Genomic DNA, 57,671 nt, shown 5'->3' with positions numbered 1-57,671 from the left:
AATCCTCTCCCTATATTTGTAATCATTAAATAATGAATGAACCATGAAAATTTTCCCCGCAACTGCCCTGATTCCGTTCCTGTGGTTGGTGCCGGACACGGAGACACGGTCCTCAGATGACGCCCCGGCGCGTGAAAAGGCGGCATCCCCGGAAAAAGGGGAGGTCGTTCCGTGGCGGCGCTGCACCGTATATGCATCCCCCGGCTCCAGGGTGAAGGAGGAAGCCTCCCTGTTCCGCATCCGGGTACTGCGCTCTCCGGAGGGCACGGCTTGCGTTCTGAATGGGGACCGTCCGTTTGAAGTGTTTCCCAAGGACGGAACGCGTCTGGTATTTGAGGAAATGAAAGAGCTTCCCTTGCTCGGAAACGTCCGTGAAATCCTGGATTTGGAACGCCGTGACGACAGCGGGAACATGATGCGGCCCTTCAGTGAATATAAAAAAACTACCGGGTACTTTGACTACTCCCGCACCGTTCCGCGTGAATATCATACCTTCTTCTTCGGAGACGGGGGAGACGTCTTCCTGCTGGAAAAATCACAGGACGCCAGTGCTCCCTCCCTGAAAATAAATCATCATTTCAGAAAACTGCATATCCGTAAATGCAGTCTGGACGCCCGCAAGGGAAAAATCCCGGTGTTTTACTACCGCGGAATCTCCGGGGAGGACCCCCATTCTGGTCAGCGATTTCCTGGGCCTTGTTTCTCTTGAGGACGGAACGCTCACGGAATTGGGGTCTTATGAAGACATGGGACTCTCAAGCATCAAATGGCTGAATGATCATGAATTGTTTATCTGCATGAAAACGAGGAAATCCTCCACATGGGCCGTCTATGACATTCGGCGGAAACGGGAGGCGGCACGGGGATCCACCGCTCTTGACAGCAGTGACGAGTCGTCCGAACGGTTTCTCGGCGACTACATCTTCAGAAAAGGAGCCGTCTATGGCCTGCAATGGAACGGGCGCGTGAAGCGCCTGTATCCGTCCCCGTAATGTCCGTTGCCTCCGGCGGCACGGTCCCATGAAATGACCGGGAACATTCCTGAAGCGGACTGTCTCCCGTGTGCTTTTTCCGCAGGAACCCGTTTTTCAGCTCAGGGACTGGAGGGCCTCCTTCGTGAACTGGCGGATTTCCTTTTCCCGTGAATGGTGGATTTTCTGCGCCCACTCCGCATCCGCCAGCAGGGCGCGCCCCACGGCGATGAGGTCGAACTCGCCTGCCTGCATCCGTTCCACAAGGGGCTCGATGCTGGCCGTTTCCGCCTCCGGGCCTCCGTCGAAAACATTCGTGAATTCCCGGTTAAGCCCCACGGAGCCGACGGAAATGGCCGGCTTGCCCGTAAGCTTCTTGGTCCAGCCCGCCAGATTCAGGCGGGAGCCTTCGAACTCCGGTTCCCAGAACCGGCGCGTGGAGCAGTCGAAAATATCCACGCCCGCTTCCGTCAGGGGCGTCAGGAAATCTTCCAGTTCCACGGGCGTACGCGCCAGCTTGGCGTCGTAATGCCCGGTTTTCCACTGGGAAAAGCGGAAAATAATGGGGAACTGGCTGCCTACCGCCTTGCGGACGGCATGAATGATGCGGCTGGCAAAGCGGGTGCGCCCCACCAGGTCTCCCCCGTACTCGTCCGTTCTCCTGTTGGTTTCCTTCCAGAAAAACTGGTCGATCAGGTAGCCGTGGGCCCCGTGAATCTCCACCCCGTCGAATCCCAGCCTTTTGGCGTCCGCGGCCGCACGGGCAAACGCGTCGATCACCTCTTCTATCTTGGCGGCGCTCATGGGGTCCGTCGTCTGCCGGAGCGTATTCACGTCAATGCCGGAAGGCCCGATGGGCGGAAGTTCCGGGTTGGGAAGGTTCTCTCCCTTGAACGGCCGCGCCATGCCCACGTGCCAGAGCTGGGGGGCTATCTTGCAATCCGTCGTGTGGACGGCTTCCAGCACTTTTTTCCAGCCCCGGAGCGGCGCGCCGCCGAAAAAATTGGGATAGTTGGAGGAAGGGGAGGCGCTCGGCTCGTCAATAAACGTGCCTTCCGTGATGATGAGGCCCACTTCATGTTTGGCCCGGCGCTGGTAGTAGGCGGCCACCTCGTCCGTGGGCGCGCCGCCGGGGGAAAATCCCCGGGTCATGGCCGGCAGGACGATGCGCGTGGGGGTGTCAAGCTTGCGTGAATGGAAGGGCTGGAACAGGATTTCCATGTCCCTGATCTTGAGTTCATCCTGTGTATTCATGAAATGGAGGCTGTAATGGATGGGCCGGACTGCGGAGTGCGCCGGACATGTACAGGAATGAGACAACTCCCGGCGCGCTCCTGTTCATCCCCGTTCCGGGCATGGGGAAATTCCCGCGTACGCTGCCGCCCCTCCTTTATTCCTGAGAAAGCGCCAGGAAATTGCGCATCATGAGGCTGCCGGACGGAGTCAGGATGGATTCCGGGTGAAACTGGATGCCGTATAGGGGGCGGGTCCGGTGCCGGATGGCCTGGATATGGCCCCGGCCGTCCTCCGCCGTGACAATCAGCTCATCCGGCCAGGATTCCCGTGACAGGCGCCAGGAATGATACAGGCCCGCGGGGAACTCCTCCGGGAGCCCGGCAAAAAGGGGAGACGGGCCGCAGCGGCGTATCTGCGCCCGCGCACCGTGGAGCGGGCTTGGGAGTTGTTCCAGAGCGGCTCCGAAATGGACGCCCAGGATTTGATGCCCCAGGCAGACCCCCAGCACCGGAATATCCGGCGGCAGGCGGCGCAGCAGGCGGAAGGTAGCCCGGTGGCAGGAATCGTGCACCACGCCCGGACCGGGGGAGAGGATGACCTTTTCCCCCTTCCGCACCGCGTGTTCCAGGCCGGGAGAATCATGGGGGACCACGCGCGGAACGGCCATGCCCGTGGCCGCGGCCAGTTCCGCGAGGTTCCAGGTAAAGGAATCCCGGTGATCGATGATCCAGACGTTCGGTTGACTCATGGCGCGCACATGATAAAGTAAATCCCGCCAATGTACACACGGGAAGAAACCATCCGCCGCATGAATGGCCTGGGCCGGGCCGGCGCTCCGTTTTTCTTCGTGATTTCCCATGATTTGGAGCACAACCTGCTCTTTGAAAGGAAAGATGGGGGGCAGGGGCGCTCCGCGGCCTTTTCCCTGCCGCTGGGGGAACGCGGCGGATTGCGGGACTGTCCCCCTCTCCCGGAGCAAATCCGTTTTGATCCTGTTCCCTGTCCCCTGTCCCGGTATGCCGCCGCCTTCTCTTCCGTGCGCGCCCATCTGCTGCGCGGGGATTCTTATCTGCTCAACCTGTGCGTGGCCACTCCGGTAAAGACTAATTTGACGCTTCCCCACCTGTTCCGCTTCGCGCGGGCCCCGTACAGGATGCTGCTGGGACCGGATGCCTCCGTTTCCGGAGTGCATGGCCGCGCCTGCGCCTGCTTTTCCCCGGAACCGTTCGTGAGGGTGCGGGGGCGGGAAATCGCCACGTTTCCCATGAAGGGAACGGCTGATGCCGCCACTCCGGAAGCCCGGCGCTGGCTGGAGGAAGATGAAAAGGAAAACCGGGAATCCGCCACCATTGTGGACTTGATGCGGAACGACCTCTCCATGGTGGCCTCCCGGGTGCGGGTGAAGCGCTACCGCTACATCAGCCCCGTGGAAACGCGCGGAGGGACGATTCTGCAATGCAGCTCCGAGATTTGCGGCGCCTTGCCTGAAAACTGGCCTTCCCGCCTGGGGGAGATCATGATGGCATTGCTCCCCGCCGGAAGCGTGACGGGCGCGCCGAAGGAAGCCACCTGCCGCGCCATTGCGGAGGCGGAAGACATGGAGCGCGGATTTTATACGGGGATATTCGGCTTTTTCAACGGAAGGGACCTGGACTCCGCCGTAGCTATCCGCTTCATGGAGGAGGACGGGGCGAACCTTGTCTATAAAAGCGGAGGGGGAATCACCGTGATGAGTCGGATGGAAGAGGAATACCGGGAAGCAATTGCCAAAGTCTATGTGCCGTTTGATCTTTGAAACCGTGAAGTGGGCGGATGGCGCGCCCCGCCTGCTCCCCTGGCATCAGGAAAGGGTGGGGAAGGCGATGGAGCTGTACGGCGCGGCGGATGCGCCCGTGCCGGATCTGGCGGCCGTGCTGGCTTTCTGTCCGGGCCCCGGCAGCGGCATCTATAAATGCCACATTACCTACGACACGCAGGGACGGGTGAAAGCCCCCGTATTTGCACCCTACCGCCCCCGCAGGGTGAAAAAACTGGTGTGCGTGGAAGTTCCGCACCTGGATTACTCCTGCAAGTGGGAGGACAGGACGGCCCTGGAGGCCGTGGGCGCGGGATTGGGCGGGGATGAGGAAGCCCTCATTCTCCGGAACGGGCTGGTGACGGATACCCGCTACAGCAACGTCGTATTCGGGGACGGCTGCCGCTGGGTGGCTCCGGAGACCTTCCTGCTGCCGGGCACCAAGCGGGCGTTCCTGCTGGAACGGGGAAGGATGGAATGCCGCCCCCTGAAAGCGGAGGACGTGAAAAAGTTCCGCTTCTGTTCCCTGGTCAACGCCATGCTGGACCCCGGCGATGTGGTGGTGCGTACGGAAGACATTCTTCTTCCCTGAGCGATCCTTGTTATTGTGGAAAAGCGCCGTTTCCGGCCGGAAGACGGACGGCGTGGAGCCGTCCCGTGTGAAAGCCATCGTGATGGAAGCCGTGAAGTACTGGGATATGGAGGACCTGACAGGAAAATTTCCGGCGCTTGTCACACGGCTTCCAAGGTTGGGACGCCTATGCCTGTTATGCCATGAAAGGATAGGAAGACGTGCCGGATGAAGAAGACGTCCAGCAGCGTGAAAATTGCGGAAAGACGGCGTTCTCCGGATAAAAAACGGCTGCCCCGGAATAACAGGACAGCCGTTTGAACAGGGATTGCTTTTATTTTGCCGTTAAATGGCGCCGCAGTAATGGGCGCAGCACCACATGGCGCGGGGATGGTGGAAGAAGGACTTCCAGAGACTGCCCTTGAGGGTGTTCGCCCTGGAGCCGTCCTTGTTCAGGTAGCCGAACCAGTCGCCGTGCTGCACGTCCTGGAAATGGGAGAAAGCCCAGTTGTGCACCATGTTGTGCCGGATGGCGTAACGTTCCTCCCCGGTAAGCTTGTAGGCGAGGGTCATGGCGATGAGCGCCTCGTCGTGAGGCCACCAGAACTTCATGTTGTGCCAGTATTCCTGAACGGGCTTGCCGTACACGTCCGTATAGTAGAGCAGGCCGCCGTTTTCCTGGTCCCAGCCGCGTTCGAAGGCCCAGTCGATCATGTCGCAGCCCACCTTGATCAATTCCGGGTCATTGCCGCGGCAGCGGGCTTCCTCCAGAACGAACCAGCCACCCTCGATGGTATGGCCGGGGTTCAATGTGCGTTCGTCGAAGTGGTCAATGATGGAGCCGTCCGTTCCCACCACTTCCATCACGGCCTGGATGTCCGGCTTCATGAACAGGGTGCGCAGGTCGCGGATGCAGCGGTCGATCCACCCGGTGTAGAATCCTTCCTCGTCGCCCAGGTATTTGCGCATTTCCTGGGCGGTGGCCAGCGTAATCATGCGCGTTCCCAGCCCGGTTGTGGGGCGGTTCCCGGTGAACTTGGGCACCATTTTGCCGGGCGTGAAGCACATGTCCGTGAAAATGTCGAACCAGTGGCGGGCCGCTTTGGCGGATTCCTCGCTGTCCACGGCTTTCGCATGGGCCGCAAAGGCGATGGCGGCAAAGGATTCGCTGTACGCATAGCGGCGCTTGCGGATGGGAGTGCCGTCCGCCGCCACATGGAAGTACATGCGGCCGTCGGAAGGGTCCACGCATTTGGCGGTCAGGAAGGTCAGGGCGCTTTCCGCCCACTTGAGCCAGTCCGGATTTTTCTCCACGCTGTTGTACATGGTCAACAGCATCCAGGCCATGCGGCCCTGAGCCCAGACGGACTTGTCCGTGTCTACCAGGGCGCCGTCCGCGTCAAAGCAGTGGTAGAGGCCGCCGTTCTTCTCGTCGCAGGCGCGGGGGAACCAGAAGGGAAGCACGTCTTCCAGAAGCTGGCGGCGGTAGAATGCGCCCAGTACGGGCATGTCAAGCGTTGCAGCCATAGGAAAAGGCGGTTCAGTTCATGGCCCACTGGAAGAAGCCGATGGCTTCCAGCTCGGAGCGGAGTTCCTTGAGCTGGTCCGCGGTCGGGTTGCCCTGCGGCAGCCGCGCCGGGCCCAGGTCCACGCCCAGCCAGCCCATCAGGGCCTTGGCGCATCCCATGTAGCCCTTGGAGGCCAGGATGTTGATCATCTGCACGGACTTCCACTGGCAATCCTTCGCCGTTTCCACGTCTCCCTCTTCAAAGGCCTTGATCAGGCTCTGGTACAGGGCCGGGGCAAAATTGAAGGAACTGCCTACCGCGCCCTTGGCGCCGACGGACAGAGCCCCCGTGAACCATTCGTCCACGCCCCACGGAATATCCACGTTTTTGTCGTAATTCAGGGTGGTCTGGTACAGGGCCAGGTCCGGATTGGTGAATTTGATGCCCGCAAAATTGGGAATCTGCTCCTTGGCCAGCTTGATGAAATCAACCGGATTGAAGCGTACGCCCGTCAGCACGGGAATATCATAGTAGTAATAAGGCAGATCCGGAGCGCCGGAAGCGGCAAAGGCGCAACATTCCACCAGGCGCTGGACCGTGGCGGGCTTGTAATAGGATGGGGCCAGGGAACTGGTGGCTACAAATCCGCATTCCTGGGCGAAAGCGGCCAATTCCCTGGCATCCCAGACGCTGTTGGACCCGGTATGGGCGATCACCTGAACGCCATGCCTGGCGGAGGCTTCCTTCCATGCGGAGTAAATTTCCTTGCGTTCCTCAAGTTGCATGGAGGAAGACTCACCGGTGCTGCCGGTAATGAAAGCGAGCTTGATGCCCTGGGAGGCAAGCAGTTTGGCCTGGGCGTCTACCCTGGAGGCATTCAGAGAACCGTCCGCCTTGAACGGTGTATGTGCGGCGGCTACCAGGCCGTGGAGTTTCAGTGACGTGTTCATTGTAGTATGAAAATGGTTCAGGCGGATGATGCCAGAGCATGTTTATGATGACAATCGCGGAGTTTACAGACCACAAAAAAGACCACATGAAAAAACGGACGTTCCCCGGAAGGAAACGCCCGTTTGAAAAAAACATGCCTTTAACGGTTAGCGGACAGCCTGTTGCTTGATGACGCCGAACATGGCCTTTGCCAGGGATTTGGCGTGCGTCAGCAGCAGATCGCCGTCATAACACCAGATCATCACGCCGCCCAGCTTCTGGGTTTTTACGTACTGGCATTTTTTCTTGATCGTGGTGATGCCGTTGAAGTAGTGTTCCTGGCCGTCAATGGTGCAGGTATCCGTTCCGGGAGCTATGTTGGGATAGAGCTGGATGACGGTGGAATAGCCTTTCTGGGCGTCCCAGTTGCGGTTGGAGCGCGTTTCATTCGTGTAAAACGGCAGCCCCATCACGATTTTGCAGTCCGGCACGTTTTTATTCCGCATGGTGTTCACGTCCGTCACCATATCCGGATAGGTGGAATGCTGGCCGCCACGGTCATAGCTCATGACGTTGACGAAGTCCAGCAGGTCCATCATTTCCGAGGTGGGCGCCAGGTAGTACGGATTGATGGCGGAACTCAGGGACATGCCGTTGGCGCCCATGGCGGAACGGACTTCCCCCAGGAACAGGGAAAAATGATACCATTGGGTGTCGTTGTCGGGGTACTCCCAGTCGATGTCGATGCCGTCGAAACCCTTTTCCTCCGCAAAGGAAACCAGTTGACGGGCGAATTTGACCCGTTTTTCCGGATCGGCCGTGATGGCCGTCATGCCCGCGTCGCAGTGGGCCACGCCCAGAATGATCTTGCTGCCCGCATTGCCGCGCAGGTTCTTGAGCTTGTCCAGTCCGTTCAGGAACTGTTCGTTGTTCTGTCCGGTCAGGTTCCCGTCGGTATCACAGCCCACGTTGAAGTAAATAAGGTCCGTGAAGGATTTGAAATGCTGGGCGTTCAACTGGTCGCGGTTCCACTGCATCAGGTTGGTGTGGCGATAGTAGGGAACCACCCGGAACTGATAGGGGTAAACCTGGGCGCAGCCTTCCGGAGAGGGATTGGAAATGGCGATGTTGGAGTCCTCCAGCAGGGCGATTCCTGTGCAGGCGGCGTCCACCTTGTTCAGGCCGCGCGCCCTGGGGATAAGGTCCACGCACAGCCAGAAATAGTTGTCTCCGGGGGAGAGGGGATAGCCCCCCTCAAACTGGAGGGTTTTCGCGCCCTTGGAAATGGTGTTGAGGATGGGGATGGCGCGGCGGTTGGCCTGGTCCGAATTCGGGGAAAAGTACGGAGTGGCTGCGGACGCGAATATCTGCGCCTTGGCAATGTCGGCAACGGAGGTGGTTCCCGCCATGGAAAAGGTCATGCCTTTCAATATCTGGCTGGTTTCTGGGGCGGTCACTTTGATTTTCATGATGGCCTGGTTGACGCCCCCCGCATACAGGACGGAGTGTGTCTGCTCACAGGAGGCCGTGGCTGACGCCGCACAAAGAGGGGACGCGCCGCAAACGCCCAGGGCCAGGGCGCACAATGTCGGTTTGATGATGCTGTTCATGGTTGAAGGAAGTAAATGTTTTTAATGGAAACGCCTTCTTCTGGCAAGCATGCCGCCGGCCGCCACAAGAAGCAAGACGGAAGTTGAGGGTTCCGGGACGCTGAGCCCGGAGGAAATCCAGTCCAGGTGCAGGGCGTGGTTTTCATCCCAGCGCAGTTCCCAGCGTCCCAGTTCCAGAGAGGGGTCATAGCCTTCCAGCCCCAGGTCGCCTGTCGTGACCGTGGAGGAACTGGAAAGGCCGGAAAGAGCTCCCGAAAATTCACCGTCCGTCCGCGTGACGCCGTCCGCATCCATGACCAGCCAGGACCGGTCGGCCTGCCACGGACTGGAGGTGTAATCCACGGCACTGTCGTCAAGGGCCAGGCTGCCGCCCAGCGTCAGCGTATCCGCATGCAGGACCAGGCCTACCTGGACACCCTGTGAAAGGTCGATCGTGATGCCGCTGGACATGTCAATGGCGGCGGCGGTGATGGAAAAGCTGCCCGTCCCCGTTCCGATGATGGAAACGTCGTTGCCCAGGGTCAGCGTGTCCGCGTTCAGACTGCCGGTTCCCGTGACGGAAAAACGCGTGCCGTCCGCAAAACTCACATCCGCCGCGTTCAAGGCGGATTGTTCGCCTATGTGCAGCGTTCCACCGCTGACCGTGAAGGAAGTGCGCGTATCTTCCGCGCTCCAGTCGGAGGACCGGTAGCCGTAGGAAGCCCCGTTGCTGACGGAAAATGTGCCTCCGTATACCGTGGTATTGGCCTTGATGGCGGACTGGCTCTCCGCTCCGGACATGGAAACATCGCCTTCGGCCCCCGCCTCTTCATTGACGTGGACTTCCACAACGGCATCTTCCAGGGAACTGAGGCCGTCTTCAAAAAGAATCCTGTGCCCGGCCCCGGCGTTGAGGGAGGCCGTAGCTCCGTCATTAAAATGAATGGCGTTGCGCACGCTTCCTCCCTGCGCGGTATTGCCGCGGAAAATAATGTCCGCATGGTCAGCCACCAGGGTGAGGGCGCCGCCGTTTTGCAGGTTGACGGCTCCGCCGTCGCCGTCCGCGCTGTTGTTCTCAAACAGGACCGTATCCGTGTTTCCGGCAATGGTGACGTTGTAGGCATCCAGGGCTCCCCCGTCATAGCCGGCGGTATTGCCGGAAAAGGTGACCTTTCCGGAATCGGAAACGGTGATGTCGTTATAGGCGGAAATGGCCCCTCCGTAAGTGGAGGCATGGTTACCGGAGAAGATAATATTGTCCACGCCGGAGAAGGAAATGCTGCCGGCCGCGTAGATGCCGCCGCCTCCGTCCCCGGCCCGGTTGTCCGTCACGGTGAAGGAGGCGGCCGTGTCCACCGTCATGTCCATGCCGGTCCAGATCGCGCCTCCGGCGCCCGTCTCCGCGTTGTTGGAAGTGAAGGAAACGTTGCCGACGCCGGACCATTCCACGGTCTCAAAATCGTTGTTGATGGCGCCTCCGTTTTCTCCCGCCGTATTGCCGGAGAAGGAAATGTCTTCCGCAATGTTGGAAAATGCCAGGCTGCCCGTGGTGCCTCCCGCATGGATGGCGCCTCCGTGCGCCATGGCGGTATTGCCCGCAAAGCTGATGGCGCCCGTATTGGTGAACAGAGCTCCTCCGGAAGCGTAAATGGCCCCTCCGGATGCGGCGGAATCTCCCCGGACGCTGTTGCCGCTGAACGTGAGGGCTCCCGTACCGCTGAACGTAACCGTGTCATTGGCCGCAATGGCGCCGGCTCCGTAAAGGGCGTCCGTATCGGTCATGTCCGCCGCATTGTTGGAAAAAGTCAGGTCTCCTGTGTCCTGGAAGGTGACGTTTTCCGAAAGGATGACGGCCCATTTGGCTCCGTAGTTGTCAATGTTGATGTCATGGCCTCCCGTGAAGGAAATGCTTTGAAGGGTGTTGTTGTTTCCCCTGCCTCCTATCCAGCAGTTGACGGCGGCTCCCAGTGCGCCCAGATTCTGGTTCGTGGTCAGCGTAAAGACGGTATCCGTGTCCGTGACCACGCTCCCGGCCCAGGACTTGGCTCCCAATTCCAGCTCCGTGCGGGTCATGATGTTGAGCGTGCCCTTGTTGTTCTCCGTATTCAGGAGAATGCCCCCTTCATGCCAGTTGACCAGGCTGGCGTAGGAACTGCCCCCCATGTCCAGCGTGGCTCCGGAAACTACCTCAATGGTATTGTTCAGCGTGTGCCCGTTCATGGAAAGCAGGGCTCCGGAGGCGATGTTCACGCCGCCCAGGCCGGAGCCCGTGCCGAAGGCGTTGTCCACGTCAAGCGTCAGTTTGCCTGCATCCACCCGTACCACGCGGCCGGAGGAAATCGTATTGGCCCGTTTGATAACCAGTTCCCCGCTGCCGGATTTAATCAGGCTCAACCCGGAAAAATTGGAGGTGGTCGGGGCCCCGTATTCGTTGGCCGTGTTCTTGTTGGCGAACTTCTGGTCGAAATTGAACACGGAATTTTCCCCGACGTCCAATTGCAGGGCGCTTCCCGCGCCGGATTCGCAGACGATGGAATCAAAATTCTGCCCGTTGGAGGAACTCCAGGTAAATGTCTGGTTGGCTCCCAGTTCAATTACGGCGGTGGTGCCCCAGCCGGCAATATAAATGCCCCGGCTGCCCGTGCCTCCGGACTCATACCCCTGGGAAATAATGACGCGGCTGGTGGTGCCGGAGGAGAATTTAAGAGCGTAAAAATTATTCTGCAAACATCCCAGTGAAGCGGAATTGTACCCGAACTGGTTCAGTTTGAGCGTGCCGCCGTTCAAGGTAATGGTTGGCTGCTCCCAGTTGGAGGCGTAGTTGGCGGCATGGAACAGGCGTCCTCCGCTGGCATCCAGCACCGCGCCGGAGGCAATGTTGATCTGGCCCCCCCCCGTAATATCCCGTGTACCTGTAAATACAAGGGTTCCTGCATTGATGTTCCAGGTTCCGTTCGCCGTATGCGTTCCGGATAAGGTAACCGTTCCGTTTCCCGTTTTGGTGAGCGTGGAGGAACCGCTCAGGCTGGTATCCCGGACAGTCCACCTGTCTTCCTGATTGGCGGAATTCAGGGTCAGCGCCGTTCCGGAGAGGGTGGCGGAACCTCCGTTGCTGCCGGAAGCGTTTCCAGCCAGAGTCAGGGAACCTCCGTTCAGCGTGACGGCTGCTCCCTCGTAAAGAAGTCCGGCGGCACTGATGCCGCTGCCTACGATAAGTGTGGAGCCGGTCTGGAACAGGGCGGAGCTGCCGTTGATCCAGTCTGCGGAGCTACCGTCCAGTAGCCATGCCCCGGAGTCCGTCCAGGAGGAGTTGCCGCCGTTCCATGTTAAGTCGGCGGCACGGGCAAGGGGAAGCTGAAGGCTGCCGGCAAAGATTCCGACAGAAGTGAGATAAAGAAGGGAGGTAATTTTCATGGAAAATTTGTAATGAGGATATTGTCAGATGAAAAAAGCGGGAAAACAAGGCACGCCTGTTTTCCCGTCAAAAAATAATTGTCATGTGGAGCCGGCTTCAGGCTCTGTGGCGGCGGCAGCTCAGGACAGCCAATCCCAGCATGCCTAAGGCGGCCGTTGCGGGTTCCGGCACGGGGAGGGCCGGATTGGCGGCCAGGGCCGCGATTTCATCGTGGTTCAAGACGCCGGAATACAACTGGAGGTCATCCGTGGTGGTATCGGCCGCGGAAGCCAGTTTCAGCTATTGAACATCCCCCGTGAAATTGACGCCGGAAGCGCTGATTCTACGCTGGCCATCCAGATAAATGTTCAGTTCTCCAGCCTGGAAGGTGATGACGAGATTGGAGAAGGAATCCTTGGAGATGGTGAGGTTTTTCCAGTTGCCCACATTTCCGCCGCAATAGGCGGCCCATTCTCCGGCGCTGGAAGTGTCTCCGGAGTCCTTTTGAAGATACATGGTTTGCCCGCTTCCGGAAGTGAAGGTCAGCAGCCCTTTCCAAAGAGCGGTGGATTGGGACTGGCCGGGAGAGAAATCCTTGACGGCAATGGAAAGGCTGAATCCGTCCTCTGTATTCAGGCCCAGGCCGTTGTCGGCGGATCCCAGCGTGAGCTGGCCGCCGTTCGAGCGGCTGTCGTAGCCTTTTCCTTCATAGCCGTCCGCATAATTGATCCAGCCGCCGCCGCTGAACGCGGCGGTTCCTGCCGTTTCTCCCGCCAGATTATTGTCGTTCAGGGAAGACAGGCTGCCGTTGAGCTTGTTGAAATCGTAATAATATTTAAGAGTGGCGGCCTGTACGCCCAGCCCGGAATAAAGCAGGGCGGCTGCAATAAATAAGGATTTTTTCATTCTTAATTAAGATTGTTAAAATCTGAACAAAAAGATATTCGGATTTATAATCCGTGATAAAACAACGCCGCCATGCAAAGATGCCTTTGGCAGAGAACATAAGGATCATAGGAATGACAGGGGAATTTTGCCGCTCCCTGTTATTCCTGTCATCCTTATAGATATTATTATCCCTAATCAACTTTTCTCCAGATTTTTTCGTTGACTTCCGGATTATAAATCCGGTGCGCTCTGAAAAGGTTTGAAAATAAAAGGACTGTTCCGCATTAATGAGAGCGGAACAGTCCTGAAGGTACGAAAAGGGATATTTTTCCCGGATAGGGTTATTTGACGGCGATTGTCTGCTCGCGGTCGGGGCCCACGCCTACGGTGGTGACGGGGCAGCCGATGAGTTCGCTCATGCGTTTGACGAACTTTTTGGCGTTTTCCGGAATCTCTTCCCAGGAGCGGCAGGAGGAAATGTCCTGAAGCCAGCCCGGCATGGTTTCATAGACGGGCTTGCAGCGTTCCCATTCGTCCACCGTAGCGGGCGGATAGGCCAGGATTTCCCCGTCCAGGTCATAGCCCGTGCAGATTTTGATTTCCGGGCACTTGTCGTAGCCGTCCAGGTTGGTCATGGCCATTTCGTCAAAGCCGTTGAACATGGCGGAGAAGTGGAGCAGAACGCCGTCCGCCCAGCCGCAGCGGCGGGGGCGTCCGGTCGTGGCGCCGAATTCGCGGCCCATGCTGTGCAGGTGGTTGGAGATGTCTTCATCTTCCGTGACGAAGGGGCCGGCTCCCACGCGGGTGGTGTAGGCCTTGCAGACACCGATGATGCGGTCGATCTTGTGGGGGGGGACTCCGGTGCCGGTGCAGGCCCCGGCGGAGGAAGTGTTGGAGGAGGTGACGAACGGATAGGTGCCGAAGTCCACGTCCAGGTAAGCTCCCTGGGCGCCTTCAAAGAGGATGCTCTTTCCGGCGGCGATGGCCTCGTTCATGACCGGGATGGTGTTGGTGATGTGGGGGCGCAGCACGTCCGCGGCGGCGCTGACTTCCTTCACCATTTTTTCCTCGTCCATGGCGGGCAGGCCCATGCGTTCCATTTCCGCGTTCGCCATCCTGATGCGGCGGCGCAATACTTCGTCAAAAATGGTGGGGTCCCGCATGTCCGCCATGCGCACGCCGATGCGGCGGGCCTTGTCCGCGTACGTCGGGCCGATGCCGCGCTTGGTGGTGCCGATAGCTTTCTTGCCGAGAGCGGATTCCTGAGCGGCATCCATTTCCTTGTGGAAGGGGAGGACCACGTGGGCGCGGTCGGAGATGAGAAGATTTTCACTGGTGATGGAAACGCCCTGGCCGCGGAGTTCGTTGATTTCCTCCACCAGGCCGACGGGGTCCAGCACGACGCCATTACCGATGACGCAGAGCTTGCCCGGCCACAGGATGCCGGAGGGGACAAGGTGCAGAATGTACTTCTTCCCGTTGGCGATAACGGTATGGCCGGCGTTGTTGCCGCCCTGGCCGCGGGCTACCACGTCGGCCGATTCCGTTAAGAAATCAATCATTTTGCCTTTGCCTTCGTCGCCCCATTGGGAGCCGATAATAATGGTATTCATGATAAAAATGGAACTCGGAGACCTTAATGATTTTCCTGCCGCATGGCAAGACAATCTTGTTAAGTTTTCCTGATTAAAGGAGTTCAGCCGCGCGGGCGTCAGCGGAAGTGCAGGGCGGAGCGGTGCGCCTCCGCCGGGACCAGGGTTTTCCAGATGTCCTCGTCCGCGGCGATCATGCGCTGGATGTCCCGCGGCGTGTGGCGCAGCAGGTATTCGTTGAAGAAGGGGACGTCCACCACCAGTTCGTTGGCCAGGAAGTGCTGGTAAAGGTGCACGTACTGTTCCGGGGCGCGGAAGGTTCTGGCCGTGACGAATTCCCCTGATTTGCGGTTGAGCCAGGGGGAGACGTACAGGCGCGTCTTGTTCTGGAAGGTGCGGCCGAAGGATTCCAGAATGCCGCCGGGAATGTCTTCCGTCCATTTTTCCTTGAACAGTTCGTTGAGCAGGCCGATGGAAAGGGCGATGGCGATGGGTTCCTTCGTGTAGCGGGCGAGCAGTTCCGAAAGGTTGTCGAAACGCGGCATCTTGGTGATCAGAACGTTTTTGCCCAGCGCCTTCAGGCTGTCCGCGCGGTCCAGGAATTCCAGATGGTCTATGTCTCCGCCGCGCAGCAGGTTGTTCATGGAAATCTCGCATATTTCCATGCACCGGTCCGCCTGCGTTTCATTGATGTGGGTGAGGAAGCATTTTTTCACCTGGGACATGACTTCCAGATGCAGGTTGCAGACGGGGTTGAAACTGCCCCTCATCAGTACGATGGGGCGCTTGTACAGCACGTCCGCCGCCTGAGCCACCTGGCCGCTGGCCAGGAACAGGGTGGCCGGAGTCAGGCCGGATTTCACCAGTTGCAGGGCAAAGAGGCGGTTGTCCACCATGGAGAAGCCGTGGCCTTCAAAGCGGACCACGTCTATTTCCACCAGCCGGGGGTCCAGGTTGTCCACCAGAGCTTCAATGAATTCCTCCAGCCGGTCCCTCTTGAAAAAGACGGCGTGCAGGATGTTGACGCCCAGAATGCCCAGGTCCTTCATCTGGCTGTCGTGGTCCGGATCATTCAGGCGTACGTGGATGATCAGGTCTGAGGGCTCGGCTTCCGGTTTCAGCTGGAAGCGTACGCCTATCCAGCCGTTCCACGGGCCGTTGTCCCGGTAGCCTTTCACCTTTACCGTATTGCAGAAGGCAAAGAAACGGGTGTCCTTCCCGCGCTTGGGACCCAGGCGGTTGATGAGCTGGGAGAATTCATAGTCCAGCATTCCCTTCAGGCGTTCCTCGGAAACGTAGCGCTTGACGGGGCCGTACAGCGTGTCGCTGACGGTCATGTCATAGGCGGAGATGGTTTTTGCCACGGTGCCGGCGGCGCCGGAAGCGCGGAAAAACCAGTTGGCCGTTTCCTGCCCGGCGCCGATTTCCGCAAAGGTCCCGTAAATGGAGGTCGCCAGATTGAGCTGGAGGGCCTTGTCCTGTGTCTGCGCTAATGCCTTGGAACTCATGAAAAACAGGTAATCCGGTTAATATGGTCAGTTGTTTTTGGGAAGAAGCTTCCGGGTGGTCTCGCTCATCCAGCCGGGAAACTCCAGCCTGTCTATGATGACGGATTGGCTGCCGGGGAGGTCTGCCGGATAATGAATGGAGACGCAGGCACGCACGGCGCCGTTGTAAAGCAATTTGGTCAGTTCCAGCGCCAGCGGGGAATATCTGTCCACATAGGCGTTCAGGCGTTCCCCGTTAGGGAATTCCAGTGTAAAGGCAATGTAGGCGGTGTGGCGGTAGCTTTCCGGGGCGGATTCCTCCAGGAACGGAGCCGCATAATGGCTGGACATGCTGATGGTTACCCTCACCGGAACGGGGGAAGAAGGGCGCTTTTTCTTCAATTCGGCCGGAAAAAGGGGGGAATAGCCTTCCCACGCCTCCCAGTCCAGCTGCCATTTTTTGGAGTCGTGGTCATACAGGAATACGGCCGCTCGCATCGTATTGTCGTCCATCAGCACGGGAATCTGGAGCAGGTCGCCGTTCTTGGAGCTCTTTCCCGGTTCATGGGGCAGGTAATCCTTGTAATGGGCGTATTTGGCCCAGTGCGCCATCTTCGGCCGCGTGGCGGCGGGGGAGATGACGTAGTTCAACCGTTCCTCGTCGGACCCAGCCATGCAGTACAGGGCCAGTTCATTCATGGCGGCGGTGATGTGTCTGGCTACGGATTCCGCTTCCCGGTCCTCCTCCCTGCGGTGCAGGAAAGCCGTCTGGTATTGTTCCGCCTTCTCTCTCAGGGCCTGCATCATGGCGTCATCCGCTTCCGTGGAGAAATCGGCCTCGTGATCCACGAATTTTTCCGAGATGTCCAGGATCTTGCCGCCTTCCGCCTCCAGGTCATTGCCGCGGAGGAACATGAATACGCCCAGGACGGCGAGAACCAGCCCGGAGACAAACAGCCACGCAGGCCAGGTGGTTTTGCGTTCCTCCCCGGCAGTTCCGCCGGAAGGGAGATTGTATTCGGGCAATTCTTCCGCCAGGGCGGAGGTTCCCGCCGTGGCGATGGCCGGGGCCTCCTCCTTCCGTTCCCTCCGCTTGCGGATCTTCGTGGTGTTCCGTTCCGGAGCGTGCGGGGTCTCGGCGAACCGGGGAAGGTCCCGTATATCCACCTTCTTTTGAGGTGAAGGAAGATATTCGGAAACCGGGGGACGGCTACGTTTTTCTTCTTCCTTTTCCGGTCCGGATGGCGTTGTCCCTGTCTCTCGCGTTGCTTCTGATACGGTTTCCGGCCGTTTTACGTCCCAGGTGGCTGTAACGATGGAATTGCAGACGGGGCACCTGACCTGGCAACCCAGACAGGAGAGCTTGACGGCGAACGGATTGCTGCATATGTTACAGCGGCAGGGGAGGCATTCTTCTTCTTTGTCCCGTTTCTCATCGTCTTGCGCGGCCGTAACGGGATTGCCGCAAATGGGGCATTTTACCTGTTGGCCCAGGAAGGAAGTCTTGACGGCAAAAAGATTGCCGCATGCCGGGCATGAGCAGGCGACCGTGTCCTCGGGAAGGGATGGCATGGGAAAGGTGCGTGTTACAGGTGGATGAATTCCGGAACCGGAATGGCGATGGGCTTGGGAGCGGGCAGCGTGATGCTCGTGTCCGCGTGGTCCGGGGCGACGGGATCGGAGGAAAGGGCCTGCGCTTCCGGCACGTTTTCATTCGTGCCCAGCAGTTCGAAGTTGCGGTTGGGCGGTCCCTGGTTCAGTTCCGTGTGGTAGGGATCGTCCCCCAGCAGGATGGGCTTGACGGGCAGGATGGGGGGCAGGGGAAGAATGCGGTTCTGCGCCGTGAAGGGGGAGGACGGCGCGGCGGGGTCTTCTCCGTGCAGGTCGCAGAAGGGCAGGCTGGAATCCCCCTTGCGGAGGTATTCGAACATGGTATGGCGGCGGTACTTCTTGTCCACCGGGTCGATGTCGTAGCAGCTGTGGGTGGCCCGCTTTCCGGTCGTCAGGCAGATTTCCACGCGCTCCACGCTGGGCGGGGGCTCCAGTTCTCCGGCGGGGAAGAGGCGTTCGGATTCCTTAAAGGCCGTCCCGAGGATGGAGGCGCAGGTGTCCGAGGAGAAGGCGCCGTTGTAGATGGGCTTTTTCCCTTCCAGGAAGCCGATCCAGATGCCGCAGGTCACCCGGTCGTCATAGCCGAACAGCCAGTTGTCCCCGAAGTCGTACGTGGTGCCGGTCTTGACGCCGCCCTTGAAATTTCCGGGCAGGCTGTCCGCCACCCTCTGGGCGGAACCGTTTTTCAGGGAGGAATGCAGGATGTTGTGAAGCTGGAAGGCCGTGGCCGTGGAGGCGGCCCCTTTCCGGACCTGGGCGTTGTTCCTGGTTTCAATGGCCTGGGTGGACTCCCAGATCAGGCGGCCCTCCTCGTCCTCTATCCTGTCCAGGTAGTAGATATTTTCCGGACGAGAGCCTCCGTTGGGAATGGCGGTGTAGGCCAGCGTCATTTCCGTCAGGGAGGCCGGTTCCGTTCCCACGAAAATCTTGGGGCGGTAAACCGGGTTTACCTCCGTGCTGCCCGCTTCCCGCACCGGTTTGCGGATGCCGAAGTCCGCCAGTTTCTTGATGAAGGGGGCCGTTCCCATGTCCATGCCCATGCGCAGGGAGGCGGCTATCTTGGAGGCGGCCAGGCCGCGGTGGGCGGTGATCATGCCTTCATAGCGGTTCCTGGAGCTTTCCGCCCCCCATTCTCCCAGAATCCCTTCCGAGCCGCCGATGCCGGTCAGGCGGTTGTCGATGGCGTCGTCCAGAATGCGGGTGACGGGGCTTTTGCCCGTGTCGAAGGCGGCGGCGTACAGGAAGGGCAGGATGGCCGTGCCGGTGGGGCGCGCTCCTTCCTTGATGACGTCGTACTGGCGGTTCGTGTGGTTGCGGCCTCCGTGGTAGGCGAGCACGGCGCCGGACTGGTTGTCCACCATCAGCACGGCTCCTTCCAGGTAGCGGGGCTTGCTGCCTGAGAAGCGGTCGTAGTCCGCGGCTTTCTGGTGGCTGTACCCCGGGCGTTTTTCAATGTTTTCCAGCGCCTGGGACAGGGCCTTCCCGGTAGCGTTCTGAAGTTTCTTGTCAATGGTGGTGTAAATCCTCAGGCCCGCGGCGTTGACGCGCTCCTCACCCAGATAGGCGGTGATTTCCGCGTAAATGCGGTCGTAAATGTGGGAGACTCCGCGTTTCAGGGGCTTGGGGTTGAGGCCCAGGTCCATGGAGGAAAGCCGCTGCGCTTCTTCTGGAGTGATGTACTTTTCCCTGGCCATGCGGTTGAGCACGTGGTTGCGCCATTTCAGGTTGCCCTCCTTGTTGTTGAGGGGGGACAGGCCGTTCGGGTTCTTGATCAGGGCGGCGATGGAGGCGGCCTCTCGCGTGGTCAGGTCCGCGGGTTCCTTGCCGAAGTACCCCAGGGAGGCGGACCGGATGCCGTAAAACCCGCTGCCGAAGTACACGCGGTTGATGTAAAACTCCAGCACTTGTTCCTTGCTGTACCGTTCCGTGATGCGCCGCGCCAGGGCTATTTCCACAAACTTGCGGCCAAAGCTTCCTTCGTTCCGCGCCTTGGCCCTGTTTTTCAGGTCGTAGGCGTTTCTGGCAAGCTGCTGGGTGATGGAGGAGGCTCCCTGGTTGGCCTCCCCGCTGTTGCTGGCGTATTCCTTGGCCGCTCTCAGAATCCCCAGGAAATCGTAGCCCGGATGTTCCCAGAAGCGCGAGTCCTCCTGGGCGACCAGGGCGTTGATCATGGCGGGGGAAATTTTATCCAGCGTCACATAACTGCGGTTTTCCACGTAAATGCGGCCTATTTCCTCCCCGTTCCGGTCAAAAATGATGCTCGGCTTCTCCACGTCGTTGATGCGTTCCAGGTCAAACTCCGCGGCCCAGTTGTCGTAGCGCTTCCAGGCGGCCATGAAGCCGAAGTACCCCACGGCGCCGCCGATCAGGGCCAGAACGAGGCACCAGGCGACGAATTTTTTGACAAAACCCCGGAAACGGTTCCGGGGCTTGGCCTTGGGATGCCGCCTTTTGTTTGCCTGGGCGTGTCTGCGCGGAGCCTGTGAATTTAATTCAGCCATGAATACGTAGCAGGGTCTGTCCTGAGGAAAAAACCGTTTAAAAAAGCTTACCGGATTCCGGTTTGTTTAGCAATACCATACACTGTTGGCAGGTGAAAAAGATGCGTGCCCGCGCCATTCTCCCGTCCGCGTCCGGATGGTCGCGGGCCTTTGCCGCGGCGGGACGGTGACAGGACCGCGGACGCACCTCCTTTTTGGGAAAAACTGTTTTCTGCACTTAAAGGAATTTCAACGGACGTACGGACTTGCGGCGTTCGGCCCGGATTGGGACTGAGACTGAGGGGCGGCGGACGATGGAAAGACGCTTCTACGCATCCTGCACGGTATTGAAGATATTGCCCGCCTTGGTCAGCCCGTGCTGCATGGTGTACAGGACGGCGTCCGCGGCTTTTGCCACCATGACGTCCAGAAGCTCCCGCTCCTCCGGGCGGAATTTTCCCAGGACATGCCCCGTCATTTCCCCCTTGCCGCGGGGCAGCCCGATGCCGAAGCGCAGCCGCGGGAATTCCTGCGTGCCCATGTGGGCGATCAGGGACTTGAGGCCGTTGTGGCCTCCCGCGGAGCCCTTCTCCCGGAGCTTGATGACGCCCAGCGGAAAATCCACCTCGTCATGAATGACGAATACGCTGCGCGGGTCCAGCTTGAAGAAGCGCATCATGGGCCCTACGCAAAGGCCGGATTCGTTCATGAACGTGGTCGGCTTCACCAGCAGTACGCCGGGGCCTGCCGCCAGTTCGCACTTGCGCTGTTTGTCCGTCTTGAACACGCATCCCCAGTGGGCCGCCAGGCGGTCCGCCACCATGAATCCGGCGTTGTGCCGGGTATCTTCATAAGTCTTGCCCGGATTGCCCAGGCCCACGATGATTTTGGGAGTAACGTCCACGGTGGGGAAAAACAGGAATGATGAACATGGCGGAACCCGTTCCGGGAACGCGCGCGGGACATCCTGCCCCCCTTGCGTCCGGCAATCAACCGTTCCGTGAGACAGCGCCGCCGCTTCTACCTCCCCGCCTTCTTCTTCTGGCGGCCCATCAGGAACCCCGTCAGCACGGATTCCAGGGAATCCCCGGTGCGGACCAGGCGGTAGTCCGCGTTGATGTCCGTGCAGATGTTTCTCGTCTCTTCCAGATAATTGGAGACGATGGTGCGGTACTCGTCCGCGATGAGGTCCGGTTCCGTAATCAGGGAGCCGCCCCCTTCCATGTCCACGAAGCGGATGGGGCGGTCGAAGTCGAAGTCTATTTCCAGCTGGTCCACCAGGTGGAACACGGCCACGTCGTGCTTGCGGAAGTGGAGGTGCCGCATGGCGTTTTTAAGTTCGGCCGTATCCGTGAACAGGTCTGAGAAAATCAGGATCAGGGCGCGGCGGCTCACGCGCTCCGCCAGTTCGTGCAGCGTCTCCGCCAGGACGGTCTCCCCGCGGGGATAGTGCGTGTCCATCTGGCTGATGAGCACGTTCAGGTGGGCGGGACGGCGGGAGGCGGGAATGTGCAGCGCGGCGCTGTCCTTCCCCTGCTGGGAAAAGCTCAGTCCCACGGCATCCCCCTGCCGGATGCCGATGTAGGCCAGGTTGGCGGCCAGCCTGCATGCGCGCATGTATTTGGACTCCACCTGTTCCGGGTGGTAGTTCATGGAGCCGGAAAGGTCCATGACGATGTAGGCGCGCAGGTTGGTGTCCGCCTCAAACTCCTTGATGTAATACCGGTCCGAGCGGGCGTAGGCCTTCCAGTCCAGGCGCCGGGTGTCGTCGCCCGCCACGTACTTGCGGTATTCCGCAAACTCCACGGAAGAGCCGCGGTTGGCGCTCCTGTGGCGTCCGGACACGTTCCCCGCCATGCTCTGGCGAGCCTCCAGCGGGAGGTTGCCCAGGCGGGAAAGCAGGTCGTGGTTCAGGTACTTCGTGGACATGAACAGTCGGGGAAGGGGGTGAATGCGTTCCGGCGCGTCAGACTTCCGCGGCCAGGCGGGCGACAGCCTTGCGCGGCGTGAGGCCCTGGGATTCCGCGGCGAAGTTCGTGACCACGCGGTGCATCAGCACGGGTTCCACAATGGCGTCGATATCCTCCTTGCGGACGATGTAGCTGCCCTGGAGGGCGGCGCGCGTCTTGGCGCCCAGGATCAGGAACTGCACGGCGCGCGGGCCTGCGCCCCAGGCGACGTACTGCTTCACCCATTCCGGGGAAGTCTCCAGGGAGGGGCGGGTGGAGCGCACCAGCTTCACGGCGTATTCGTAAATATGTTCCGGAACGGGCACGCGCCGCACCAGGTCCTGGTAAAAGATGATTTCATCTCCGGAGAGTATGTGCTTCAGCTCCTCGCTGCGGTTGCCCGTGGTTTCCCGGGCGATGCGCATTTCCTCGTCTTCCGTGGGGTAATCCACTTCAATCAGGAACATGAAGCGGTCGAGCTGGGCTTCCGGCAGGGGGTAGGTGCCTTCCTGCTCAATGGGGTTCTGGGTAGCGAGCACGAAGAAGGGGGGAAGCAGGGTGAAGGTGCGGCCCATCACGGTGACGCGGTACTCCTGCATGGCCTCCAGCAGGGCGGACTGGGTTTTGGCGGGGGCGCGGTTGATTTCGTCCGCCAGCACGATGTTGGCGAAAACGGGACCCTTGATAAACTCGAACTGGCGTTTTCCGCCCGCGGAATCGTCCTGGATGATGTCCGTGCCCGTGATGTCCGCGGGCATCAGGTCCGGGGTGAACTGGATGCGGTTGAAGCTGAGGTCCAGGGTCTTGGCCACGGAGCTGATCAGCAGGGTCTTTGCCAGGCCGGGCACGCCCATCAGGAGCGCGTGGCCCCGGGAAAACAGGGCGATGCTCAAAAGTTCCACGACGCGCTGCTGGCCGATGATGACCTTGCTCAATTCCGCAGAGAGTTCCTTGTAAATGGTGCCGAGACGGTCAATGGCGGCTACGTCGTCGGCGGGCAGGGAGGGGTTGGCTGGTTCCATATTGAGGATTCATAGCATTTTTTAGCGCGTTTTCCATCAAATAATTGCGTCGCGCGCATTTTCCCTGCTTGGAATGCGGGGGCAAACAGGGTAAGGAAGAGGCATGCCGAAAATCGCACTCATTCAACTGTCCGCAGACGCCCGGCCCGCCGTGAACAAGGAAAAAACGGAAGCCGCCATCCGGGAGGCCGCCGCGAACGGGGCGCAGATCATCTGCACCCAGGAACTCTTCACCACGGAATACTTCTGCAGAAGGGAGGAATGCGAATTGTTCGACCTGGCGGAACCGGTTCCCGGGGAACTGACGGCGGCGCATCAGAAGCTGGCGGCGGAACTGGGCGTGGTGATCGTGGCCTCCGGATTTGAAAAGCGCGCCACCGGCCTGTACCACAACACCGCCTGGGTGGTGGACGCGGACGGAACCTTCCTGGGCATCTACCGCAAAATGCACATCCCGCAGGACCCGGGATTCGAGGAAAAATTCTACTTCACGCCCGGAGATCTGGGCTACAAGGCGTTCGACACCAAATTCGGACGCATCGGCGTGCTCATCTGCTGGGACCAGTGGTATCCGGAAGCGGCGCGCCTCACCGCCATGCAGGGGGCGGAAATACTCTTTTACCCCACGGCCATCGGCTGGCTGCCGGAAGAAAAGCCCCTGCTGGGCTCACAGCAGCACTGCGCGTGGGAAACCGTCCAGCGCGGGCATGCCGTGGCGAACGGGTGCTACGTCTGCGCCGTCAACCGCGTGGGCACGGAAGGGGAAAGCGAATTCTGGGGCCAGTCCTTCGTGGCGGACTATTACGGCCGGATCGTCGCCAAGGCTCCCGTCAGTGATGAAACCATCCTGTACGCGGATCTGGACCTGGATGCTCTGGAAGACCACCGCCGCATCTGGCCCTTCTTCCGCGACCGCCGCATCGACTCCTACGGCGGAATCACGGAACGCTGGGGAAAATAGGATATTGAAAGTCCGTACTGAAAGTTTTTACCCTTTGCGGTCCGCTCCCCGCCCGGGCGCTTCCCTGAAGAAACGTTATCGGTTATGAAAAGGTTTCTTCATGTGTGCAAGGCTGTGGTGAACCGGTGCCGTGGAGGGAAATTGTGCCTGTTTCCCTGGGAATCATCAGGGTGTGCTTATTCGGAAACCGGAAACGTTGCGGACGGGAAACGCAGCCGGAATGGGTTCCCGGTTTTCTTTGCCGGATGGAGGAAGATTGCAGGGAAGTAATGGTTGACTGCCTTGCGGAAACGGTGGCTGAACGAGGATGCCGGATTACTGTCCGGGATCGGGGGGCTGTCCTGAACCTGTTCCGCATGCTCAACGAATGGTATGAACAAGGTCTGCCCCGGCGGGAAGATGGCGACGATGAAGAAAATGATCCGTGGGACGATGTGGAACCGGGCGTGTGGTGCTCCGTGGCGACCTGGCTGTATGAATTTGATTTTTACGGAAGGGCGGGGAGCTTGTCCAGTTTGCCGTGGAGGCCCGGCTGAATCCCGATGGTTCCTTCCGGGGAATTTATTCCCTGCGCCGTGACGCCTATGGAAATGAGGCCCGTTATTTTGGGGAAGAAAAAGATGTGGCTGAAAACAAATTGAATACGCTGGTTCCGGAATTGAAAAAGCTGGTGAACGCTCCTCCGAACGAATGCGAGTTCCTGGACTGGAAAGACGCGTTTCCGCAGGATGACGATTAACCTCAAGAAAACCGCTCCGGCACAGGAGAGGACGGTCCCGTTCCAGTGGACAAAAAAGGCTGCCGTACTCTTCAGTACGACAGCCCGGAAGTGGGGGAGAGGTGCAGGGAAAGCTTAGTCGCAAATGACGGCGATCTTGATGCCTTTCATCTGGACGTTGGTTTCCAGGGCCTCCGTGATTTCATCCAGCTTGAAGCGGTGGGAAATCAGCTTGGTCAGCGGCAGGCCGATTCCGTAGGCGCGCTTGAGGAAGTCAAACGTGGTTGGGTAATCCTGCGGGGAATACACCCAGGAGCCTACGGCGGTTACTTCCTTGTTGCAGAGGTCGAAATGATGGTTGATGACGCTTTCCCCGCCGTCCATGAAGAAGCCCACCTCGCACAGGCCGCCGCCGCGCTTCACGAACTTCCAGGCGTTGGCCCCGGCCTTGCCGACGCCCGTGCACTGGAACACGAAATCCGCCAGACGGCCGCCGTTGTCCGCCTTCACGGCGTCCAGCAGGGCGTTCAGGTCGGCGTAATGGGTAAAATTGTAAGTGCGGGAGGCGCCCATCTCCTTGGCCAGTTCCAGGCGGGAATCGTTGCCGTCCACGGCGATGATGGTTTCCATGCCCAGTGTGCGGAGCGTGGCGATCTGGAGCAGGCCGATGGGGCCGCAGCCCTGAACGAGCACCACGGAATTGAACTTGAGCAGCCCCGTGGACTTGGCGCGTTCCAGGGAGTGGACCACGACGGCGGCGGGCTCCACCAGGATGCGCTGGTCCAGGGTCATGTTGGAAACGTTGAAGAACGTGGAACCCTTGCGCACCACCATGTACTCCCCGAAGTAGCCGTTCAGGTGAACGTCGTCGTCAGGCATCAGGCCGTACACGCCCACGTTTTCGCACAGGTTGGTGCGGGCCGGGGTGTTCAGGCAGGCGTCGCAGGTGCCGCAGGGAATGATGCAGGTGACGATCTTGTCCCCCAGTTTCACGGGATTTCCCGCCGTATCCCTGGTGATGTTTTTCCCCATCGCGACGATTTCCCCGGTGCCTTCATGGCCGAGCACCACGGGGCAGAGGCCGAAGGGGTCGCGGTTGTACTCATGGCCGTCCGTACCGCAAACGCCGCAGGCTTCTACCTTGATCAGCATTTCGTCGTCGCCGATGGCGGGAATGGAGTATTCACGGATTTCAAATGTCTTGGGAGCTGTCAGAACAGCTACGCGAGCGGTTGGTTGCATAGTGTTCCTACATTAGCTTTTTGCCTTCGGCCTCTTCAAGTACAAATGAAACCGGGCGTAAATTAGTCTGACGGAATCAGGAGGGAGCGCGTCTTGAAGAGGCCGTTTTTCAGACGGAAACGGAGTAGGAAGCGTCCATAAAATCCCTCCTTCCCGGACGGAACCCGCCGGAATGACGACGGAATCCAAGGTTAAAAGATCAGCTGAAACCTAACTTCTCTGTCAAACCTCCCCGCGGTATTCTGGAGACGCCAGGGGTGAAGCGGGCGGTTTCACTCCACTTATCCGTTTTTCCCTTCTCTCCGGAAGAAGGAAATCTCTTTCCTGTAAATTCCGCCGCCATCGTTGGGGAGAAGGCGGACGGCTTCCGGAGCATCTTCGGAAAATCGCTCTGGAGAAAGAAAATGCCCCGTTTTGCGGGATTGGAGTCTTGGCTGGCATGCCGCCTCCGTATAGGGAAAACAGGGAAAAGGCATGGAAATGGTGGTTGAACAAAAAGCAACGGTCTTTCCGGGGGCGGTCCGTCAAATCCTCCGCGGCCGGGAATCCGGCATATCCCCTTGTCGTGAGTTTTACCGGAAGAGAGCCGGGAGCCGTGCCTAATACTGAATGAGTTTCTTTTTGTGGTATTCCTGCATTGAATCGGTAGCTTCCGCAGGCGCAGTCCAAAGGAGAATGGGGGGATGGTCGCCGTCAAAAAATGTCAGGGCACACGGTCCCATCCCGTCAATGTATTTCATCGGGCCATGGATGGCAAGTTACGGGTTGTAAAGCGTGTGCGTGCGTCTGGGAGACATCTGGAAGCGGATGGCGTTTTTCTGTTGGGGGCCGTTCATTTGGCTTGCCTGACGGAGGGAAGAAGTGCAAGCTGTGCGCGTTATGCTCGATATCCGTGTAATACGAGAAAATCCGGAGGAAGTGAAAGCGCGCCTGAAGCCCCGCAGCGGCGACGCGTGGAAACTTGTCGATGACGTTCTGGCGTGCGACGAAGCTCGCCGCAATGCAGAAACGGAAAAACAGACTTTGCAATCCGAGCGCAATGCCACCTCCAAGCAGATCGGCATGCTCAAAAAGAAGGGGGAGGACACCTCCTCCATGGAAGCGCGCGTGCGCGAAATCGGCGAACGCATCCGGGAACTGGACCTGGCGGCGGAGGAAAGTTCCGCCCAGCTCACCTCCCTGCTGATGAACATTCCCAACCTGCCGCACGCGGAATGCCCCGTGGGGGCGGATGAAACGGCCAATCCGGAAATCAAGGTGTGGGGTGAAAAGCCCGCCATTGACAACCCGAAGGACCATGTGGAACTGGCTGCCGGGCTGGGGATGATCTCTTTTGAGGACGGCACGCGCATTACGGGCTCCGGCTTTGTGGTGTACCGCGGCGCGGGCGCCCGTCTGGAACGCGCCCTGATCAACTTCCTGCTGAACACGCAGACGGTGGAGAACGGTTACCAGGAAGTGGGCGTCCCCTTCATCGTCAAGCGCGAGTGCATGGAAGGCACGGGCCAGCTTCCCAAGTTCGAGGAAGACATGTACGGGACGGAAGACCAGCAGATGTTCCTGATCCCCACGGCGGAAGTCCCCGTGACCAACCTGTACCGGGACACCATTCTCCAGGAGAGCGACCTGCCCGTTAAAATGGCCGCGTACACGCCCTGTTTCCGGCGGGAGGCGGGGAGCGCCGGACGCATCAACCGCGGCATGATCCGCATCCACCAGTTTGACAAGGTGGAGCTGGTGCAGATACTGAAACCGGAAGACTCCTTCCGGGAACTGGAAGTGCTCCGCAGCCACGCGGAATCCATTCTTCAGAAGCTGGGGCTGCACTACAGGGTGATTGAACTCTGCACGGGCGACCTCGGCTTTTCCTCCGCTAAAACGTACGACATTGAAGTATGGGCGCCCGGCCAGGGCCAGTATCTGGAAGTTTCCTCCTGTTCCTGCTTCACGGACTATCAGGCGCGCCGCATGCGCCTGCGCTACAAGGACGCGGACGGCAAAAACCAGTTCTGCCATACGCTGAACGGCTCGGGAACGGCTCTGCCGCGCCTGTATGTGGCCCTGCTGGAAACCTACCAGCAGCCGGACGGTTCCATCCGCATTCCGGAAGCGCTCGTGCCGTACTTCGGCGCGGACTGCATCCGTCCGGAACAACCCTGACGAATTTTCACTTCCACCCCCCTGAATCAAGCCCATGCCTGACGAGGGTCCCCTGGAACACTATCTGGCCGCCTCCCCCGGGCACGAACCGGAAAATCCGGCTCCGGCTGCGGGGCGGAAGCCGGGGCCGTGGAGGGAAAGGGGAATCATGTTGGGCCTGGGCTTCCTGCTGGGCTGCATCGGGGCGTATGCCCTGGTTTATACGGAAATGTCCGGCAGCATGGGGGTGCTGAAAAAATCGTTGTCGGAGGAAAGGGAATCCAATGTAGTCCTGCAGAAGGAACGCGAGCGCCTGCTGGAGTCTCTGGAGCAGGCGCGCATGGACGGCTTGCTGACGGAGCGCGCGCCCCTCTCCATGACGGGCAGCGGAATTCCGGCGCGGCAGCCGCAATCCGTCCCCCAGGCTCCCCCGCTGACGCCGTTGCCTTCCGGAAGCTTTTCGCCGGGAGTTTCACCTCCTCCCGGTTCCGTGGCGTCCCGGCTCGTCAATCCTGGTCCGGAAGACTGGAAGGAACGCTACCAGTATGCCGCCCTGAAATACAACCGCGTGGTGGAGGACTACAACAGGCTGAGAAAACTTTACATGGGTATGGTGGGAAAAAGCGGCGCGGACGGTGTTCTGGTGACCGGAGCCCAGTTTTACAAGGCCCTCCGGAAAAACACACGGGAGGAAATGCGCAAGCTGGACGAACGATACATGAAGGGTGGGCTGCGCGGCAGTGAACTCAGGGAACTGGAAAACAGCCGGGATGAAATGCGCCACCGCGACTGGTGGCTGAAAAAAATGGCACGACAGTTCAGGATTGAGTAGGAAGAAATTTTATCCGCATTCCTTCCTCAAGGCTGGGGAACTGAAGACCATGGTTCCTGAAAGGTTGCTTTCATGGCTTCCTCGGTTTCGCTACGTGATTCAACGAATTGGGAAATAGCTATGGAGCTTGGCGCTGTTAAACCGAGGATGGTTTCAAAAAGCAATTTACTGCCGCAATAGCATGTATTGCTGTGCATTTGTCTTTCTTCTTTCATGGGAGAGAATATCACAAGCAGGCGGCTTTGAAGTTGGAGGATACGTAGAAGGATAAATTTCTGCATTTCAGGAGAGGCGGGAATGGCCAGAACCTGTTTCTTCATATCGGTGGAACGCCCCGTAAGCTTTTTCAAGATGGGGAGGACATCCTTGTTGAAAGAATCCGCCGCGGCATCGGCGGAATCCTTGTCTGTGATGGAATTGTACCAGTCCTGCACCTTGCGAACGGGCGTTTCATAGGTTTTTACAAAGGTTTGCCACGCTTCCCTGTTTTGTTCATTGGAGAGCAAATCCTGGCCAGGCGGATCGTAGGAAAGGTTTTTTAATACTTCAGGATCTGCCTCTAATATTTCCGGTCCTATTCTGTTGATTTTGAAAATATCTCCGTAACATGCAGAGCAATACGTGAACAAGGCGTATATAAGTGCGATGGTTTTTATATTTTTCATATTTTAATTATTGATTGAAATGATTTATAGGAATCAACCGCCGTTCTCCAACATCAATCCCATTTGTATTGGCTGCTTGAATAATTTGTTCCAATGTAGCTCCTGTATAGCGTAAAATGGAGGAAACCAGAGATGCACAATTTGAACCGTAATCCTGCGATGTTGGAGTGATATTAGGATAATTGCAAGGAAGAGTTTTATATCTTTCTTTTTCATCATAAGCTTGAGAAAAATGAAGAACTTTTTGAAAATAGGCGTTATTTTTATTAATCTGAAAATCAGTAAAATTAGTGAAATTTTGCTTATGTTGATTTTTATACCAGTTTTCAACAGCTAATACATCAGCTTGGTCGTTCTTATGGTAAGACATATCAGTTAAACATTCATCATATTTATCAAGAACTCCAGCTTTTTTATATGGTTTAGAAAGCGGTTCAATTATTTTTGTATATACTACGGCTCCAAGAACAAAATTTATTTTAGTTCTTTTCCTATATTTGATTTCGTCTCCTGCATCACCTCCAATAGTAATAATTTTCATTCTTGGAATAGCTGTGCAATTGGCAAGTCCAGGATTTGGCAGATTGAATTTTTCCGGATCGTCGGGGATAAAAAGAAGAAAGTGATGGTTTGCTATGGGCAGACCCTGACAAGGGCGAATAGCCCAGTAAATTTCTCCTAAACGGTTGGGAACGCCTTCGTAATAAAAGATTTTATCACCAATGGTGACACGAATTAGTTCCGCTTCCGTCGGAGTATAGGTGATGCATGGACCTTTGCCGATAGGTTTCCAGGCGCCGTTGTTGGGTTGAAAAGTATGGTTGCGCGCCAGAATGACTCCATTAAATCTTTGCGGACATTTGGAGTAAGTTTGGGCTTCCCATTTGATGGATACGTCTCCGGAATTTTCGGAAGGACCTTTTGCCAGATAGACTTTATTGATGGCAAGCCGGAGTTCTGTTTTTTTCTCCAGGAAGAGGTGGCTTTTACGGTATGGGATAGTTTTTTCTCCAATACAAACGTCCACCACAATGGGGGAGACTACAAGACTGATGCCGTCTAGGTCACTTGTGCCCGGCTTGGGATTGTAATAGGTTTGTGAATATTTGATTTGGAAATTGTAAGAACCCGCTTTTAAGATATGCGGGCAATCCCGGCGCCCTTTGGAAATGTCATGTCCTTTTCCGTGTTCTTTTAACCAGTCTGTTTTTTCTCCGTCCCCTGTGGTATAGGCAATGTCGCACCCGTCGTCGGAAACCAATGAAAGCCAAGCAACAGTAGTAGGTTGGGTAATACGTTCATCCTTAAAATCCTTGAGAGAAATTTTCCCGTTATAAGGAATAGTAAAGGGAGATTTGGGATCAGTGACTTTCGTTGTATTTGGAATTTTCAATTCTCCGGCACAGCATTGTTTTAATTTATCCGCAAGCTGAGAGAGATCGTTAACTACTTCGACAGGGGCTAGAGTCTGTTCCAGCGTCGTTTTTCCTTCATAAACCTGCTGGCCTTTTGCGTGAAATGAGATGAATGCCATGATGCAGGAGAATAAAAGCAAAAGCGGAATTTGAGATAAATGTTGGGAAGTAAGTAGTTGATTCATAGAGGAGTTATATGGGTTTATTGATTTGTTGGTTTATTTTCTACGCTTTTTTTTCTTGGAAGGGGGAGTAGTCCACTTTTGAATTAAAGAACGGGCGTCTTCCATGCCGCGTATAGGCGGTATGAATGACGCCGCCCATTGGGCTTTTTGAGGTTCCTTCAGGCGTATGTAAAGATTGGCAAGGCGGTATCCACAACGAGCCATCAGGTAATGGTCTTCTTTTCCATGCTGAAGAGTTCTTATAAACAACAGTGAAGCCAGTTTTTTTTGCCGGGTGTTCCCTTTTTCCATAGAGATAGCCGCGGTTTCCCAAATTTTTAAAATTCGCGTCCGCAGGCTTGATGGGCAGCCATCTTCCATTTCCAGTTCTATCAGGGCGCAAAGCGATAGAGCTTCCAGATCAATAGGCGCGTAACGGAAAGAATAGGTCCGGAGAAAGGCATTTTCCAGAAATCCCGTAAGACAGGAGCTCCATTGTCGTGATTTCATGTTCCTATGCTGCATCAAAGCTGTCAATTCATGAAGTCTGGCGCACACGTCCCCGGGCGTTTGTCCCAGGGCATTACGCTGGACGAAAAGAGAGACGCCTTCGTCGAAAGTTAGCCCTGGATATTCCCTGACGAAGTGATGTATTCTCGGATTTTTTTCATAAAAAGGAAAGGAAGAGAGTGATCTCCGGAAGACCAGTTTTTTTTCAGACAGAGGTTCGGGTTTCAGATAAAAGGGCAGGATGAGTGTTTGAGTTTTCTGCGCCGATTCCGAGGGGTGAGCTCCTGATGCTTGATTAAAAGGAGCCTGTAACAGGAGAACAAATCCCGTTAAAAAAGTAGCAGAGGGCATATGGAACAGCGAATACATGGACAATCCATCTATTTATGAGTAATAAAAGATATAAATAAATGAAAATGTCACGAAATCAATTTCATTTATTTTTTATTCCTCATTAACTTAAGAATATTAAGCTAATAAAGGAATAGCAATCAGCACAATTCCGCAGCGATGGCGTCCACCAGGAGGCGGCCGCGGCCTTTCAGGATGAGGCATTGTTCCGCGGAGACGTCCGCCAGTTCCAGAGAACGGTAACGTTCCAGCAGGGGCAGGGCTTCCGGCAGGAGGTATTTCAGGGGAAGCCCTTCGTCCGTGCGGAGCATGAGGGCGATGCGCTCCAGGCGGTAGTCTTCCGCAGTGACGGGTTCCCATTCGGATTCCGGCAGGCCGTTTTCCAGCGTGGTGCGGATGTAGGTTTCCGTATTCCGCGTGTTGGAGTAGCGCACGCCGTCGATGGTGCTGACCGCGCCGGGGCCGATGCCTACATAGTCCTCCCCCTTCCAGTAGGCCATGTTGTGCGGAGACCGCGCGCCTTCCCTGGCGTAGTTGGAGGTTTCGTAATGCCGCATTCCCGCGGCTTCCAGAATGTTTTCCGCCAGTTCAAAGTAGGCTGCGTCCTCGTCCGGGTCCTGGATTTTTTCTCCGCGGGACAGGCTGCGGAAGAATTCCGTGTCTTCCTCATAGGTGAGGTTGTAGGCGGAGATGTGGTCCGTTCCGGCGCGGACGGCTTCCCTCAGCGTGTTTTCCCAGACGGAGAGGCTTTGCCCCGGAATGGCGAACATGAGGTCCATGTTGACGTGGGGCATTCCGGCGTTGTGGAGCATCTCCACGGAGCGGAGGGCCTGTTCCGGCGTATGTTCCCGGCCCAGCAGGCGCAGGATGCGGGCGTCCAGGGATTGGACGCCCAGGGAAACGCGGTTCATGCCCAGGCTGCGCCAGAAGCGGACTTTTTTTTCCGTAAAGGTAGCCGGATTGGCTTCAAAGGAGAATTCGTCCAGGCTGTCCACGGGGATCAGCCTGTCCAGGGATTCCATGAGGTTCCCCAGATGCGTGTCCGACAGCATGGAGGGCGTCCCTCCTCCGAAGTAGAGCGTGGAAGTCTCGCCGCCGCGGCTGGCCGACAGAGCCGCGGCGCGGAATTCCGCCTCCCGCGCCAGCGCACGGATGAAGAGCTTCATGTCTGTGGAAGCCGGCGTGTGCTTGAAAAACGCACAGTACGGGCAAATGCGGTGGCAGAAGGGAATGTGGACGTAGAGATGCACGGGGCGGAGAACTCAGCGTCTCCGGCGGCGGCCGGAAGATTCCTTTCCTTCCCCCTTATTGTTGGAGAGGTTCAGGATGTTTTCGGAAGCCTTTTTCATTTCCCCTTTGATGCGGGATTTCTCCGAACCGTCAACCAGGGACATGTAGTTTTTGGTCAGGGCGCTGTAGAAGGGGTGGATTTTCGTTTCCTTCTTGTTCTTGGGCTTGTACTTGAAGCCGTCCGGGCACGTGTCCAGCATTTCCTTCATCCAGGGGATCAGCTCGTCCTTGGGAAGCACCATGCATAGGGCGTCCAGGGAGAAGGACATGTCCTGCTGGTCCACGTCTTTCGGCGCGGCCAGCGCGTTGCTGTCGTCCCGGTAGAAATTGACCGCCTTTTTGAAGCCGCGGTCCACCGTTCTCTTAAGCCGGTCGGTTCCCTGCGCCTTGGCGTAGGCGATCTGGTAGGCAGCCTTCGGTTCCGGATAGGAGTTGTCCTTGGATTCGGATTTGAGCCAGGACATGAGTTCCGCCCACTGGAAGGTCTTGTATTCGTTGTCCTGTTTCAGGGCGTTTTCCAGAATCACGGAGCAGAGCACGTTGACGTATTCCTTGGTGTGATTGGCCAGGATGTCCTTGCCCTTTTTGTCGCCGCGGCCCACGGAGGAAACGTATTTGCGCGTTTTCCAGAGTTTTCTGATCCCCATGCCGTCCGGCAGGGCTTCACGCACTTCCTCCACCATTTTTCTGGCGCCCATGAGGTCCTGCGGCTCCGTCTGGAACAGCGTGTACCAGGCTTCCGTATAGAACGGATTATCCTTGATGATGGTCCTCATGGCTGTCTTGGTAAATTCCTGCGGAAGCGTGTTGGACGCAATCTCTCCGGAAGATTCCGCGGAGGAGTTTCCTCCCGCCAGCTTGTAAACGTTCATGGCGAAGCGGCTGCCGATGAATTTTTCATAGTCGAGGTTCATGGACAGGGCCAGGCCGGACTGGTATTCGGCGTTGCCCGTGCGCGCTGCCTTGGAGTCCCGCAGGTACCAGAAGCCCGTGGTGGCCTTGAGGGTGTCCACGCTCTGGCCTACGCTCAGCCAGCATCCGTTGCCGCCGAAGTTGGTGGTCATCAGGTTGCCGTGGCCCGGCTGGCCCGCCGGAGCGGCAGGGATGCCGCGCGCGATCTGGGAATTGCGGGAAATGAGGGACATCGTGCCGCAAACGCCGCCTTCATGCAGCTTGCGTTCGTTGGATTCACGGGACCATTCGGGGTCCGGGTCAAAGCTGAACAGGATGGGCGGCTCCTTATCGTCGTCCATGCGGTAGGGACCGTACAGCCACAGGCGCGTCGGGCCGCGCTGGCCCATGTAGCGTTCCCATACGCTGTCGCATTCCCGCAGGGGCCGCGTTTCGGAAAGAGCCATCATGGCCGGCCAGGGCGTCCCTTCCAGGGAAACCCCGGTCCATTCCACCCGTTTGCGGTCCACGTCCCGAAGCTTGCTGCAGTTTTCGTACTTGTCCACCAGGTAGGTGAAGAATTCCACGGGGGTGGGGAACGGATCGCGCTTGCGCCTCAGCTGGTTGTGGCGGTACATGTATTCGTGGAGGAATGAGGCGATGTTGCCCTGGGTAATGCCTTCGTCCCCGATTTCCGAGACCGTGTTGTATTTGTTGATCCAGGCCTGCTTGGTCGTTATTTTCTTGTTGTCCAGGTAAGTCTCCACCTTCTTGTAGAGTTCCTCGTCCACCACGCGCGGGGAGGAACCGTACCAGTTGACGGGAGGCTTGCCCGCGCAGTACAGGTCCGCGGGGGAGGTCATGATGCCGGAGTTCTTGAATTCCCTGAGCTTGCCCAGGGCGTCAATATAACGGCCCTGCTGGGTGAGATCGAAGGCGCCCATGCCGAATTCACGGCGTCCCACGGCGAAGGCCAGGACGAGCTGGTTGTACTTTTCCGTCATTTCCAGCCCCAGTTCATCCACCATGATGGCGACGTTCGTAGCGACACTGGGGTCCGGCGGGTAGAACATCGCAAAGACTTCACGGTTGGTCTTCGTGTTCTTCAGCCATTTTTCAAATTCGGGAGAAAAGGAGCCGCCGCGCTTTTTCACGTAATCGCGCACGTAGGCTTCCGCATAGTAGGGATATTTATCCAGAAGCTTTTCCGTGAATTTCCCTTTGGATGCCAGGGCCTCTTCCCGGATTGCCTTTTCCATGGCGATGACTTCCGGGGAGGGGGAGAGGTCCGGGGCCGGCTCTTCAGGTTCCGGCTCCGGTTCCGGCGCCACGACGATGGGCTCGGGTTCCGGCTCTGGCTCCACAATGACCGGTTCCGGCTTGGGAGCCTCGGGCTTGGGTTTGGGCTTGGGCGCCGCCACCACGGGCGTTTCAATCTTCGGGGCGAGGGGCGCCTCCTTGTCCTTGAGAATCTGGTATCCCAGGAATCCAAACAGGGCCAGCATCCCGGTGACGATGACCGTGATGACGGGGAAGCCGCCGGATTTCTTCAATTTGGGCAGCGGGGCCCTGGGAACGGCTGTTCCGGCTATGGGCTTGCGGATTTGCGGCTGCGTTTTTTTGGCCGGGCGCAGGGCCTGGGCGTGTGCAACCGCCGCCACGGGAGGCTGTTCCTGAGCCGGAATCGCCGGATAAACGAAGAAGACGGTGCCGAACCCCCGCAGTTTTCCCTGGGCGTCCACGGAACAGCGGGCTTCAAAGGCTTCCCGCGCCTGGTCGAATTGCGCCTGGTTTTCCGGGGAAACGGTCAGGTTGCCGCTGACCATGTCGCGCGTGGCGAGGCCCTGGGGGCAGAACTCGCGTATCAATACCGTTTGCCCTTCCGGGGACAGAGCCTGGTACACGTAGTAGTCCGGCCCGTTTTCCAGAACGGCCGTAATTTTATAACCGCCTGCGTTGAAATGGGGCGGCAAAGGGGAAATTTGCTGGTTTGTCATGATTAAGGGGTAGAAAAATCAAAGCCTTATATATTAAATAAAGTACACCCCCCGTTTGTCAATGCCGGAATGCGGAAGTTACACTCATCCTGTGTCTTAAAAAACTTCCGGCACCCGGCGGAAAATGAAGAAAGGGAAGGGGGACCCTTCCCGTCATAACTGTACGGGCCCTGCCACTGGTTTGTCTGCCGGAGGGCGGAGCAGGAACGGTCAGCGGATGGTTACCTTGGTGCCGAGAGGCGTGTTTTCAAAGAAGGTCTTGGCCATGTCTGCGGGCAGCCGCACGCACCCGTGGCTGACCGGGTACCCGGTCACGAAGCCCACGTGCATGCCGTACCCTCCCGTGATGCGCATCCAGTAAGGCATGGGCGCCGGGTCAAAGTAGGTGCCCGCGGGCGTGGAGCCGGCTCTGGCATTGTAGTCACTGTTTACGACGGCTCCCGTCGCCCGGCTGCGCAGCACCCCGTAGGTGCCGGATTTGTAGTTGGCGTCCTTCTGGATGATCTTGTAGGTCCCCTTGGGGGTGCCGTACCCTTCCTTGCCGGAGGACATGGGGGAAATGCCTACCAGGGTGGCTCCCACGTAATAGAAGACTTTCTGCTGCTTGAGGTCAATGATGATGTGGGGTTCGCCCTGGATGCCGGCGGGCTTGTCCCAGTAGCCCTGGCCCAGCCGTGCCTCCGGCGGGATTTCCGTATTGACGCCCGCCGTGGAGCCGACGCCTGCCAGATAAGCGTCCTTTTGCCCGTTGCCGCGTACTTTGTCCGCGATTTTATCAAAAAGGGGCGGTCTGTTGTACTGAGTGCAGGAGGCGAGGATGATACCGAAGGATGCTAGTGCCAGTATGCCGGGTTTCATGGGAACAGGAAATTGACAGGCAGGTTATGGGCCCTGTCCGCTCTTTTGTCAAGATTTGCATCCTGTTATCCGTTGCTTATTGCGGGCGGATTTGATATACACGCCCCAATCACTTCACCATACTCCGCCATGAACGAGCCATACGACCTTCTGAAAAGCATCCTTCTTGAAAAATCCGTGCGCACGGGCACCTTCACTCTGGCATCCGGCAAGGTGTCCGACCTGTATGTGGACTGCCGCATGACCGCCCTGGACCCCGTGGGCGCCACGCTGGTGGGTTCCCTGGGCTGGAAGCTTGTCCGGGAGGAGATTCTCCCCCGCTTTCCGGAAATTGCGGCGATCGGCGGCATGACCATGGGGGCGGATCCCATTTCCCTGGCCGTGGGAATGACCAGCGCGCTGGAGGGGGCCGACAAAAAGCTCCAGGTGTTCACCGTGCGCAAGGAACCGAAGGACCACGGACGCGGCCGCCGCATCGAAGGGAATTTCCAGGCGGGAGATACGGTTCTTGTCGTGGACGACGTGATCACCACCGGGGGCTCTACACTGAAGGCCATTGACGCCATTGAGGCGGAAGGCGGCAAAGTGGCTGCCGCGCTGGTGTTGATGGACCGGGAGGAAGGCGGCCGCCAGGCGATCGAAGCGCGCGGCATTCCCGTGTACGCCCTGTTTACCAGATCTTCCCTGCTGGGCAAGTAAGCCTGCGCCTGCCATGCTTCCCGTCCTGATCGGCATCGACGGCCCTGATCTGAACGCGGGTGAAGAAGCGGCCATCCGCCGGTTCCAGCCCGCGGGCTTCGTCCTCTTTTCCCGGAATGTGGAATCCGTGGAGCAGGTCAGGCGCCTGGCGGCAAGGCTGAGGGAATTGAGCGTCCACCATCCCGTCATCGCCGTGGACCAGGAAGGGGGCAGGGTGGTGCGGACGGCCGCTCTCGGTCTGAACCTGCCTTCCCCTTCTTCCCTGGTGCGGAACGGTGATTTTTCCGGCGTGGTGGAGCTGGCTTCCGTGACGGCGCTGGCCCTCCGTTGCCTGGGCGTGAACATGAACTTTGCCCCGGTGCTGGACATCTGCCACGATCCAGGGGCCGCCAACGCCCTCCCCGGACGCTGCTGGGGAAACAATGCCCAGGACGTGATTTCCTACGCCGGGGTGTATTCCTCCAACCTCCGCAGGGGCGGCATCCAAAGCTGCGGGAAGCACTTCCCCGGAATGGGCCGCGCCCAGGCGGACCCCCATTTCAGCCTTCCGGTAGTTGACCTGGATGAACGCGAGCTGTTCGAGACGGACATGCTGCCCTTTCTGTCCCTTTGTCCGGAACTTCCCGGCATCATGTCCGCCCATATCATGCTCCCCCGGATTGACGCGGAGCTTCCCGCCACCCTGTCCCGCCGGGTAATCGGCGGAATGCTCAGGGAGCGCCTCGGCTTTCGGGGGGTGGTGTTTACGGACGACCTGTGCATGGGGGCCATTGCCGGCCAGTATGCCCCGGATGAAGCCGCTTTTTTATCCCTGAAGGCCGGCTGCGACCTGCCCCTGGTCTGCCATGATCCGCTTCCGTGGCTGGAACCCCTGGCTGCGCGCCTGGACAAACTTGATCCTTATGAAAGGGAGGACTCTTTCAAACGCGTGGAGGCATTGAGCGATTCCCTGTGTTTTCCCCTGTCGGAGGCCTCCTTGTGGATCAAGTGCCTGCACCGTGCGGAACGCCTCTGCCTGTCTGCGGGAGAGGGGGGGGAGCAGCCTCTTCCTTCCTCCCCGGTGCAGCAGTATTAGAAAGAACGGCATCCGGAGGCGGCGTCCCGTGTTTTTTCGTTGGCACGATAAAAAGAGGATACCCGCCTGCGGGATGCCTCCCCCGTTTTATGGAAGGGAGCGGATTCCGGACGGGAAAGTTCCCTGAGGAACGTAAGCCCGGAGAGTGGAAGGCGCCCGGTTTGCGCCCTTCCTTTCCTGTGCCGGAAGAGGGGAAAGTGCTTGCTTTTTTCCTGTTCGTCATGATCATGACGGTTCACCATTTTTTTAACCTGCATAATACACATTTGTTGACATGAGCGTGATTCCCAATGTTCTGGCGGAGCGGTACGCCTCCCCGGCGATGAAATCTATCTGGTCCGCCGAAGGGCGCATCGTTCTGGAACGCGAATTCTGGATTGCCGTGATGAAGGCCCAGAAAGACCTTGGGCTGGATATTCCGGACGGCGTGATTGAAGCCTATGAACGGGTGAAGGACCAGGTGAACCTGGCTTCCATCGACGCCCGCGAACGCGTCACCCGCCACGATGTGAAGGCGCGCATCGAGGAATTCTGCGACCTGGCCGGATGCGAGCACATCCACAAGGGAATGACCTCCCGCGACCTGACGGAAAACGTGGAGCAGCTCCAGGTATGGAAGTCCATGCAGATCATCCGTGACAAGGCCGTGGCCGTGCTGAACCGCATGAGCGCGCTTTCCGAACAGTGGAAGCGCGTGACCCTGGCCGGACGCACGCACAACGTGGCCGCGCAGACCACCACCATGGGCAAGCGCGTGGCCATGTTCGGGGAGGATATCGTTCACGGCCTGGGTTCCTGGATTTCCATCATGGACCGCTACAGCGTCCGCGGCCTGAAAGGCGCCGTGGGCACCCAGCTTGACCAGCTCTCCCTTTTCGGGAAGGATGCCTCGCGCGTGCTGGAGCTGGAGGACCGGGTGTGCGCCCATCTGGGCATTCCCGCCAAATGGATGAACGTAGGGCAGGTATATCCCCGCTCCCTTGACTTTTCCGTGGTTTCCGGCCTGGTGGAGCTGACCTCCGGCTGTTCCTCCTTCGCCAAGACCCTACGCCTGATGGCCGGCCATGAACTGGCTACGGAAGGCTTCGCCAAGGGACAGACGGGCTCCAGCGCCATGCCCCACAAGATGAACGCTCGCTCCTGCGAACGCGTCAACGGGTTCCACGTCATCCTGAAGGGCTACCTGATGATGATCTCCGGCCTGGCGGGCGACCAGTGGAACGAAGGGGACGTGTCCTGCTCCGTGGTGCGCCGCGTCGTGATGCCGGACTCCTTCTATGCCGCGGACGGCCTGTTTGAAACCTTCCTGACCGTTCTGAACCAGATGGGCGTCTATGAAGCCGTGGTGGCCGCGGAGCTGCGCCGCTACCTGCCTTTCCTGATGACCACCACCATCCTGATGGAAGCTGTCAAGCGCGGCATCGGCCGCGAGACCGCCCATGAGGTCATCAAGGAACATGCCGTGGCCGTCTCCAACGACCTGCGCGCCGGAAAGATTTCGGAAAACAACCTGCTGGACCGCCTGGCGGAAGACGGCCGCCTGGGCATTGACCGGGCCGCCCTCCAGGAAATCTTTGACGCCAATTCCGCCGCCACCGGTATGGCGGACGCCCAGGTGGAAGCGTTCCAGGGCATGGTGGCGGACCTGGTGGACAGGTTCCCCTCCGGTGCGGGTTACACGCCGGGAGACATTCTTTAAGAGAGAGCCGCCGGCGGTTAACTGTTGACGGAGAGCAGGCTCTCCATGCGGGGCGGGACCGGAAGGCTCCCGCTCCCTTTTTTGCCGGCATGGGCGCGGCATGGCGGATGAGACGGAAATCCGGCACGGCACCCCCTCCGCTTCAGGGTGGGGGTGCCCGGAACGCCCGGCCTCCGATGCCGAATACATACATTGTTTTTCAATATCTTTGCGTCAGGAGAGCTTGACGAATCTGGAGGATGCCAGTAATCTGGAGGCCAGTAAACGGGCGCGCCACTTTTCTCGCGCTTTTGCAAATAAACCCTCCTGTAAACAATTTTCAATATGGAAAACCAGCAGCTCAACCTTTTGGACCGTGTATATACCGTTCTCAGAAAGAGAGGGGAAGAGACGGAATGGATCACCTCCGCGGACAATCATGAAATCAGAACGGGCATCGCGTTCGTTCCCTGTGACACGTTCACGCCCGTGAGCCTTCTGTACACGATGATGGAACACCCGGAAACGCTGGTCATTGACGTTCTCTTCGCCGCCAAGGTTCCCGAAAGCCGCCGGGTGGAAGTCAGCATCATCCTGAGCGAACTGAATGCGGACCAGACCGCCGGCGCCTTCCAGCTGGACCCCAACAGCGGATACGTTTATTACCGCCAGTCCTTTGTGCTGGAGGGAATGGACCTCAGCGAAGCCCAGTTCGCCCAGTTGATGAAGAACATTGAAACCGTGGCTGTGGAAACGGCGGAAGCCTATTCCCACATCATGGAAACGGAATATCCCAAGTAAAGGCGTCGGCTTCCCTCCCGCAGTGCTGTTCATGAGCGAAGCCCCCCAAAAAAAGGGAACATGGTGGTCCATAGGCGTCGGCCTGGGGATCACTGTCCTTTTGATAGGGACGGCCATCGTGACGGAGCCGGAAACTCCGGAATCCGCGGACGGCGGCGGGGAAACGGCGCAGCGCACCCTTCTTCCCCTGCAATTGCAGGACAATTCCTTTGAAATCACGGCGCGCGGCATGGTGCAGGCCGCCCACCTCACAATGCTCTCCCCCGGCGTTTCCGGCAAGGTGGACAAGGTGCATTCCCTGTTCAGTCCCGGAGAAATCATCCTGAAAGGGACTCCCCTGGTGGAGCTGGAAAAATTTGAATACCGCGCCAGGCTGGCCAAGGCGCAGGCGGAACTGGAACAGGCGCGCCTGGACGTGTCCACGGAACAGGCGGAGGCATTGAAAGCCGTCAAAAAAACGTACAGTTCCGTCTCCAAAAGCGGCCGGGACTCCGAGCTGGTCCTCCGCGTGCCGCAGAGGCGCGCCGTGAATGCCCGGCTGAACGCCGCGGAGGCGTATGTGGAGGAATCGGAACAGGCCCTGCGGGATACGGTTCTCCACGCTCCTTATACGTGCCAGGTGGTGGAATGCTCCGTGGGGCTGGGTTCACGCGTGGTGGCCGGCCAGACGGTGGGGAAAATCATCCCGCTTCAGGAGCGGATGATCCGCATTCCCGTGCCTCTGGAAGAATTTTCCGCCCTTCCCAGGGACGAACAGGGCAGGGTGAGGGTGCCCCTGACGGCCTCCTGCACGCTGAAAAACGGGAAGCTTCTGCAATGGCGCGGCCGCGTCACGGCAGTGGATTCCGCCCTGGACCCTGCCGGAAATTCCGCCATCCTGATCGCCGCCCTGGACCCGAATGAATCCCACGTGGCGGAATGGCAGGCCGCCCCTGTCAATATGGCCCTTCAAGTGAACATTAACGTGCAGGTTCCCGCTTCCGCGTGGATTCCTTCCGCTGCCCTCAAGAATGGAAGCTCCATTCAGGTAAGGACCCCGACAGGAATGCAGGAGCGCAAGGTGCAGTTGGTGGTGTTGAAAGACGGCAAAGCCCTAGTGACCGTTCCGGAATTTCAGGACGGAGACGTCCTGCTTCTTTAATTGGAAAACTATATATTCAACTTCGCTATAAAAATCTAAAAACGCTTCGCGTTCAGGGTTCGGCGGCCCATGCGTTAGTCTCTGTCCGTCTTCATGTCGAACACCAGCACTTCAAAGGGCTGAAGCTCCAGAGAAACCGACTTGCCCTGTTCCAGTTTTAGTGTTTTAACGCGCTGGTCCGGATAGGAGGCCTTCATGGAGAAAACGGGGGGCGTTCCCTTCACCGGTTCAAAGACGGTAGCGGCGTCCAGGACGATCGTTCGCGGCTGGTCGTCCGGATTACGGAGGGCCAGCGTACATCCTCGCGGACTCCAGGCCGCATAGCCGTAGGGTTCCAATTGATTCGGATTGCCGCCCACCCAGTGCACATCGGCCAGGATGTCCTGGAAGCGCCGCGCCCAGCGTGCTCCGTCCGCGATGTCGTCCCACGCTTTTTTGTCCATCATGGACGGCGTGAGGTAAAGCTCCTGAAGATTGGCTCCGGAGCCGAAATAAATGCGGGCGTCGTTCTTCAGGTCCCTGTTGTCCTGCTTGCCGTCTTCTCCCTTGCTGACGCGCGCCGCCTGGAACTTAGTACCCAGCACCATGCCGTGGTGCATGATGGAGTTCAGGGGATAAAGGGGACCGGGCTTGACAATGACGTTGTAGCAGGCCCCGTCGCGGAACGTGATCCACTGCTCGCGGTCATTTCCCTTCCCGGTCCAGCCCACATCCGCCGTGCCGTTGCGCCAGGTGGAATCCACATGGTTGAGCCAGAAGGGGGAGGGCCAGGTGCCTACCGTCGTGTTGATGAACAGGCGGGGATTCTCCCGGCGCAGTTCGCTGGCGATGGAAAGAAGGGCCATGAAGTGGGGGCTGATGCCGTCTCCGGCCTTGTCCCATTTGAAGTAGGTCACCTTGTCCTTTTTCATCAGGTCGGAACAGCGTTTTTTGAACCATTCGTAATACTTGGGGCAGGAAAGGTCGAATCCCGCGGCGTCCTCGGGCAGGATGCCCTTGTCCTTGGCGTGCTGCACCCTCTTTTCCGGGCCGAAATACCCTCCCAGCGGAGAAATCCAGATGCCGAAGCTGGAAGGAATCCTGCCCACCGCCTTGACTACGGGGCCGAATCCGTGCGGGAATTTTTTGGTGGATGGCTGCCAGAGGTCTTCGTTGACGTCATCCCACCCGTCATCCAGCACAAAGCCGTCCAGTTTGACATGGCGCGCTCCCAGCTCCTTCCCGTATTCTCCGGCTGTCTTGACCAGCGTTTTCTCCGTGGGGTCCAGGCCGTCGTCATACCAGCCGTTGTAATGCAGGAACTGGTGGTAGGGCGCCGCCCGTTCCCGCTCCAGATAATAAAGGAAGCCGCGGCGCAACTGGTTTTCCGGCCATACGCCCAGCACCGTGGTAAATGTCTGGACGCTTCCGCTGCCCATGGGAAGGTTGCAGTCAAACCCGACGGTCCCCGTTCCTCCTCCGGCCTGAGCCCTGGCTACGGGAAGTTCAATTCCGGCAAACGTGCCTTCCCTCTCGCTGACCAGGGGGCTGCCCGGCACGGAACCTTTCACGGCCAGGGTGGGATCCTTCAAATCAATCAGTTGGATTTTCTTCAAATCCACATCCTTGGACGCTTCAATCCTGTAGGTTTCCTTGACGTAGGAGGAACCCTCCCTCAATTCCGCTTTCCAATGGACCGTCACCCCGCTCTTTTTATCCCTGAAAATGGCGGAAACCACAGCTCCTTCCTGCCGTTCCCCCAGCCGGGGACTGGCGGCGCTCCCTTTCAGGGCGCTTATGGAGGGAGCCCCCTCCATCACAAACCGGGAGGAGGGGAGATTGTAATCTTCCTTCTCCGTGGAAAGACGGAATAACTCCGGAGCCTGTTCTCTGGGGACTGCATTCTCCGCTCCGGAGGGCCGTTCTTTATTTACGATTCCCATAGGAACCAGCCTGTTGCCGGAAACCTTCCATGAAGCGGTCAGGACATTATTGCTCAAGCTGTAGACATCCCCCTCCCGGTGGGCTGCCGCCGCGCCGGGCGCTGTTCCCGGGTACGTTACGGAGGCCGCCGCGGCCTGGAGGCAGATGCAGGAACAGGCAGTCAGGGCAAGCAACGGAAGAGATGATGAATGCATGATTCGGAAGAATCCGCCATGCGGCGGCATCCGTCAATTCAAAAATCCGGTGCGGACCGGGGGCTGCATCGTGCGCCCCGTGTCGTCGGGAAATTCCTAGTGGGCTTCCAGCCAGTTGTCCCCCGTTCTGGCTTCCACCAGGATGGGGACGCCGTTGGGCAGGGGCAGGGCGCCCGTCATGGCCGCCTCAATGCGGGGAATAAGGTCCGTTTCCTCCTTGTGCAGGTCCACCAGCAATTCGTCGTGGATTTGCAGGATGAGGCGCGACCTGGTGCCTTCCAGCAGTTTGCCCACATTGATCATGGCGATCTTGATCATGTCCGCCGCGGTTCCCTGGATGGGGGCGTTGATGGCGGTGCGTTCCGCCGCGGATTTGATGGTCTTGTTGGCGGAATTGATTTCCGGGATAATCCTTCTGCGCCCCAGGAGCGTTTCCGCATATCCCTTCTGTTCCGCCTGGCGCGCCAGGTCTTCCATGAAGGTCTTGACGCCCGGGAACTGGAGGAAGTAATTTTCAATCAGGGTGGCGGCCTCGCTGCGGGGGCAGCCCAGCCGCTGGGAGAGTCCGAAGGCGGAAATGCCGTAGATGATGCCGAAGTTCACCGTCTTGGCCGCGCGCCGCATGACGGCGTCCACCTGGTCGCGGGGAATGCCGTACACGCGGGAGGCCGTTTCCGTGTGGATGTCCCGGCCTTCCTTGAAGGCCTCGCACATGGCGGAATCTCCGGACATGGCGGCCATGATGCGCAGCTCAATCTGGGAATAGTCGGCGGAAAGCATGGTGTACTCCCCGGAGGCGGGGACGAAGGCCGTGCGGATCAGCCGCCCCTGTTCCGTCCGTACCGGAATGTTCTGCAGGTTGGGGTCCTGGGAGGCCAGCCGTCCCGTGGAGGTCAGCATCTGGTGGAACTGGGTGTGGATGCGGCCGTCCTGCGGGCAGATGTACTTGGGCAGGGCGTCCAGGTAGGTGCTCTTCAGCTTCATGTTTTCCCGGTAGGCCAGGATGTCTTCCACCACGGGATGGAGCGGCGCCAGGGCGGAGAGGGTTTCTTCATCCGTGACGAACTGCCCGGTCTTCGTCTTCTTGGGCTTCTTCACCAGTTCCAGTTCCCCGAAGAGGAAGTCGCCGAGCTGCTTGGGAGAATTCAGGTTGAGGGGATGGCCCGCGGCCGACTCGATCTTTGTGCGCAGGTCCTCAATGATGGTTCCCACCTTGATGGAAGCTTTTTCCAGGGACTCCGGAAGAACGCGGATGCCCGTAAATTCCATGTCTGCGAGCACGGGCAGCAGGGGCAGTTCCACCGTGCGGAACAATTCCTGCATGCCGCTCTCCTCCACCTGTTTTTTCAGAATGGCCGACAGCTGGAGGGTAATGTCCGCATCTTCCGCGGAATACCTGCCCATCACTTCCACGGGGATATTCTTCGTGTCCAGTTCCCGTTTTTTGGCTCCCGCCGGGGCAATGTCGCTCAACTTGATGGTGGAATACTGAAGGAGGGATTCCGCCAGAATGTCCATGCCGTGCTTCATGCCGGGCGCGATCAGCGCGTGGGCCAGCATCGTATCGAAAAACGGGCCGGAAACATGGATTCCGTGGGTGCGCATCACCTGGAGGTCGAACTTGAGGTTATGGCCGATTTTTTCCGCGGAGCATTCAAAAAGGGGCCTCACCGCTTCCAGGTCTTCCGCACCGGAGACGGGCAGGTACCAGGCTTTGTGAGGTTCGGCGCAGAAGGAGATGCCCAGCAGGGTGTCCGTTACCGGATTCAGGCCCGTCGTCTCCGTGTCGAAGCACCAGGAATCGTGCCTGTTCAGTTCCGCGATCATGGCGTCGCGGACCTCCTTCGTGTCCGCGATGATGTATTCGTGCCTGATGTCGTCCACGGTTTTCAACTGGCGCTCTTCAAACAATTCCATCTGTCCCGTTCCCGTCTGCTGCGGCCGGGGGGCCGGGGCGGGAGCCTCCTGCGGCTGGGCGGGGGCGAACAAATCGTCTGCGGGAAGGGGAGCGGACGCCCTGGCGGCCGGAACCTTCCTGCCGAACAGCTTGGCCTGCATGGCGCGGAACTCCAGTTCCTGAAGGAGGCTCAGCAATTCGTCCGGCCTGGGCTCCTTCTTGACAAGCTCGTCAAGGGTTACGGTCAGGGGCACGTTCCTGTCAATGGTGGCAAGCTCCTTGGAAAGGGTTGCCAGCGCGGCGTTCTCCTCCACGATCTCCCTGCGCTTTCCTTTCAGTTTGTCCGTGTTTGCCAGCAGGTTTTCCACGGAGCCGAATTCCCCGATCAGCAGCTTGGCCGTTTTCTCCCCCACGCCGGGCAGGCCCGGAATATTGTCGGAGCTGTCGCCCATCAGGGCCAGGATGTCGATCACCTGCTCCGCCCGTTCGATGCCCCAGTGTTCCTTCAATTTTTCCAGGTCGATCACTTCGTGGTCGTTGCCGCGCTTGCCGGGCCGCCACAGGTAGCAGGAGGGGGAAATGAGCTGGCCCAGGTCCTTGTCCTGGGAAACCATGTAGGTGTGGAACTCCTTCGTATCGTCCGCAAGGCGGGAAAGGGTGCCTATCGTATCGTCCGCCTCATACCCCTCATAGCGCAGAATGGGTATGTTCATGGCCTCCAGAAGACTGAAAATGATGGGAATCTGAATGCTTAACTCTTCCGGCATGGACTCCCGGTTGGCCTTGTATTCCGGGTAAAGCTTGTGGCGGGCCGTCGGGGCCGAGGTGTCAAAACAGGCTGCGATGTGGGTGGGGCTCTCCTGTTCCAGAATGGCCAGCAGCGTATTGGCAAAGCCGTAAACGGCCGATGTGTTGACTCCCTTGGAATTGCGGATGGGATTGGAGAAAAAGGCGAAGTGGGCCCTGTATGCCAGAGCCATGCCGTCCAGGATGAAAAGGCGCTTGGGAGTGGATTCAGTCATTTCTGCGCCAATGTACCATTCCGTCCGGAACGTGGCGACAGTTAAATGCGGCTTGTGCCTTCCGGATGGACGGCATTCCGCAAGCCTTATGGCGGCGCAAGGTCCGGCAGGACGAGGATGGAATGCCTTTCCGGGAAGTGTGCCGCGCGGGGGCGCGGTTTTCATCCGGAAGGGCGGTTTTTCCGGCGCGCCGGAAAAATCAGTGCGTGTAATGCCTGGGGACGCGCGGGCCGATGCCCGTGAATATTTCCCAGGAAATCGTGCCCGCTTTTTCCGCCAATTCCGTCACGGGAATATTCGGTCCCATGATTTCCACGGTCATGCCGGGCTCCGGGCTGGGCACCCGGCTGACGTCCACCATGATCTGGTCCATCGTGACGCGGCCCAGCAGGGGGCAGGAAATGCCTTCTACCATGACGCGCGCTCCCTTGTGGGCCAGAGAACGCAAATAGCCGTCCGCGTAGCCGATGCCCACGGTCGCCACCTTTGTGGGATGGTCCGTCACGAAGGTGCCCCCGTAGGAAATGCCATGGCCTGCCGGCAGGGTGCGCGCCACGGTCAGTCGGGAAAAGAGGGACATGGCAGGCTTCAATTGCGCTTCCCACGGGGAGGGAATGGGGGAAAAGCCGTACAGGACCAGGCCGGGGCGGCACAGGTTGTTGGAGGGAATATCGTAATCCAGAGAAGCGGCGCTGTTGGCCAGGTGGCAGAATTTCAGCGGCAGTTTTTCCCGGATGCGCGCGGCCATCCGTTCAAAGCAGGCTATCTGCTCCAGAGTGGTTTCCCGGTCTTCGTCCGCGCAGGGCAGGTGGGCGCCCAGTCCTTCCATGTACAGGCTGTCCAGTTCCCCCAGGCGGGAGAGCAGCTCTTCAAGCTGGTCCGGAAGGAACCCGCCGCGGCCCATGCCCGTGTCCACGGAAATATGGATGGGCAGCGTTTTTCCGTACAGCCGGGCCAGGGAATTGTAATGCACGGCTTCTTCCATGGTGGAGATGAAGGAGCGCCAGCCGTTCAGCACGATTTCCTCCCGCTCTTCCGGAAAGGAGGGCCCCAGGATATACGGCCGCGTGCGGCAGCCTGCCTGGCTGATGCGCCGGGCCTCCCCCACGTTCGCGACGCCGAAGAAGGCGATCCCCTCCGCGTCCAGTGCCCGGCACACCTGTTCCAGGCCGTGGCCGTAGGCGGACGCCTTCACCACGGGCATGTAATATTCCCCCTTGGCCGCCTGCTTGACGACGTTCAAGTTATGGCGGATGGCTCCAAGGTCGATTTCGGCCCAGGCGCGGGGAGGGCTGGTGGCTGGCATGGCGGAGAAAGGCGGCAGGTTGAAATAAGAGAGGGTGCGGGTCACCCTGAATGTGAAAAAACTATCCGCCTTTGCCCGTGTAATGCCAGACGGATTTTTGTCAGTCTTGCAACAGGAGGGAGGGGGGATTGAGTCCGTGTGTCCAGAACATGGCCCCGGTGATGGGGGTGATTCCGTCCATATTCAGATAGCGTGTCAGCAGAAGGGAGGGGGTGGCATGCCCCATCTCCTTCTGAAGAAGGGAACAGTTGCCGAAATGGGCCAGGTGATAGGATGCGTACGTGTGCCTTAGCACGTCCTGTACCCATCCCTTCTTTCTTAAAATACCGGACTGTCGGCGGATATCCCGCCACTTTTTCTCCCAATTGGGAGGACAGACCAGTTTCCCGGAGTTATGCATGGAACCCGCCTGGTTGAGAATGGCGGCCAGTACGGGAAGGATGGAAACATGACGGCTTCCTCCCGTTTTGGTATGGTTGGGAGCCAGTGACACCAACCCGGATTTCAGATTGATTCGATTCCAGGTCAGTCTTCTGACCTCATAAGGGCGTATTCCTGCATACAGCATCAGAGCGCAGGCAGGAAGGCACTCCCCGCTGAACATCCGTTTGGCGGTGTGGAGAAGTTGTTTTGCCTCATACAGGGAAAGAGCCCTGATGCGGGTTTCTTTCAGGGGAGGAGGAGGAACCAGGGAGGCCGCATTTTTGCGGCACCACCCCCGTTTCAAGGAAAAATTCAGGATGCCGCTTAGAATCAGCCGCCCCTTGTACCGCTGACGAACCGTGGAAAAGCTCTGGAGGAGATAATGCTCGCAATCTTCCGGAGTGATGGAGCGGACCTGTTTCCTTGCCAGTTCCGGGCATTTTTTCATCATCCGGGTAGCTATATAGCGGATTTCCTGCAGAGTGCGGGGTCTGCGGTGACTTTTTGCCTCTAGGCTGGCCGCTATTGCATGGGAAAATGGAACGCTTTTTTCCCTGTTGACAAGAGCCTCTTCCCCCAACCGTATGCATTTTCTGGCACGGGCTATTCTGTTTCCTCTTCCCCTGCTGGCATTCAAAAGGTCTTTTAACAGAAGAAAGGCATCCATGGGTGGAATCCCCAGGGAGCAGATGAGATTTACGCCGGCCTGATCTATATCGGACAGGGAAGAGAAAAGAGGAATGTTCATGAAGAATGTTGTAGCAGAGGATTCCTAATCCGTACGCAAGTCTAAAATGGGATGAGAATTGATTTGAAAGTCAAATAAGAACAAAAGGGGCAATGGTGGTGGATAAACAATATTTCATGAAGAATATGTTGGAATTTTCCCTGCATCCTTGAAGATAAGTATGCGGATTAGGAATCCGTTAAGATAAATAAAAAATGAATATTTCCACTTCATTTATATTCCTGATGTTCGGGACAAGCTTCATAGGGGGAGAGCATGTTTTTGCTCGAACCCTGGAAACGGGAAGGGCTGCCGGTTATTACACCCATTCCGGGAAGGGGGAAAAAAGCGCCAAGGCACGGTTTGAACGGTTCAAAACACGGAAAACATCTACAACCGCAACCAGCATAAGGCCCATTTCCATTTCGGACCAGTATGGGAACAGATATAATGGCGATATGATTACCAGTACTTATGATCCTGCGGCTAAAGCCAGGGCGGGAGCTGCTGCCTGGGACAAACGCCAAAGTGCCAAAGCTAGAACAATCATCAACCAGGCGGAACATGAAGCCCAATCAAAAATTATCCGGGAAGCGGAAGCTCAGGCTCTTCGCCAAGCTCTGTTACGTCTTCAAGAAGCCGTAAAACAGGAGAAGGTGGACAAGGTTCTTGCCGTCAAAATAGTAAAAGTTTTATCCATGCGCGTTAAACAGGGAATAATGAATAAAAGGCAGGCTGCTGGGGCTATTGATTATTTGATTATCAATAATAAAGTTAATATTAAATAATAAAAATACAGAATCATAAGAATAAATTACTGAAAATCGGTATGAATAATGATTTTTAATGAGTATGCTTCATGCAATATTGAGTATTTTTGTTGGTGTTCTAGGAGGTTTGAGTGCCAGAGTGATTTATTCTTTTGTGGCTTCCATTGCACTGCTGCCTTTGTCTTTATTATCTTCAAAGAGGAAAGATCAAGTTTCTATCGTACAAGCCGCTTTGGCTCTGTGCTTATTAGTTGCCGCTGTTTCCTTATATGACTTTGGAGTGATAAAAAGCTGGAAAGGAATAGTAGATCATTTGACCTGGGGAGATTATATAGGAATTGTTGTTTTCTGCATATCTTCTGCCTGTATTCCTGACAACCGATCCGCGGACAAGGCTGGTGATTGCGAGTATAACAAAATGATATTGAATGCAGGAGTGTATTTTTCCTTGTTTATTTCTATAGGTTTTTTATTGATGGATTGCTCGAAATTTATATGGAGTTATTTCTTTTTTTTCATAGTTTTTTTGTTGGTTTTATTTTTTCTGATAGATTTTTATTTTTCTAAAAAAAGTGTGAAGAAAATATTTATAGATGAGAATAGTTGTCCGGAAATAGTAATAAAGAAAAAACGGTGGGCAGGAAGAAATTGGTGGATGATTATGCTCATCGCTTCTGTATGTTCCTTAATGGCTTTTGGTATTGTGAAGCTGTTCAATGGAAAAGAATATGCAAATGAGAGTAAGCCAACAGAATTGGATTCATACCGTTTATTTGATTTGGGGGAGCAGTATTTGAATAAAGGTGACGTGGAGAGGGCAGCCTCATGTTTCAGGAAATCAGCGGAGTTAGGAAACGTAGAAGCCCAGAGGAATTTGGGGGATTGTTATTTTTGGGGAGAAGGAATCAAGGAAGACAAGCAGAAGGCGGTGAAGTGGTACCGCCTAGCCGCCGAACAGGGAAATGCGGAAGCTCAGAGGTTGTTGGGAGATTGTTACTATTTTGGAGAAGGAATCATGGAGGACAAGCGGGAGGCGGTGAAGTGGTACCGTCTGGCCGCCGAACAGGGAAACGCGGAAGCTCAGAAAGATCTGGCAGATTGTTATAAGAGTTTGGGATATTGTTACTATTTTGGAGAAGGAATCATGGAGGACAAACGGGAGGCAGTGAAGTGGTACCGCCTGGCCGCCGAACAGGGAGATGCGGAAGCCCAGAGGAATCTGGGGGATTGCTACTATTTTGGAACAGGAATCATGGAGGACAAACGGGAGGCAGTGAAGTGGTACCGCCTGGCCGCCGAACAGGGAGATGCGGAAGCCCAGAGGAATCTGGGGGATTGCTACTATTTTGGAACAGGAATCATGGAGGACAAACGGGAGGCAGTGAAGTGGTACCGCCTGGCCGCCGAACAGGGAGATGCGGAAGCCCAGAGGAATCTGGGGGATTGCTACTATTTTGGAACAGGAATCATGGAGGACAAGCAGAAGGCGGTGAAGTGGTTTCGCCTGGCTGCCGAGCAGGGAAACGCGGAAGCCCGGTGGAAGCTGGGAGCTTGTTACTCTCTTGGAGAAGGAATCATGAAGGACAGGCAGGAAGCGGTGAAGTGGTACCGCCTGGCCGCCGAACAGGGAAACGCGGAAGCTCAGTGGAGGCTGGGAGCCTGTTACTCTTTAGGAACAGGAATCAGGGAGGACAAGCAGGAGGCGGTGAAGTGGTACCGCCTGGCCACCCGGTGGGGAAACGCGGAAGCTCAGTGGAGGCTGGGAGATTGCTACTATTCAGGAACAGGAATCAGGGAGGACAAACAGGAGGCGGTGAAGTGGTACCGCCTGGCCGCCGAACAGGGAAACGCGGAAGCTCAGTGGAGGCTGGGATTTTGTTATTATGTTGGAACAGGAATCAGGGAGGACAAGCAGGAGGCGGTGAAGTGGTACCGCCTGGCCGCCGAACAGGGAAACGCGGAAGCTCAGTGGAGGCTGGGAGATTGCTACTATTCAGGAACAGGAATCAGGGAGGACAAACAGGAGGCGGTGAAGTGGTACCGCCTGGCCGCCGAACAGGGAAACGCGGAAGCTCAGTGGAGGCTGGGATTTTGTTATTATGTTGGAACAGGAATCAGGGAGGACAAACAGGAGGCGGTGAAGTGGTACCGCCTGGCCGCCGAACAGGGAAACGCGGAAGCTCAGTGGAGGCTGGGATTTTGTTATTATGTTGGAACAGGAATCAGGGAGGACAAACAGGAGGCGGTGAAGTGGTACCGCCTGGCCGCCGAACAGGGAAACGCGGAAGCTCAGTGGAGGCTGGGATTTTGTTATTATGTTGGAACAGGAATCAGGGGGGACAAACAGGAGGCGGTGAAGTGGTACCGTCTGTCGGCCCAACAGGGAGATGCAGAAGCCCAGTGGTTTCTAGGAGATTGTTATTTTTTTGGAGACGGTGTTGAGAAGAATAAAAGAGAAGCTGTAAACTGGTATTTTTTATCAGCCGAAAAAGGAAATGCCGAAGCTCAAAGAAGATTGGGGGCATGCTATTATTTTGGGCATGGCATCCCTATAAACAGACAAGAAGCAATACGCTGGTATCGTCTGGCTGCGAAACAAGGAAATACCGTAGCTATCACTATGCTGAAGAAGTTAGGAATATATAAAGGGAAAGAGCCGTAACGGATGGAAACTTTATTTATAAAAATATCATAAATAAGGAAGTATTATGGAACAGGTAGAGGAAAAACTATCGCGTATTGATGCATATAATAAACTTGTGGACGTCGCAATATTGACAAAAACGAGTTCTAAGGTAATTGCAGAAATCATGACCAAGGAGTTAGGGATAGAATGTAATGCCGTTAATGTACAGGATGTTTTGAGATCGTCGGTGTCTGCTTCTGATATGCATAAAATCCGTAGAGAGATAGAGGAAAATATGGCTATAAAGAGAAGGAATATAAATAGAACTACATTTCTGAAAAAATATATTAGTTTTTCTGGCCGTATTTCCAGATCTGAATATTGGATGCTAAAATTGCTTATATTGCCAATGATGGCTATTCTGTTTTTTATTGGTGTTGCCATGGTATCAAGGATAACAGGGGAAGATGTAGGAGTACTGGCGGGGATTATTATCTTTATTTGTTTTGTATATTTCAATATCGTTGCAGATGTTCGCAGGCTTCATGATATAGGAAAGAGTGGATGGTTTTTGCTTTGGGGACTAGTTCCTTTGGTCGGAATCATTATTACAGTGATTCTTTTATGCAGAGATAGCCAGTCAGTTAGTAATCAACATAGAGAATTAAAAGTTTCTCACTGAAAAACGGTTGAGTATTTGGTATTTGCTCTGGTACGGAGAGGACATCTTTTCCGATGTAATACCAAACGGATTCTGTCAGTTTTTGCCGGAATGGATAGCAGGCGTTTCCTCTTTTTCCGCAGGAGGTGCCTGCGGAGCTCCCCTCAGCGTTTTCAGCAGGGCAGCCATGGCGTCGATGTCTTCATCCGTCATGGAAGACAGGCTGTCCAGCTTCTTCTTGATGCCGTCCAGCACTTCTTCCCGGTAGGTCATGGGTTCCCCGTCGTGACCGTGCAGGAAAAAGGAGGTGATCGTGCTGGTGAGCGTCCCCACGAAGCCGATTCCGGTAATCATCAGAAAAACCGCGAGAAACTTGCCCGGCGTGGTGACCGGGTAGGTGTCTCCGTAGCCCACGGTGGTGGCCGTGACGAAGGACCACCAAATGCCGTTGGACAGGCTCATGCCCTCTGCCAGATGGATGCCCACGGCCCCCAGCAGGATAATGGTCAGCGCGGCAATGCAGATGTACTTGAATCCGTTCGTATTGAAAAAACGCCGGATGCGCGCGGAGAACCGCAGGGAGTAGGAAAACAGGTCCAGGTACCTGGCGAGCCGCAGGATCTCTTCCAGCCTGGCGAAGCGGAACAACCGGAAGAGGGAGTCGAACGGGATGATGGCCAGCAGGTCCCAGACGTGGCTTTTCACAAAGAGCCATTTGGAGGGGCTGAGGAAAAAGCGGATGACGTAGTCCAGGACGAATATCCAGTAAATGACCCGGTCCACGGTAACTTCCCATTCCGCGGCCCCGGAGGTCAGGTCGATGGCGGCCAGCGTGACGGCCACCAGGGCCAGCAGGCACATGACCGTTTCATACGCCAGTTTCAGGAACAGGAAGTGCCGGGGTGTTTTTGCGTCTGGAGCCATGGAGGGAAGGGTAGTAAAAAGCCGCTCCCGGATGGCGGGAAGCGGCTTGAAGGGATGAACCTCCGGCTGATTTACTTCAGCAGAAGCTGTTCCATCAGCGTCTGGGAGGACTGGGCGAGCACGGCGGGGTCGTCCAGCATGCCGGCGCGGAGCAGGGCCGTGTTCGCGATCTGGTCCGCGACCATCTGGGCCAGTTCCGGATTCTCCGTCCGCAGGGCGGAAAGCTTCTTGACCAGGGGATTGGAGGGGTTCAATTCAAGCTGGGGATGGTTTTCCGGAACTTCCTGCCCCATGGCCTTCATGTACGCTCTCATTTCCGGCCCCATGTCGTTGCCGCTCTGCAGGGCCACGGCGGGACCGCTGATCAGGCGCTTGCCCAGGGTGACCTTGGAGAACTTGTCCGGGTAAAGTTCTTTCAGCCATTCCTCCAGGGCGGTGGCTTCCTCCTGCGGCAGGGCGTCCTTCTGTTCCGTTTCCAGTTCCGGGAGTTCCACGTCCGCGCGGTCGATCATCGTGACGGGCTTGGCGTCCACGCTGGACAGGGAATCCAGTACGAATTCGTCCCCATGGTCCGTGAAGAAGGCCACTTCATAACCGCGCGCCTTGAAGGCTTCCAGATACGGGCTGTTTTCCAGATGGGCGCGGGAGGGGCCGGTCAGGGCGTAAATGGCCGTCTGGCCTTCCTTCATGCGGGTGATGTATTCCTCGAAGGAGGTCGTTTCCCCCGGATCCGTGGCGGTGGATTCAAACCGGAGCAGCTTGCCCAGGGATTCCTTGTTCGGCCAGGAGGTCACCACACCTTCCTTCAGGTAGCGGGAGAACTGGGCGTAGAATTCCTTGTAGGTTTCCTTCTCGTCCTTGGCGAGCTTATCCAGATGCTTGATGAAGCGCTTGGTGATGATGTCGCTGATCTTGCGCACCAGGGAATTGTCCTGGAGCATTTCGCGGGAGATATTCAGGGGCAGGTCTTCGCTGTCCACCACGCCGTTCAGGAAGCGCAGCCAGTCGGGCAGCAGCCCTTCCGGCTTCGCGTCGATCAGCACGCGCTTGCAGTACAGGGACACGTTGGGGTCCACGCGGCCGAAGCCGAACATTTCCGGATTCCGCCGCGGAATGAAGAGCAGGGAATGGAGCATGATGGGCGCGTCCGCGCTGAAATGCATGTAGGAGAGGGGCTTCTCGTCCGTGTGGGAGATGAACTGGTAAAACTCGTCGTATTCCTCCGGCTTCACGTCGGATTTGGACTTGGACCAGATGGCCTGCACGGTGTTGATGTGTTCCCCGTTGAAGTTGATCGGGAAGGCCACGAAGTTGGAATAACGGCGGAGCAGTTCCTTCACGCGGTAATCCTGGGAGAACTCCGCGTATTCCTCCTTCAGGTGGATGACGATGCGAGTGCCGCGGTCCAGGGGCTCGTCCAGCGTTTCAATGGAATAGCCCTCCCGGCCTTCGGAGACCCAGCGGAGGGAGGCGGCTTCCGGTTCATGGGAATGCGTGAACACTTCCACCTGTTCCGCCACCATGAAGGAGCTGTAGAACCCCACGCCGAACTGGCCGATCAGGTCGGTTCCGCCTTCCTGCTTCTGCTTCAGCGCCTCCAGGAACTTCTTGGTGCCGGAGTGCGCGATGGTGCCGAGGTTCTCCACCAGGTCCGCTTCCGTCATGCCGATGCCGGTGTCCGCGATGGTGATGGTCTTGTTGTCCTTGTCCGTGGTGATGCTGATTTCCAGCGGCTTGTCCGGCTGGTAGATGTTGGAGTCCGTCAACTGTTTCACGCGCAGTTTTTCCAGGGCGTCCGAAGCGTTGGAGACGAGTTCCCTGACGAAAATCTCGCGGTCGCTGTACAGGGCATTGATGACAATGTCCAGCAGCTGCCGGACTTCCGCCTGAAATTGATGTGTTTCTGTATTCATATGGAAAAATGTGTTGCGGGCACCATTATAGAAGAGCCGTCAAGAGGGTGGACACTTTTTAACATTTTGGGCGTCATCCCATGTCACACAATCCGGTTTTTTTCCGGTCCGGCGGTCCGGCGGGGAATTTTCCTTGAAACAATTGCGGAAACTCACCAGTATTACTTTATAATCATGATGCTTTCACAGCTTTTCAAAAAAGGGTGTCTTCTGCTGGCCGTCTGCGGATGGCTGGGGGGCGGCGTGCTCCCGGCCCAGGAGGTTCAGCAACCCCCCATTACGGAAGAAGGTCTGAAGGCGCTGGATTCCAATGTCTTCACGAATGAATTCATGGTGGCGCTGAAGCCCGCCGTGAACCGTGACCGGATTGCGAAAATCCGCGACCCCTTCGTGCGCCGGATCGCCCAGCAGATGGCGGACAAGAAGTACGACAGCAAGTCCCGCACCATGCTGGCGGAACCGTACGAACCGGTGAAGGACCTGGCGGACCGCCTGCGCACCAGCCAGTACAGCAAATTTGAAAACCCCACGGGCATTTTCTTTGAAGAAGGAGAGGACGTGCTGGTCATCATGGGAGACCCCAAGGATGAAAAGCTTTCCCTGGTCATCCAGAACTTCGGGCGCGGCGGAGGCCGCAGTTCCTACCCGCTGAAGGCGGGCGTCAACATTTTTAAAGCCAAGAACAAGGGGCTGGGCTACATCGAATACTTCACGCCCAACTACAAGAAAGCCGGAAAGGTGAAGGTCTCCATTCCCTCCGGCAAGGTGAACGGCGTCTTCGTGGGCGGCGTGCACAAGAACAGCGACTGGAAGAAGATGCTGGAAAACTCCCCGA

The 57,671-nt window shown here is 57.5% G+C and carries 46 protein-coding genes (1 of these 46 only partly in view); 19 read left to right on the top strand and 27 right to left on the bottom strand.

Translation table 11 applies throughout. The features are described 5' to 3' along the window. Positions 1 to 43: 43 nt before the first annotated feature. Both OQH67_RS12545 and OQH67_RS12540 read left to right on the top strand, forming a co-directional pair. Entirely contained in the window at positions 44 to 709 is a 666-nt protein-coding gene (locus OQH67_RS12545; RefSeq protein ID WP_215435107.1) for a hypothetical protein, read from the top strand. 37 nt (positions 710 to 746) lie between these two features. Continuing rightward, the gene (locus OQH67_RS12540) at positions 747 to 992 is read left to right on the top strand and encodes a hypothetical protein (protein WP_215458874.1); all 246 of its coding nucleotides are present in this window, start codon (positions 747 to 749) and stop codon (positions 990 to 992) included. A 96-nt stretch (positions 993 to 1,088) separates the two neighbouring features. Here OQH67_RS12540 and OQH67_RS12535 read toward each other — a convergent pair whose 3' ends face one another. Both OQH67_RS12535 and OQH67_RS12530 read right to left on the bottom strand, forming a co-directional pair. Further along, a complete protein-coding gene (locus tag OQH67_RS12535) occupies positions 1,089 to 2,225 on the bottom strand; it encodes an NADH:flavin oxidoreductase (protein ID WP_251828168.1) in 1,137 nt (378 codons plus the stop codon). 136 nt (positions 2,226 to 2,361) lie between these two features. Beyond that, positions 2,362 to 2,955: an anthranilate synthase component II gene (locus OQH67_RS12530; protein ID WP_215435109.1), complete on the bottom strand. Its 594-nt coding sequence runs from the start codon at positions 2,953 to 2,955 to the stop codon at positions 2,362 to 2,364. A 30-nt stretch (positions 2,956 to 2,985) separates the two neighbouring features. Between OQH67_RS12530 and OQH67_RS12525 the strand changes: the two genes are divergently transcribed. After that, on the top strand, positions 2,986 to 4,002 hold the full coding sequence (locus OQH67_RS12525; RefSeq protein WP_215435110.1) for an aminodeoxychorismate synthase component I: 1,017 nt from the start codon (positions 2,986 to 2,988) through the stop codon (positions 4,000 to 4,002). Further along, positions 3,992 to 4,594, top strand: a complete 603-nt coding sequence (locus OQH67_RS12520; protein ID WP_215435111.1) for an aminotransferase class IV — start codon at positions 3,992 to 3,994, stop codon at positions 4,592 to 4,594. Before OQH67_RS12525 ends, OQH67_RS12520 begins: the two co-directional genes overlap by 11 nt. Positions 4,595 to 4,918: 324 nt before the next feature. On the opposite strand, the gene OQH67_RS12515 is transcribed toward OQH67_RS12520, so the two are convergent. The 4 genes from OQH67_RS12515 to OQH67_RS12500 all read right to left on the bottom strand — a co-directional run bounded on the left by OQH67_RS12515 (position 4,919) and on the right by OQH67_RS12500 (position 12,014). After that, complete coding sequence (locus tag OQH67_RS12515; RefSeq protein WP_215435112.1) at positions 4,919 to 6,100, bottom strand: AGE family epimerase/isomerase; 1,182 nt, start codon at positions 6,098 to 6,100, stop codon at positions 4,919 to 4,921. Positions 6,101 to 6,113: 13 nt separating this feature from the next. Further along, entirely contained in the window at positions 6,114 to 7,031 is a 918-nt protein-coding gene (locus OQH67_RS12510) for a dihydrodipicolinate synthase family protein (RefSeq protein WP_215435113.1), read from the bottom strand. A 147-nt stretch (positions 7,032 to 7,178) separates the two neighbouring features. After that, positions 7,179 to 8,621, bottom strand: a complete 1,443-nt coding sequence (locus OQH67_RS12505) for a glycosyl hydrolase family 18 protein (protein WP_215435114.1) — start codon at positions 8,619 to 8,621, stop codon at positions 7,179 to 7,181. A gap of 21 nt (positions 8,622 to 8,642) precedes the next feature. Beyond that, the gene (locus OQH67_RS12500) at positions 8,643 to 12,014 is read right to left on the bottom strand and encodes a PEP-CTERM sorting domain-containing protein (protein ID WP_215435115.1); all 3,372 of its coding nucleotides are present in this window, start codon (positions 12,012 to 12,014) and stop codon (positions 8,643 to 8,645) included. Between the two features lie 83 nt (positions 12,015 to 12,097). On the opposite strand from OQH67_RS12500, the gene OQH67_RS12495 reads away from it, so the two are divergent. After that, positions 12,098 to 12,301, top strand: a complete 204-nt coding sequence (locus OQH67_RS12495) for a hypothetical protein (protein WP_251828167.1) — start codon at positions 12,098 to 12,100, stop codon at positions 12,299 to 12,301. Here OQH67_RS12495 and OQH67_RS12490 read toward each other — a convergent pair. The 8 genes from OQH67_RS12490 to OQH67_RS12455 form a co-directional block, all read right to left on the bottom strand. Next, positions 12,295 to 12,900 (bottom strand): hypothetical protein, encoded by a 606-nt coding sequence (locus tag OQH67_RS12490; RefSeq protein WP_215435117.1) that lies wholly within the window; start codon positions 12,898 to 12,900, stop codon positions 12,295 to 12,297. The genes OQH67_RS12495 and OQH67_RS12490 overlap by 7 nt on opposite strands. A gap of 323 nt (positions 12,901 to 13,223) precedes the next feature. Further along, positions 13,224 to 14,495: an adenylosuccinate synthase gene (locus tag OQH67_RS12485; protein WP_215435118.1), complete on the bottom strand. Its 1,272-nt coding sequence runs from the start codon at positions 14,493 to 14,495 to the stop codon at positions 13,224 to 13,226. A 98-nt stretch (positions 14,496 to 14,593) separates the two neighbouring features. After that, positions 14,594 to 15,982 carry a P-loop NTPase family protein gene (locus OQH67_RS12480; RefSeq protein WP_215435119.1) on the bottom strand — a complete coding sequence of 463 codons (1,389 nt, stop codon included), beginning with the start codon at positions 15,980 to 15,982 and terminating at the stop codon, positions 14,594 to 14,596. 27 nt (positions 15,983 to 16,009) lie between these two features. Continuing rightward, entirely contained in the window at positions 16,010 to 17,533 is a 1,524-nt protein-coding gene (locus OQH67_RS12475) for a hypothetical protein (RefSeq protein ID WP_215435120.1), read from the bottom strand. A gap of 14 nt (positions 17,534 to 17,547) precedes the next feature. After that, positions 17,548 to 20,073 carry a transglycosylase domain-containing protein gene (locus OQH67_RS12470; RefSeq protein ID WP_215435121.1) on the bottom strand — a complete coding sequence of 842 codons (2,526 nt, stop codon included), beginning with the start codon at positions 20,071 to 20,073 and terminating at the stop codon, positions 17,548 to 17,550. Positions 20,074 to 20,380: 307 nt separating this feature from the next. After that, positions 20,381 to 20,956, bottom strand: coding sequence for an aminoacyl-tRNA hydrolase (pth, locus tag OQH67_RS12465; protein ID WP_215435122.1), 576 nt, complete (start codon positions 20,954 to 20,956; stop codon positions 20,381 to 20,383). A 116-nt stretch (positions 20,957 to 21,072) separates the two neighbouring features. Continuing rightward, positions 21,073 to 21,981, bottom strand: coding sequence for a DUF58 domain-containing protein (locus tag OQH67_RS12460; RefSeq protein WP_215435123.1), 909 nt, complete (start codon positions 21,979 to 21,981; stop codon positions 21,073 to 21,075). Between the two features lie 37 nt (positions 21,982 to 22,018). Beyond that, positions 22,019 to 23,023 (bottom strand): AAA family ATPase, encoded by a 1,005-nt coding sequence (locus tag OQH67_RS12455; RefSeq protein WP_215435124.1) that lies wholly within the window; start codon positions 23,021 to 23,023, stop codon positions 22,019 to 22,021. A 103-nt stretch (positions 23,024 to 23,126) separates the two neighbouring features. On the opposite strand from OQH67_RS12455, the gene OQH67_RS12450 reads away from it, so the two are divergent. From OQH67_RS12450 to OQH67_RS12440, 3 genes are all read left to right on the top strand, one after another. Next, on the top strand, positions 23,127 to 23,984 hold the full coding sequence (locus OQH67_RS12450; protein WP_215435125.1) for a carbon-nitrogen hydrolase: 858 nt from the start codon (positions 23,127 to 23,129) through the stop codon (positions 23,982 to 23,984). 269 nt (positions 23,985 to 24,253) lie between these two features. Beyond that, positions 24,254 to 24,520: a hypothetical protein gene (locus OQH67_RS12445; protein ID WP_215435126.1), complete on the top strand. Its 267-nt coding sequence runs from the start codon at positions 24,254 to 24,256 to the stop codon at positions 24,518 to 24,520. After that, a complete protein-coding gene (locus OQH67_RS12440) occupies positions 24,505 to 24,723 on the top strand; it encodes a hypothetical protein (RefSeq protein WP_215435127.1) in 219 nt (72 codons plus the stop codon). The genes OQH67_RS12445 and OQH67_RS12440 overlap by 16 nt, the downstream gene beginning before the upstream one ends. Positions 24,724 to 24,837: 114 nt before the next feature. On the opposite strand, the gene OQH67_RS12435 is transcribed toward OQH67_RS12440, so the two are convergent. Beyond that, complete coding sequence (locus OQH67_RS12435) at positions 24,838 to 25,944, bottom strand: zinc-dependent alcohol dehydrogenase (protein ID WP_215435128.1); 1,107 nt, start codon at positions 25,942 to 25,944, stop codon at positions 24,838 to 24,840. A gap of 879 nt (positions 25,945 to 26,823) precedes the next feature. On the opposite strand from OQH67_RS12435, the gene serS reads away from it, so the two are divergent. Next, entirely contained in the window at positions 26,824 to 28,104 is a 1,281-nt protein-coding gene (gene serS, locus OQH67_RS12430) for a serine--tRNA ligase (protein WP_067573094.1), read from the top strand. 34 nt (positions 28,105 to 28,138) lie between these two features. Further along, positions 28,139 to 28,915 (top strand): hypothetical protein, encoded by a 777-nt coding sequence (locus OQH67_RS12425; RefSeq protein ID WP_215435129.1) that lies wholly within the window; start codon positions 28,139 to 28,141, stop codon positions 28,913 to 28,915. 26 nt (positions 28,916 to 28,941) lie between these two features. Here OQH67_RS12425 and OQH67_RS12420 read toward each other — a convergent pair whose 3' ends face one another. From OQH67_RS12420 to OQH67_RS12395, 6 genes are all read right to left on the bottom strand, one after another. Further along, complete coding sequence (locus tag OQH67_RS12420) at positions 28,942 to 29,580, bottom strand: hypothetical protein (RefSeq protein ID WP_215435130.1); 639 nt, start codon at positions 29,578 to 29,580, stop codon at positions 28,942 to 28,944. A 7-nt stretch (positions 29,581 to 29,587) separates the two neighbouring features. Further along, positions 29,588 to 31,180, bottom strand: a complete 1,593-nt coding sequence (locus OQH67_RS12415; RefSeq protein WP_215435131.1) for a hypothetical protein — start codon at positions 31,178 to 31,180, stop codon at positions 29,588 to 29,590. A gap of 33 nt (positions 31,181 to 31,213) precedes the next feature. Then, a complete protein-coding gene (locus tag OQH67_RS12410) occupies positions 31,214 to 32,038 on the bottom strand; it encodes a hypothetical protein (protein WP_215435132.1) in 825 nt (274 codons plus the stop codon). Between the two features lie 122 nt (positions 32,039 to 32,160). Further along, positions 32,161 to 33,270, bottom strand: coding sequence for a radical SAM family heme chaperone HemW (gene hemW, locus OQH67_RS12405; RefSeq protein ID WP_215435133.1), 1,110 nt, complete (start codon positions 33,268 to 33,270; stop codon positions 32,161 to 32,163). A gap of 12 nt (positions 33,271 to 33,282) precedes the next feature. After that, complete coding sequence (locus OQH67_RS12400; protein ID WP_215435134.1) at positions 33,283 to 36,198, bottom strand: hypothetical protein; 2,916 nt, start codon at positions 36,196 to 36,198, stop codon at positions 33,283 to 33,285. Positions 36,199 to 36,408: 210 nt separating this feature from the next. Then, on the bottom strand, positions 36,409 to 37,056 hold the full coding sequence (locus tag OQH67_RS12395; protein ID WP_215435135.1) for a L,D-transpeptidase: 648 nt from the start codon (positions 37,054 to 37,056) through the stop codon (positions 36,409 to 36,411). A 129-nt stretch (positions 37,057 to 37,185) separates the two neighbouring features. Here OQH67_RS12395 and pyrE point away from each other — a divergent pair, with 129 nt between their 5' ends. The 5 genes from pyrE to OQH67_RS12370 all read left to right on the top strand — a co-directional run bounded on the left by pyrE (position 37,186) and on the right by OQH67_RS12370 (position 42,450). Then, positions 37,186 to 37,755, top strand: coding sequence for an orotate phosphoribosyltransferase (pyrE, locus tag OQH67_RS12390; RefSeq protein WP_215435136.1), 570 nt, complete (start codon positions 37,186 to 37,188; stop codon positions 37,753 to 37,755). 13 nt (positions 37,756 to 37,768) lie between these two features. Beyond that, complete coding sequence (gene nagZ, locus OQH67_RS12385; protein ID WP_215435137.1) at positions 37,769 to 38,830, top strand: beta-N-acetylhexosaminidase; 1,062 nt, start codon at positions 37,769 to 37,771, stop codon at positions 38,828 to 38,830. A 274-nt stretch (positions 38,831 to 39,104) separates the two neighbouring features. Beyond that, a complete protein-coding gene (gene purB, locus OQH67_RS12380) occupies positions 39,105 to 40,529 on the top strand; it encodes an adenylosuccinate lyase (RefSeq protein WP_215435138.1) in 1,425 nt (474 codons plus the stop codon). Positions 40,530 to 40,853: 324 nt separating this feature from the next. Then, positions 40,854 to 41,309: a YbjN domain-containing protein gene (locus OQH67_RS12375; RefSeq protein WP_067573115.1), complete on the top strand. Its 456-nt coding sequence runs from the start codon at positions 40,854 to 40,856 to the stop codon at positions 41,307 to 41,309. 31 nt (positions 41,310 to 41,340) lie between these two features. Beyond that, complete coding sequence (locus OQH67_RS12370; protein WP_215435139.1) at positions 41,341 to 42,450, top strand: efflux RND transporter periplasmic adaptor subunit; 1,110 nt, start codon at positions 41,341 to 41,343, stop codon at positions 42,448 to 42,450. Between the two features lie 74 nt (positions 42,451 to 42,524). Here the strand turns inward: OQH67_RS12370 and OQH67_RS12365 are convergent, their stop codons facing one another. The 4 genes from OQH67_RS12365 to OQH67_RS12350 all read right to left on the bottom strand — a co-directional run bounded on the left by OQH67_RS12365 (position 42,525) and on the right by OQH67_RS12350 (position 49,666). Next, positions 42,525 to 44,567 (bottom strand): alpha-galactosidase, encoded by a 2,043-nt coding sequence (locus OQH67_RS12365; RefSeq protein WP_215435140.1) that lies wholly within the window; start codon positions 44,565 to 44,567, stop codon positions 42,525 to 42,527. A gap of 96 nt (positions 44,568 to 44,663) precedes the next feature. Then, positions 44,664 to 47,486 carry a DNA polymerase I gene (gene polA / locus OQH67_RS12360; RefSeq protein ID WP_215435141.1) on the bottom strand — a complete coding sequence of 941 codons (2,823 nt, stop codon included), beginning with the start codon at positions 47,484 to 47,486 and terminating at the stop codon, positions 44,664 to 44,666. Between the two features lie 199 nt (positions 47,487 to 47,685). Next, complete coding sequence (alr, locus tag OQH67_RS12355; protein WP_257227046.1) at positions 47,686 to 48,837, bottom strand: alanine racemase; 1,152 nt, start codon at positions 48,835 to 48,837, stop codon at positions 47,686 to 47,688. Between the two features lie 55 nt (positions 48,838 to 48,892). Then, complete coding sequence (locus tag OQH67_RS12350; protein WP_215435143.1) at positions 48,893 to 49,666, bottom strand: tyrosine-type recombinase/integrase; 774 nt, start codon at positions 49,664 to 49,666, stop codon at positions 48,893 to 48,895. Positions 49,667 to 50,157: 491 nt separating this feature from the next. Here OQH67_RS12350 and OQH67_RS12345 point away from each other — a divergent pair, with 491 nt between their 5' ends. The 3 genes from OQH67_RS12345 to OQH67_RS12335 all read left to right on the top strand — a co-directional run bounded on the left by OQH67_RS12345 (position 50,158) and on the right by OQH67_RS12335 (position 54,020). Next, complete coding sequence (locus OQH67_RS12345) at positions 50,158 to 50,730, top strand: hypothetical protein (RefSeq protein ID WP_215435144.1); 573 nt, start codon at positions 50,158 to 50,160, stop codon at positions 50,728 to 50,730. Positions 50,731 to 50,794: 64 nt separating this feature from the next. Beyond that, positions 50,795 to 53,374 carry an SEL1-like repeat protein gene (locus OQH67_RS12340; protein ID WP_265145525.1) on the top strand — a complete coding sequence of 860 codons (2,580 nt, stop codon included), beginning with the start codon at positions 50,795 to 50,797 and terminating at the stop codon, positions 53,372 to 53,374. 46 nt (positions 53,375 to 53,420) lie between these two features. Next, positions 53,421 to 54,020, top strand: coding sequence for a DUF805 domain-containing protein (locus OQH67_RS12335; RefSeq protein ID WP_215436633.1), 600 nt, complete (start codon positions 53,421 to 53,423; stop codon positions 54,018 to 54,020). 75 nt (positions 54,021 to 54,095) lie between these two features. Here OQH67_RS12335 and OQH67_RS12330 read toward each other — a convergent pair whose 3' ends face one another. Continuing rightward, the gene (locus OQH67_RS12330) at positions 54,096 to 54,923 is read right to left on the bottom strand and encodes a potassium channel family protein (RefSeq protein WP_215436630.1); all 828 of its coding nucleotides are present in this window, start codon (positions 54,921 to 54,923) and stop codon (positions 54,096 to 54,098) included. 71 nt (positions 54,924 to 54,994) lie between these two features. After that, on the bottom strand, positions 54,995 to 56,836 hold the full coding sequence (gene htpG, locus OQH67_RS12325) for a molecular chaperone HtpG (protein ID WP_215436627.1): 1,842 nt from the start codon (positions 56,834 to 56,836) through the stop codon (positions 54,995 to 54,997). A gap of 174 nt (positions 56,837 to 57,010) precedes the next feature. On the opposite strand from htpG, the gene OQH67_RS12320 reads away from it, so the two are divergent. Next, a protein-coding gene (locus OQH67_RS12320; RefSeq protein ID WP_215436623.1) for a M60 family metallopeptidase crosses the window boundary here: on the top strand, positions 57,011 to 57,671 show its beginning. It continues 1,211 nt past the right edge of the window; 661 of the gene's 1,872 nt are visible here — the first part of the coding sequence; it begins with the start codon at positions 57,011 to 57,013; its stop codon lies beyond the right edge, outside the window.

Origin of the sequence: Akkermansia biwaensis (genome assembly GCF_026072915.1) — a bacterium.
GTDB lineage: Bacteria > Verrucomicrobiota > Verrucomicrobiia > Verrucomicrobiales > Akkermansiaceae > Akkermansia > Akkermansia biwaensis.
This window is presented reverse-complemented; position numbering and strand designations above follow the sequence as displayed.

Excerpts from the sequence above, each read along its gene's own strand:
- OQH67_RS12455 (WP_215435124.1), bottom strand. The coding sequence starts at position 23,023 with ATGGAACCAGCCAACCCCTCCCTGCCCGCCGACGACGTAGCCGCCATT.
- OQH67_RS12480 (WP_215435119.1), bottom strand. The coding sequence starts at position 15,982 with ATGAGTTCCAAGGCATTAGCGCAGACACAGGACAAGGCCCTCCAGCTC.
- htpG (WP_215436627.1), bottom strand. The coding sequence starts at position 56,836 with ATGAATACAGAAACACATCAATTTCAGGCGGAAGTCCGGCAGCTGCTG.
- OQH67_RS12400 (WP_215435134.1), bottom strand. The coding sequence starts at position 36,198 with ATGACAAACCAGCAAATTTCCCCTTTGCCGCCCCATTTCAACGCAGGC.
- OQH67_RS12395 (WP_215435135.1), bottom strand. The coding sequence starts at position 37,056 with ATGAAACCCGGCATACTGGCACTAGCATCCTTCGGTATCATCCTCGCC.
- OQH67_RS12435 (WP_215435128.1), bottom strand. The coding sequence starts at position 25,944 with ATGCAACCAACCGCTCGCGTAGCTGTTCTGACAGCTCCCAAGACATTT.
- OQH67_RS12530 (WP_215435109.1), bottom strand. The coding sequence starts at position 2,955 with ATGAGTCAACCGAACGTCTGGATCATCGATCACCGGGATTCCTTTACC.
- OQH67_RS12475 (WP_215435120.1), bottom strand. The coding sequence starts at position 17,533 with ATGCCATCCCTTCCCGAGGACACGGTCGCCTGCTCATGCCCGGCATGC.
- pyrE (WP_215435136.1), top strand. The coding sequence starts at position 37,186 with ATGAACGAGCCATACGACCTTCTGAAAAGCATCCTTCTTGAAAAATCC.
- OQH67_RS12415 (WP_215435131.1), bottom strand. The coding sequence starts at position 31,180 with ATGAATCAACTACTTACTTCCCAACATTTATCTCAAATTCCGCTTTTG.
- OQH67_RS12450 (WP_215435125.1), top strand. The coding sequence starts at position 23,127 with ATGCCGAAAATCGCACTCATTCAACTGTCCGCAGACGCCCGGCCCGCC.
- OQH67_RS12505 (WP_215435114.1), bottom strand. The coding sequence starts at position 8,621 with ATGAACAGCATCATCAAACCGACATTGTGCGCCCTGGCCCTGGGCGTT.
- OQH67_RS12485 (WP_215435118.1), bottom strand. The coding sequence starts at position 14,495 with ATGAATACCATTATTATCGGCTCCCAATGGGGCGACGAAGGCAAAGGC.
- nagZ (WP_215435137.1), top strand. The coding sequence starts at position 37,769 with ATGCTTCCCGTCCTGATCGGCATCGACGGCCCTGATCTGAACGCGGGT.
- OQH67_RS12350 (WP_215435143.1), bottom strand. The coding sequence starts at position 49,666 with ATGATGAAAAAATGCCCGGAACTGGCAAGGAAACAGGTCCGCTCCATC.
- OQH67_RS12375 (WP_067573115.1), top strand. The coding sequence starts at position 40,854 with ATGGAAAACCAGCAGCTCAACCTTTTGGACCGTGTATATACCGTTCTC.
- purB (WP_215435138.1), top strand. The coding sequence starts at position 39,105 with ATGAGCGTGATTCCCAATGTTCTGGCGGAGCGGTACGCCTCCCCGGCG.
- OQH67_RS12500 (WP_215435115.1), bottom strand. The coding sequence starts at position 12,014 with ATGAAAATTACCTCCCTTCTTTATCTCACTTCTGTCGGAATCTTTGCC.
- OQH67_RS12460 (WP_215435123.1), bottom strand. The coding sequence starts at position 21,981 with ATGTCCACGAAGTACCTGAACCACGACCTGCTTTCCCGCCTGGGCAAC.
- OQH67_RS12420 (WP_215435130.1), bottom strand. The coding sequence starts at position 29,580 with ATGAAAAATATAAAAACCATCGCACTTATATACGCCTTGTTCACGTAT.
- OQH67_RS12540 (WP_215458874.1), top strand. The coding sequence starts at position 747 with ATGGGACTCTCAAGCATCAAATGGCTGAATGATCATGAATTGTTTATC.
- serS (WP_067573094.1), top strand. The coding sequence starts at position 26,824 with ATGCTCGATATCCGTGTAATACGAGAAAATCCGGAGGAAGTGAAAGCG.
- OQH67_RS12545 (WP_215435107.1), top strand. The coding sequence starts at position 44 with ATGAAAATTTTCCCCGCAACTGCCCTGATTCCGTTCCTGTGGTTGGTG.
- OQH67_RS12515 (WP_215435112.1), bottom strand. The coding sequence starts at position 6,100 with ATGGCTGCAACGCTTGACATGCCCGTACTGGGCGCATTCTACCGCCGC.
- OQH67_RS12445 (WP_215435126.1), top strand. The coding sequence starts at position 24,254 with ATGGTTGACTGCCTTGCGGAAACGGTGGCTGAACGAGGATGCCGGATT.
- OQH67_RS12490 (WP_215435117.1), bottom strand. The coding sequence starts at position 12,900 with ATGAAAAAATCCTTATTTATTGCAGCCGCCCTGCTTTATTCCGGGCTG.
- OQH67_RS12370 (WP_215435139.1), top strand. The coding sequence starts at position 41,341 with ATGAGCGAAGCCCCCCAAAAAAAGGGAACATGGTGGTCCATAGGCGTC.
- OQH67_RS12525 (WP_215435110.1), top strand. The coding sequence starts at position 2,986 with ATGTACACACGGGAAGAAACCATCCGCCGCATGAATGGCCTGGGCCGG.
- OQH67_RS12495 (WP_251828167.1), top strand. The coding sequence starts at position 12,098 with ATGTGGAGCCGGCTTCAGGCTCTGTGGCGGCGGCAGCTCAGGACAGCC.
- OQH67_RS12470 (WP_215435121.1), bottom strand. The coding sequence starts at position 20,073 with ATGGCTGAATTAAATTCACAGGCTCCGCGCAGACACGCCCAGGCAAAC.
- OQH67_RS12340 (WP_265145525.1), top strand. The coding sequence starts at position 50,795 with ATGCTTCATGCAATATTGAGTATTTTTGTTGGTGTTCTAGGAGGTTTG.
- OQH67_RS12425 (WP_215435129.1), top strand. The coding sequence starts at position 28,139 with ATGCCTGACGAGGGTCCCCTGGAACACTATCTGGCCGCCTCCCCCGGG.
- OQH67_RS12410 (WP_215435132.1), bottom strand. The coding sequence starts at position 32,038 with ATGTATTCGCTGTTCCATATGCCCTCTGCTACTTTTTTAACGGGATTT.
- polA (WP_215435141.1), bottom strand. The coding sequence starts at position 47,486 with ATGACTGAATCCACTCCCAAGCGCCTTTTCATCCTGGACGGCATGGCT.
- OQH67_RS12510 (WP_215435113.1), bottom strand. The coding sequence starts at position 7,031 with ATGAACACGTCACTGAAACTCCACGGCCTGGTAGCCGCCGCACATACA.
- OQH67_RS12365 (WP_215435140.1), bottom strand. The coding sequence starts at position 44,567 with ATGCATTCATCATCTCTTCCGTTGCTTGCCCTGACTGCCTGTTCCTGC.
- OQH67_RS12535 (WP_251828168.1), bottom strand. The coding sequence starts at position 2,225 with ATGAATACACAGGATGAACTCAAGATCAGGGACATGGAAATCCTGTTC.
- OQH67_RS12335 (WP_215436633.1), top strand. The coding sequence starts at position 53,421 with ATGGAACAGGTAGAGGAAAAACTATCGCGTATTGATGCATATAATAAA.
- OQH67_RS12345 (WP_215435144.1), top strand. The coding sequence starts at position 50,158 with ATGAATATTTCCACTTCATTTATATTCCTGATGTTCGGGACAAGCTTC.
- OQH67_RS12330 (WP_215436630.1), bottom strand. The coding sequence starts at position 54,923 with ATGGCTCCAGACGCAAAAACACCCCGGCACTTCCTGTTCCTGAAACTG.